This is a genomic window from Variovorax paradoxus (assembly GCF_030811855.1).
GTDB classification, from domain to species: domain Bacteria; phylum Pseudomonadota; class Gammaproteobacteria; order Burkholderiales; family Burkholderiaceae_C; genus Variovorax; species Variovorax paradoxus_L.
The window spans coordinates 508,020-562,691 of sequence record NZ_JAUSRN010000002.1 but is presented as its reverse complement, the minus strand read 5'-3'; the positions used below and the strand labels follow the sequence as shown (position 1 = coordinate 562,691).

The 54,672-nt window shown below is 64.4% G+C and carries 59 protein-coding genes, 1 tRNA gene and 1 riboswitch (1 of these 61 cut by a window edge); of the genes, 28 read left to right on the top strand and 32 right to left on the bottom strand.

What is annotated here, in order from left to right; translation table 11 throughout:
- Both rplI and dnaB read left to right on the top strand, forming a co-directional pair.
- A protein-coding gene (rplI, locus tag J2X92_RS07435; RefSeq protein ID WP_307574589.1) for a 50S ribosomal protein L9 crosses the window boundary here: on the top strand, nt 1–265 show its 3' portion. Its footprint begins 188 nt before the window's first position; 265 of the gene's 453 nt are visible here — the last part of the coding sequence; its start codon lies beyond the left edge, outside the window; its stop codon occupies nt 263–265.
- Nucleotides 266–433: 168 nt separating this feature from the next.
- On the top strand, nt 434–1,843 hold the full coding sequence (gene dnaB / locus J2X92_RS07430) for a replicative DNA helicase (protein WP_307574587.1): 1,410 nt from the start codon (nt 434–436) through the stop codon (nt 1,841–1,843).
- Between the two features lie 11 nt (nt 1,844–1,854).
- Here dnaB and J2X92_RS07425 read toward each other — a convergent pair whose 3' ends face one another.
- The 7 genes from J2X92_RS07425 to J2X92_RS07395 all read right to left on the bottom strand — a co-directional run bounded on the left by J2X92_RS07425 (nt 1,855) and on the right by J2X92_RS07395 (nt 7,107).
- Nucleotides 1,855–2,571, bottom strand: a complete 717-nt coding sequence (locus tag J2X92_RS07425) for a helix-turn-helix transcriptional regulator (protein WP_307574585.1) — start codon at nt 2,569–2,571, stop codon at nt 1,855–1,857.
- Nucleotides 2,572–2,626: 55 nt separating this feature from the next.
- On the bottom strand, nt 2,627–3,079 hold the full coding sequence (locus tag J2X92_RS07420) for a GyrI-like domain-containing protein (protein ID WP_307574584.1): 453 nt from the start codon (nt 3,077–3,079) through the stop codon (nt 2,627–2,629).
- A 40-nt stretch (nt 3,080–3,119) separates the two neighbouring features.
- Nucleotides 3,120–3,569 carry an EVE domain-containing protein gene (locus J2X92_RS07415; protein ID WP_307574582.1) on the bottom strand — a complete coding sequence of 150 codons (450 nt, stop codon included), beginning with the start codon at nt 3,567–3,569 and terminating at the stop codon, nt 3,120–3,122.
- 6 nt (nt 3,570–3,575) lie between these two features.
- Complete coding sequence (locus tag J2X92_RS07410) at nt 3,576–3,947, bottom strand: VOC family protein (protein ID WP_307574581.1); 372 nt, start codon at nt 3,945–3,947, stop codon at nt 3,576–3,578.
- 152 nt (nt 3,948–4,099) lie between these two features.
- Entirely contained in the window at nt 4,100–5,899 is a 1,800-nt protein-coding gene (locus J2X92_RS07405) for a PhoH family protein (protein WP_307574579.1), read from the bottom strand.
- 211 nt (nt 5,900–6,110) lie between these two features.
- The gene (locus tag J2X92_RS07400; RefSeq protein WP_007830801.1) at nt 6,111–6,587 is read right to left on the bottom strand and encodes a peroxiredoxin; all 477 of its coding nucleotides are present in this window, start codon (nt 6,585–6,587) and stop codon (nt 6,111–6,113) included.
- A gap of 136 nt (nt 6,588–6,723) precedes the next feature.
- On the bottom strand, nt 6,724–7,107 hold the full coding sequence (locus J2X92_RS07395) for an Mth938-like domain-containing protein (RefSeq protein WP_307574578.1): 384 nt from the start codon (nt 7,105–7,107) through the stop codon (nt 6,724–6,726).
- Nucleotides 7,108–7,207: 100 nt separating this feature from the next.
- Between J2X92_RS07395 and J2X92_RS07390 the strand changes: the two genes are divergently transcribed.
- The 6 genes from J2X92_RS07390 to moaD all read left to right on the top strand — a co-directional run bounded on the left by J2X92_RS07390 (nt 7,208) and on the right by moaD (nt 13,390).
- Complete coding sequence (locus tag J2X92_RS07390; protein ID WP_307574577.1) at nt 7,208–8,440, top strand: pyridoxal phosphate-dependent aminotransferase; 1,233 nt, start codon at nt 7,208–7,210, stop codon at nt 8,438–8,440.
- A 25-nt stretch (nt 8,441–8,465) separates the two neighbouring features.
- Complete coding sequence (locus J2X92_RS07385) at nt 8,466–9,788, top strand: homoserine dehydrogenase (protein ID WP_307574575.1); 1,323 nt, start codon at nt 8,466–8,468, stop codon at nt 9,786–9,788.
- 20 nt (nt 9,789–9,808) lie between these two features.
- Entirely contained in the window at nt 9,809–11,224 is a 1,416-nt protein-coding gene (gene thrC / locus J2X92_RS07380; protein ID WP_307574573.1) for a threonine synthase, read from the top strand.
- 89 nt (nt 11,225–11,313) lie between these two features.
- A complete protein-coding gene (gene mobB / locus J2X92_RS07375; protein ID WP_307574572.1) occupies nt 11,314–11,859 on the top strand; it encodes a molybdopterin-guanine dinucleotide biosynthesis protein B in 546 nt (181 codons plus the stop codon).
- Complete coding sequence (locus J2X92_RS07370) at nt 11,852–13,129, top strand: molybdopterin molybdotransferase MoeA (protein WP_307574570.1); 1,278 nt, start codon at nt 11,852–11,854, stop codon at nt 13,127–13,129. Before mobB ends, J2X92_RS07370 begins: the two co-directional genes overlap by 8 nt.
- Before the next feature lie 9 nt (nt 13,130–13,138).
- Entirely contained in the window at nt 13,139–13,390 is a 252-nt protein-coding gene (moaD, locus tag J2X92_RS07365) for a molybdopterin converting factor subunit 1 (protein WP_307574569.1), read from the top strand.
- Here the strand turns inward: moaD and J2X92_RS07360 are convergent.
- Entirely contained in the window at nt 13,377–14,273 is an 897-nt protein-coding gene (locus J2X92_RS07360; RefSeq protein ID WP_307574567.1) for a 4-hydroxy-tetrahydrodipicolinate synthase family protein, read from the bottom strand. The two genes, moaD and J2X92_RS07360, sit on opposite strands and share 14 nt — an antisense overlap.
- A 254-nt stretch (nt 14,274–14,527) precedes the next feature.
- Between J2X92_RS07360 and J2X92_RS07355 the strand changes: the two genes are divergently transcribed.
- The gene (locus tag J2X92_RS07355; RefSeq protein WP_307574565.1) at nt 14,528–15,004 is read left to right on the top strand and encodes a molybdenum cofactor biosynthesis protein MoaE; all 477 of its coding nucleotides are present in this window, start codon (nt 14,528–14,530) and stop codon (nt 15,002–15,004) included.
- A 111-nt stretch (nt 15,005–15,115) separates the two neighbouring features.
- On the opposite strand, the gene J2X92_RS07350 is transcribed toward J2X92_RS07355, so the two are convergent.
- The 7 genes from J2X92_RS07350 to J2X92_RS07320 all read right to left on the bottom strand — a co-directional run bounded on the left by J2X92_RS07350 (nt 15,116) and on the right by J2X92_RS07320 (nt 19,977).
- Nucleotides 15,116–15,658: a hypothetical protein gene (locus J2X92_RS07350; RefSeq protein ID WP_307574564.1), complete on the bottom strand. Its 543-nt coding sequence runs from the start codon at nt 15,656–15,658 to the stop codon at nt 15,116–15,118.
- Between the two features lie 54 nt (nt 15,659–15,712).
- The gene (locus J2X92_RS07345) at nt 15,713–17,296 is read right to left on the bottom strand and encodes a hypothetical protein (RefSeq protein ID WP_307574562.1); all 1,584 of its coding nucleotides are present in this window, start codon (nt 17,294–17,296) and stop codon (nt 15,713–15,715) included.
- A gap of 99 nt (nt 17,297–17,395) precedes the next feature.
- Nucleotides 17,396–18,091 (bottom strand): hypothetical protein, encoded by a 696-nt coding sequence (locus tag J2X92_RS07340; protein ID WP_307574560.1) that lies wholly within the window; start codon nt 18,089–18,091, stop codon nt 17,396–17,398.
- Nucleotides 18,088–18,237 carry a hypothetical protein gene (locus tag J2X92_RS07335; RefSeq protein WP_307574558.1) on the bottom strand — a complete coding sequence of 50 codons (150 nt, stop codon included), beginning with the start codon at nt 18,235–18,237 and terminating at the stop codon, nt 18,088–18,090. The genes J2X92_RS07340 and J2X92_RS07335 overlap by 4 nt, the downstream gene beginning before the upstream one ends.
- A complete protein-coding gene (locus J2X92_RS07330; RefSeq protein ID WP_307574556.1) occupies nt 18,234–18,590 on the bottom strand; it encodes a hypothetical protein in 357 nt (118 codons plus the stop codon). The genes J2X92_RS07335 and J2X92_RS07330 overlap by 4 nt, the downstream gene beginning before the upstream one ends.
- Entirely contained in the window at nt 18,587–18,736 is a 150-nt protein-coding gene (locus tag J2X92_RS07325; RefSeq protein ID WP_307574555.1) for a hypothetical protein, read from the bottom strand. The genes J2X92_RS07330 and J2X92_RS07325 overlap by 4 nt, the downstream gene beginning before the upstream one ends.
- A 248-nt stretch (nt 18,737–18,984) precedes the next feature.
- Nucleotides 18,985–19,977: a Bug family tripartite tricarboxylate transporter substrate binding protein gene (locus J2X92_RS07320; RefSeq protein ID WP_307574552.1), complete on the bottom strand. Its 993-nt coding sequence runs from the start codon at nt 19,975–19,977 to the stop codon at nt 18,985–18,987.
- Between the two features lie 110 nt (nt 19,978–20,087).
- Here J2X92_RS07320 and clpB point away from each other — a divergent pair, with 110 nt between their 5' ends.
- From clpB to J2X92_RS07300, 4 genes are read left to right on the top strand one after another with little or no spacing between them, the layout of a single operon-like run.
- Nucleotides 20,088–22,709 carry an ATP-dependent chaperone ClpB gene (clpB, locus tag J2X92_RS07315; RefSeq protein WP_307574550.1) on the top strand — a complete coding sequence of 874 codons (2,622 nt, stop codon included), beginning with the start codon at nt 20,088–20,090 and terminating at the stop codon, nt 22,707–22,709.
- Nucleotides 22,710–22,718: 9 nt separating this feature from the next.
- Complete coding sequence (locus J2X92_RS07310; protein ID WP_307574548.1) at nt 22,719–23,057, top strand: hypothetical protein; 339 nt, start codon at nt 22,719–22,721, stop codon at nt 23,055–23,057.
- 44 nt (nt 23,058–23,101) lie between these two features.
- Entirely contained in the window at nt 23,102–23,509 is a 408-nt protein-coding gene (gene arfB, locus J2X92_RS07305; protein WP_307574546.1) for an alternative ribosome rescue aminoacyl-tRNA hydrolase ArfB, read from the top strand.
- 44 nt (nt 23,510–23,553) lie between these two features.
- On the top strand, nt 23,554–24,132 hold the full coding sequence (locus J2X92_RS07300; protein WP_373424799.1) for a DUF3299 domain-containing protein: 579 nt from the start codon (nt 23,554–23,556) through the stop codon (nt 24,130–24,132).
- Here the strand turns inward: J2X92_RS07300 and J2X92_RS07295 are convergent.
- From J2X92_RS07295 to J2X92_RS07270, 6 genes are all read right to left on the bottom strand, one after another.
- Complete coding sequence (locus J2X92_RS07295) at nt 24,084–25,832, bottom strand: SulP family inorganic anion transporter (RefSeq protein WP_307574543.1); 1,749 nt, start codon at nt 25,830–25,832, stop codon at nt 24,084–24,086. The genes J2X92_RS07300 and J2X92_RS07295 overlap by 49 nt on opposite strands.
- A 76-nt stretch (nt 25,833–25,908) precedes the next feature.
- Nucleotides 25,909–26,316, bottom strand: a complete 408-nt coding sequence (locus tag J2X92_RS07290) for a DUF2501 domain-containing protein (protein ID WP_307574542.1) — start codon at nt 26,314–26,316, stop codon at nt 25,909–25,911.
- A gap of 66 nt (nt 26,317–26,382) precedes the next feature.
- Nucleotides 26,383–27,591, bottom strand: coding sequence for a beta-ketoacyl-[acyl-carrier-protein] synthase family protein (locus J2X92_RS07285; RefSeq protein WP_307574541.1), 1,209 nt, complete (start codon nt 27,589–27,591; stop codon nt 26,383–26,385).
- On the bottom strand, nt 27,588–27,830 hold the full coding sequence (locus tag J2X92_RS07280) for an acyl carrier protein (RefSeq protein WP_307574540.1): 243 nt from the start codon (nt 27,828–27,830) through the stop codon (nt 27,588–27,590). The genes J2X92_RS07285 and J2X92_RS07280 overlap by 4 nt, the downstream gene beginning before the upstream one ends.
- A 94-nt stretch (nt 27,831–27,924) precedes the next feature.
- On the bottom strand, nt 27,925–28,641 hold the full coding sequence (locus J2X92_RS07275; protein WP_307574539.1) for a phosphatase PAP2 family protein: 717 nt from the start codon (nt 28,639–28,641) through the stop codon (nt 27,925–27,927).
- A gap of 77 nt (nt 28,642–28,718) precedes the next feature.
- On the bottom strand, nt 28,719–29,561 hold the full coding sequence (locus J2X92_RS07270; protein ID WP_307574537.1) for an AraC family transcriptional regulator: 843 nt from the start codon (nt 29,559–29,561) through the stop codon (nt 28,719–28,721).
- A gap of 89 nt (nt 29,562–29,650) precedes the next feature.
- Between J2X92_RS07270 and J2X92_RS07265 the strand changes: the two genes are divergently transcribed.
- The gene (locus J2X92_RS07265; RefSeq protein ID WP_307574535.1) at nt 29,651–30,904 is read left to right on the top strand and encodes an MFS transporter; all 1,254 of its coding nucleotides are present in this window, start codon (nt 29,651–29,653) and stop codon (nt 30,902–30,904) included.
- A 43-nt stretch (nt 30,905–30,947) separates the two neighbouring features.
- The gene (locus J2X92_RS07260) at nt 30,948–31,700 is read left to right on the top strand and encodes a sulfite exporter TauE/SafE family protein (protein WP_307574534.1); all 753 of its coding nucleotides are present in this window, start codon (nt 30,948–30,950) and stop codon (nt 31,698–31,700) included.
- Nucleotides 31,701–31,713: 13 nt separating this feature from the next.
- On the opposite strand, the gene arsC is transcribed toward J2X92_RS07260, so the two are convergent.
- The 9 genes from arsC to J2X92_RS07215 all read right to left on the bottom strand — a co-directional run bounded on the left by arsC (nt 31,714) and on the right by J2X92_RS07215 (nt 40,191).
- Nucleotides 31,714–32,097 (bottom strand): arsenate reductase (glutaredoxin), encoded by a 384-nt coding sequence (gene arsC / locus J2X92_RS07255; RefSeq protein ID WP_307574533.1) that lies wholly within the window; start codon nt 32,095–32,097, stop codon nt 31,714–31,716.
- Nucleotides 32,094–32,768 (bottom strand): glutathione S-transferase family protein, encoded by a 675-nt coding sequence (locus tag J2X92_RS07250; RefSeq protein WP_307574532.1) that lies wholly within the window; start codon nt 32,766–32,768, stop codon nt 32,094–32,096. The genes arsC and J2X92_RS07250 overlap by 4 nt, the downstream gene beginning before the upstream one ends.
- Before the next feature lie 32 nt (nt 32,769–32,800).
- Nucleotides 32,801–33,316 carry a 6,7-dimethyl-8-ribityllumazine synthase gene (locus J2X92_RS07245; protein WP_307574531.1) on the bottom strand — a complete coding sequence of 172 codons (516 nt, stop codon included), beginning with the start codon at nt 33,314–33,316 and terminating at the stop codon, nt 32,801–32,803.
- Between the two features lie 101 nt (nt 33,317–33,417).
- Nucleotides 33,418–33,586: riboswitch (FMN riboswitch) on the bottom strand.
- A gap of 106 nt (nt 33,587–33,692) precedes the next feature.
- A complete protein-coding gene (locus J2X92_RS07240) occupies nt 33,693–34,787 on the bottom strand; it encodes a DNA glycosylase AlkZ-like family protein (protein ID WP_307574530.1) in 1,095 nt (364 codons plus the stop codon).
- Between the two features lie 318 nt (nt 34,788–35,105).
- Entirely contained in the window at nt 35,106–35,984 is an 879-nt protein-coding gene (locus tag J2X92_RS07235; protein WP_307574528.1) for a sugar phosphate isomerase/epimerase family protein, read from the bottom strand.
- Between the two features lie 10 nt (nt 35,985–35,994).
- On the bottom strand, nt 35,995–37,182 hold the full coding sequence (locus J2X92_RS07230; protein ID WP_307574527.1) for a dihydrodipicolinate synthase family protein: 1,188 nt from the start codon (nt 37,180–37,182) through the stop codon (nt 35,995–35,997).
- 10 nt (nt 37,183–37,192) lie between these two features.
- On the bottom strand, nt 37,193–38,356 hold the full coding sequence (locus J2X92_RS07225) for a Gfo/Idh/MocA family protein (RefSeq protein WP_307574526.1): 1,164 nt from the start codon (nt 38,354–38,356) through the stop codon (nt 37,193–37,195).
- Between the two features lie 52 nt (nt 38,357–38,408).
- Complete coding sequence (locus J2X92_RS07220; protein ID WP_307574525.1) at nt 38,409–39,392, bottom strand: tripartite tricarboxylate transporter substrate binding protein; 984 nt, start codon at nt 39,390–39,392, stop codon at nt 38,409–38,411.
- A gap of 142 nt (nt 39,393–39,534) precedes the next feature.
- Nucleotides 39,535–40,191: a TetR/AcrR family transcriptional regulator gene (locus tag J2X92_RS07215; protein WP_307574524.1), complete on the bottom strand. Its 657-nt coding sequence runs from the start codon at nt 40,189–40,191 to the stop codon at nt 39,535–39,537.
- Between the two features lie 94 nt (nt 40,192–40,285).
- On the opposite strand from J2X92_RS07215, the gene J2X92_RS07210 reads away from it, so the two are divergent.
- Complete coding sequence (locus tag J2X92_RS07210; RefSeq protein ID WP_307574523.1) at nt 40,286–42,004, top strand: thiamine pyrophosphate-binding protein; 1,719 nt, start codon at nt 40,286–40,288, stop codon at nt 42,002–42,004.
- A 108-nt stretch (nt 42,005–42,112) separates the two neighbouring features.
- Here J2X92_RS07210 and J2X92_RS07205 read toward each other — a convergent pair whose 3' ends face one another.
- Nucleotides 42,113–42,565: an SWIB/MDM2 domain-containing protein gene (locus J2X92_RS07205; RefSeq protein ID WP_055804724.1), complete on the bottom strand. Its 453-nt coding sequence runs from the start codon at nt 42,563–42,565 to the stop codon at nt 42,113–42,115.
- Between the two features lie 155 nt (nt 42,566–42,720).
- Nucleotides 42,721–43,647: a DMT family transporter gene (locus J2X92_RS07200; protein ID WP_307574521.1), complete on the bottom strand. Its 927-nt coding sequence runs from the start codon at nt 43,645–43,647 to the stop codon at nt 42,721–42,723.
- Between the two features lie 37 nt (nt 43,648–43,684).
- On the opposite strand from J2X92_RS07200, the gene J2X92_RS07195 reads away from it, so the two are divergent.
- The 12 genes from J2X92_RS07195 (at nt 43,685) to J2X92_RS07140 (ending at nt 54,321) form a co-directional block, all read left to right on the top strand.
- Nucleotides 43,685–44,113, top strand: a complete 429-nt coding sequence (locus tag J2X92_RS07195; RefSeq protein WP_307574520.1) for a gamma-glutamylcyclotransferase family protein — start codon at nt 43,685–43,687, stop codon at nt 44,111–44,113.
- Between the two features lie 247 nt (nt 44,114–44,360).
- Nucleotides 44,361–45,680 carry an isocitrate lyase gene (gene aceA / locus J2X92_RS07190; RefSeq protein WP_307574519.1) on the top strand — a complete coding sequence of 440 codons (1,320 nt, stop codon included), beginning with the start codon at nt 44,361–44,363 and terminating at the stop codon, nt 45,678–45,680.
- 322 nt (nt 45,681–46,002) lie between these two features.
- On the top strand, nt 46,003–47,910 hold the full coding sequence (gene thrS, locus J2X92_RS07185; protein ID WP_307574517.1) for a threonine--tRNA ligase: 1,908 nt from the start codon (nt 46,003–46,005) through the stop codon (nt 47,908–47,910).
- A 107-nt stretch (nt 47,911–48,017) separates the two neighbouring features.
- Nucleotides 48,018–48,638, top strand: a complete 621-nt coding sequence (gene infC / locus J2X92_RS07180; RefSeq protein WP_307574750.1) for a translation initiation factor IF-3 — start codon at nt 48,018–48,020, stop codon at nt 48,636–48,638.
- Nucleotides 48,639–48,807: 169 nt separating this feature from the next.
- On the top strand, nt 48,808–49,011 hold the full coding sequence (gene rpmI / locus J2X92_RS07175; protein WP_007832497.1) for a 50S ribosomal protein L35: 204 nt from the start codon (nt 48,808–48,810) through the stop codon (nt 49,009–49,011).
- Between the two features lie 24 nt (nt 49,012–49,035).
- Entirely contained in the window at nt 49,036–49,395 is a 360-nt protein-coding gene (rplT, locus tag J2X92_RS07170) for a 50S ribosomal protein L20 (protein WP_055804712.1), read from the top strand.
- 115 nt (nt 49,396–49,510) lie between these two features.
- The gene (gene pheS, locus J2X92_RS07165; protein ID WP_307574514.1) at nt 49,511–50,587 is read left to right on the top strand and encodes a phenylalanine--tRNA ligase subunit alpha; all 1,077 of its coding nucleotides are present in this window, start codon (nt 49,511–49,513) and stop codon (nt 50,585–50,587) included.
- Nucleotides 50,588–50,628: 41 nt separating this feature from the next.
- A complete protein-coding gene (pheT, locus tag J2X92_RS07160) occupies nt 50,629–53,070 on the top strand; it encodes a phenylalanine--tRNA ligase subunit beta (RefSeq protein ID WP_307574513.1) in 2,442 nt (813 codons plus the stop codon).
- Between the two features lie 5 nt (nt 53,071–53,075).
- Nucleotides 53,076–53,447 (top strand): integration host factor subunit alpha, encoded by a 372-nt coding sequence (locus tag J2X92_RS07155; RefSeq protein WP_055804702.1) that lies wholly within the window; start codon nt 53,076–53,078, stop codon nt 53,445–53,447.
- A 74-nt stretch (nt 53,448–53,521) separates the two neighbouring features.
- Entirely contained in the window at nt 53,522–53,998 is a 477-nt protein-coding gene (locus J2X92_RS07150) for a MerR family transcriptional regulator (RefSeq protein WP_307574510.1), read from the top strand.
- 26 nt (nt 53,999–54,024) lie between these two features.
- Nucleotides 54,025–54,101, top strand: a tRNA-Pro gene (locus tag J2X92_RS07145).
- A gap of 58 nt (nt 54,102–54,159) precedes the next feature.
- Entirely contained in the window at nt 54,160–54,321 is a 162-nt protein-coding gene (locus J2X92_RS07140) for a hypothetical protein (protein ID WP_307574508.1), read from the top strand.
- Nucleotides 54,322–54,672: the final 351 nt, after the last annotated feature.

The following is a 54,672-nucleotide window of genomic DNA, read 5'->3' as shown; positions in this document are numbered from 1 at the left end:
CGAAATGCAAGCCCAGGGCGAGAAGCTCGGCGGCACGACCGTCAAGCTGACCCAAAAGGCCGGCGTTGACGGCCGTCTGTTCGGCTCGGTCACCAACGGCGACATCGCCGAAGAGCTCGGCAAGCAAGGCTACAAGGTTGCGAAGTCGCAAGTGCGCCTGCCCAACGGCCCGATCAAGGTCGTCGGCGACAGCACCGTGAGCGTTGCGCTGCACACCGACGTGGTGGTCGACATCACCGTCACGGTCTACGGCGAAACCGCCTGATCGTCACAGCGCGTCGCGCGCTGCTGCAAAAGCCGCCCTCGGGCGGCTTTTGTCTTTTTGCGCACCGGTTTTCCAGACTGATGCACTGAAAGATCACCGTTTATTCACAACCTTGTCCACACACGCCAGTGCGTGCGCGGCTTAGCATGCAGGGTTGCAAGGAAGTCCATGTCCGCCGTTTTCTCCTATGCCGACAACGACCCGTCGGCCGACCGCCAAGTCGCCAAACTTCGCATTCCGCCTCACTCGATCGAGGCCGAATCGAGCGTGCTCGGCGGGCTGCTGCTCGACAACGGGGCGTGGGATCGCATGGGCGACCTGCTGGTGGATGGCGACTTCTATCGCCATGAGCACAAGCTGATCTACGCCGCGATCGGCGGGTTGATCAATGCCAGCAAGCCGGCCGACGTAATCACCGTCTACGAGCAGCTGCAGGGCCTCGGCAAGGCCGAGGAAATCGGCGGTCTGGTGTACCTGAACTCGCTCGCGCAATACGTGCCGAGCGCGAGCAACATCCGCCGCTATGCGGAGATCGTGCGCGAGCGCTCCATCTTGCGAAAGCTCGTCTCCGCGAGCGATGAGATCGCGACCAATGCGTTCAACACGCAAGGCAAGTCGGTCGACAAGATCCTGGACGAGGCCGAGCAGAAGATCTTCAACATCGGCGAAGAAGGCACGCGGATGAAGCAAGGCTTCCAGAGCATGGATGCCCTGGTGGTCGAACTGCTCGACCGCGTGACCGAGATGGCGGAGAACCCGAACGACATCACGGGCGTGCGCACCGGCTTCTACGAGTTCGACAAGATGACCTCGGGCTTGCAGCCGGGCGACATGATCGTGCTGGCCGCGCGTCCTTCCATGGGCAAGACCTCGCTGGCCATCAACATCGCCGAGCACGTGGCGCTCAACGAAGGGCTGCCGGTGGCGGTCTTCTCGATGGAAATGGGCGCTTCGCAGCTCGCGGTGCGTATCGTCGGCTCCATCGGCCGCATCGACCAGGGACACCTGCGCACCGGCAAGCTCAGTGATGAAGAGTGGCCGCGCCTGACCGAGGCCATCGAGAAGCTGCGCAACGTATCGCTGCACATCGACGAGACGCCGGGCCTCACCACCAGCGAACTGCGCGCCAATGCGCGCCGCCTGGCGCGGCAGTACGGGCGGCTCGGCCTGATCGTGGTCGACTACCTGCAGCTCATGAGCGTGTCCAGCAGCATGAGCGACGAGAATCGCGCCACCGCCGTGGGCGAAATCTCGCGCGGACTGAAGATGCTCGCCAAGGAGCTCAAGTGCCCGGTGATCGCGCTGTCGCAGCTCAGCCGCGGCGTTGAGAGCCGCACCGACAAGCGCCCCATGATGAGCGACCTGCGCGAATCCGGCGCCATCGAGCAGGACGCGGACATCATCATGTTCATCTACCGCGACGACTACTACGACAAGAACAGCAAGGAGCCCGGCGTGGCGGAGGTGATCATCAGCAAGCACCGCAACGGGCCCACAGGCACCGTCAAGCTGGCCTTCCTGAAGCCGCTCACCAAGTTCGAGAACCTGGCCGGGTACGGCAGCAACGACGACTACTGACGCTGTCTCGTTTATTGCTGCTGCTGTTCGAGCCGCTTCGCTTCCGCCGAACGGGCCTTCACCTGGCGCAGCATGTCGGCCAGCGTCTTGCCCGCTTCGTCGCGAAAGCGGTCCGGCAGCACCTCCACTGCGTCCATGCGGTCGATGCGAAAACCGCGAAAGTCGCTGCGCAGTTCGCACCAGGTCGAAAGCGTCCAGACTTTGCCCCAATAGAAGCAGCCGAGCGGGCGCACGGTTCGCTCACTGGCGTCGCCTGACACGTCGTGGTAGCTGAGCCGCAGCTTCTGGCGTGCCTCGACGGCTTCGCGCAAGGTCTGCAGCCGATTTCGCATGGTGTCGTCCAGGCCCAGCGCCGGCGCATAGAGCGCCAGTGCTTCTGCCGAGACGCGGGCCGCCGCAGGTAGCACCGAGAGGATCTTGCCCAACCCTGTTTCGATGTTGCGTGCCAGCGCTGGATCGACCCAGCTCTGAGCGAGCCGCGCCGCCGCCACGAGCGCGGAAGCCTCTTCCTGCGTGAACATCAACGGCGGCAGCTCGAAGCCTGCGCCCAGCCTGTAGCCCACACCGGCTTCGCCTTCGATCGGCACGCCCTGGTGCTGGAGGTCCGCCACGTCGCGGTACACCGTGCGCTCCGAAACCTCGAGGCGCTGCGCGAGGAAGGCGGCCGTGGTGAGCCGGCGGCCGCGGATCAACTGCACGAGCTGAAACAGACGGTCGGCGCGGCGCATCAGCGCGGTCCTTCAGGTTGAGGGGCGCGCCCGTCGGGCCAACCCTGGCATGTACTCATGAAACTCCGATATGGATCGCCACCTTGTCCGGACCTTCGTAGGCTTCGAAATCGCTGCGATAGCGGCGCGTGATTGTCGGATGCGCGTCGAAATACTGCCAGATGCGCTGCCAGGTATCGATCACCATGTGCGGCATTTCGCCCTGGCCCGCAAAGACGAGGTAGTCGCCGGCCTCGATGGCCGCTGCTTCGCCTGCTGCATGCGACACGGCCACGCCGACGGTCAGGTCGAATGCGCCATCGACGTTCGATTCATAGCCGGAGTAGACGCCGAAGATGCGGGCGTCGCTGGTGCGATGCGGCATCCACCGGTAGGTCTCTTCTGCGAAGAAGCGATTCCACAGGCCTCCAATGCGGGCCGTTGCGGGATCGTTTTCTTCGCGATTGGTGGTGCGGGCCGTGAGGCCCGCAACGTGGAAAGCGCCGTGGTGCCGGCGAACGGGTTCCATCTGCTTTTTTCTCCTGCGTAGGTGGCGTCAGCGGGGTCGGTCAGAGTGCGAGCGCCTTCAGTTCGCACTTCATCGCTTGGGCGATCAGCGCCATGTCGGCGTCACTGACGTCGAACATGCCGAAGCGAAATTTGTAGCCCCACTGCTTGGGGTTCTCGATGAAGGCGAGCCGTTCGATGAGGGGAGCGATCGGCGCCTCGTGCGCGGCCGCATAGGCCACGTCGCGGCGCCAGGGGACAAAGCCCCCGCCGATATCGAATTCGTAGGGTTCGCCCGGCTGCACGATGCCGATCGACACGAAGCTCTGCAGCTTGTCCGTGCCGCCGAACACTGTGGCCGGCGCGTAGTAGGCCACGCGGTCGCCCGCCGCGACGCGCTTGAGCGGCCCCAGCTTGCCATGGCCGACCTGCATGAAGCCGACCGGCCGGTGGTCGCGTCCGCGCCGGGCATGCTCGGCGCTGGCAACGGCGATCCAGTTGCGCTGTGCCATTGCGGCTCAGGCCAGGGCGTGAAGGCCGACTTCGTTGCCTTCGGTGTCCCGCAGATGGGCGATGAAGCCCATGCCCGGCGGCAGTGCGGACTTGGGAGCTACGATCTGGCCGCCGGCGGCCTCCACTCGCTCGAGCACCGCGTCGATGCTCGGCATGCAGTCAAGGTAGATGCGGATGCCGCTTCCCGCGCGAGCGCTGGCGTTCGCGCCGGCCTGCAGCGCACCGCCGGCGGCGGGTTTTTCGTAGGGAAACACGGCCAGCGTCTCGCTGCCGAAGCTTTCGCGGCGCAGCTTGCGGCCCAGCACGGTTTCATAGAAGGCTTGGGCGCGGTCCATGTCGGCTACGGGAATCTCGAACCAGCTGATTGCGTTTTGCATGAGGACTCTCTTTCGTTTGTTGTGTTGAAGGAGCCTCGATGGTGCGGACCGCCTCCTGACAACGTCTTGTCAGGAGCCTGTCACCGCCGCCAAAGAAAAAGCCCGCGATGCTCTTCAAGAGCATGCGCGGGCCTGATCGGATCGTAGGAAGACTAGAGCACGTCGCTTGCGAAGTCCGCCAGCCGCGAGCGTTCGCCGCGCGCCAGTGTGATGTGCCCGCCGTGCGGCCAGCCCTTGAACTTGTCCACCGCAAAGGTGAGGCCCGAGGAGCCTTCGGTGAGGTAGGGCGTGTCGATCTGAGCGAGGTTGCCCATGCAGATGATCTTGGTGCCCGGGCCGGCCCGGGTGATCAGCGTCTTCATCTGCTTGGGCGTCAGGTTCTGCGCTTCGTCGATGATCACGTATTTGTTGAGGAAGGTGCGCCCGCGCATGAAGTTCATGCTCTTGACCTTGATGCGGCTGCGGATCAGCTCGTTGGTGGCCGCGCGGCCCCACTCGCCGGCGCCGCCGCCGTCGCCCTTGGCCAGGAACTCGAGGTTGTCGTCGAGGGCGCCCATCCAGGGGCCCATTTTTTCTTCCTCGGTACCCGGCAGAAAGCCGATGTCCTCGCCCACGCTTACCGTCGCGCGGGTCATGATGATCTCGGTGTAGCGGCGGTCGTCGAGCACCTGCGTCAGGCCCGAGGCCAGCGCCATCAGCGTCTTGCCGGTGCCGGCGGTGCCCGTCAGCGTGACGAAGTCGACTTCGGGGTCCATGAGCAGGTTCATCGCGAAGTTCTGCTCGCGGTTGCGCGTGTTCACGCCCCACACCGCGTTCTTGCCCGAGCTGTAGTCTTTCAGGGTCTTGAAGACTGCGGTCTTGTCGCGGATTTCGGTGACGCGCGCATACATGCTCGGCTCGCCCGGCGCCTCGAAGTAGACGAACTGGTTGATGTACAGGTTGGGCACCAGCGGCCCGCTGACGCGATAGAAGGTGTTGCTGCCGCTTTGCCAGCTCTCGACCGTCTTGCTCTGGCGAGTCCAGAAATCGGGCGGCAGCGCGAGCGAACCTGCGTAGAGCAGGTCGCCGTCTTCCAGCGTCTTGTCGTTCTGGTAGTCGTCGGCTGCAAGGCCGAGGGCGCGCGCCTTGACGCGCATGTTGATGTCTTTGGACACCAGCACCACTTCCTGCTTCGGGCGGCCGGGCTGGTCCTTGGCGTAGACATCGCGCAGCGCCTGCACAACGCCCAGGATCTGGTTGTCGGCCTTGCCCTGGGGCAGGCTGACCGGCAGCGAATAGTCGAGCGGCGCCGTCTGGAAAAACAGCTTGCCGCCGGCCTCGCGATGGCCCGTGGTGTCCAGCTTCAGGCCCTTGGCGATATCAGCGTCCTGCGCCGCGGCCAGGGCATCGAGCGTGCGGCTGGTCTGGCGGCCGTTGCGCGCCACTTCGGTGGTGCCTTTCTTGTGGCCGTCCAGTTCTTCCAGCACGATCATCGGCAGGAAGATGTCGTGCTCTTCGAAGCGGAACAGGCACATCGGATCGTGCAGCAGCACGTTCGTGTCGAGCACGAAGAGTTTGGCCGGACCATTGGTTTTGGCGCGCTTGGCACGGGTTGGAACCTGTGGCGCCGCGGCTGGCAATGGCGGCGGCACATAGACGGCTGGCGGCGCCTCGGGCTCGCCGCGGGCGCCGGGCCTGTGGTCCTGATTGCGGTCCTGGTTGCGCTCGGCGCTGCGGGAGGGGGCGGGTTTCGACCTGCCGCGGGCCACGGGCGCGGCCTCGGTGCCGCCGCCTACCGCATCTGCGGCGCTGCGGTCGAACAGTTCAAGCGGCTGGGAGCCGCTCGATGAAGCCGAATCGGCGCGCGATTCGCCCGAGCGCCGCGAGCCCCTGTGGGAGGAGCGGGCGGGCGCATCGTGCGCATCCGGCGAGAGCAATGCGGCGCGTTTCGTGGGGGCGGGAGGCAGTGGCATGTGTCAGGTCGCTCGCAGGAAGTGGAAACCAGAAAACGAAAAAGCCGCCTGTAGACCAAGGCGGCTTTGTTCGGGGGATGCGGTCGTGGAGCTCAACGGCATGAGGCCATTATGCACACCCGCGGCGACGCGTCTCGCGCTCTTTGCACAGTCCGTTGGGCATTTCCCACGGGTTGAAGCAAAAGCGCACAGTCCGCGCTTGTTGTAACGGTCAGGCAGCCTTCTTGAGCGCCTTGACCGCCTTGAGCACGTCGTCGACGTGGCCGGGGACCTTGAGACCGCGCCATTCAGCCTTGAGGATGCCGTCAGCGCCGATCAGGAAGGTGCTGCGCTCGATGCCCTTGACCTTCTTGCCGTACATGATCTTGTTCTTGACCACGCCGAACATGTGGCACATTTTTTCTTCGGTATCGGCGATGAGTTCAAACGGGAGTTCGAGCTTGGCCTTGAACTCGTCGTGCGACTTCATGTTGTCGCGGGACACGCCGAACACCGTGGCACCGGCCTTTTCGAAGTCTTTGTAACGATCCCGAAACTGCATGGCTTCGGTCGTGCAACCCGGAGTGTTATCTTTCGGGTAAAAATACATGACCAGCACGTGGCCGAGATGCGAGGTATTCGAGACTTTCAGGCCACCCGTGGCGTTGGCGTCGAATTCAGGAATGGGTTTGTTGACAACGATCGCCATGAATCTTGTTTTCTCCGTTGGTTTCCATTGGATCGAGCGCTTTGAGGCACACTCGACGAGATGGAGGATTGGTCGTTGCTAACTGAGGGCAGCAGGCCTGTTCGCAACCCGGTATTTTACCCCGAAAAGCGCCCCCTCAGCCATTGCTGGGGGGTTCAACCAGCAGGGCGGCGATCACGTGGCGGCCTTCGCCGGCCAGGATGTTGTAGGTGCGGCAGGCTGCCGGGGTGTCCATGGTCTCCACGCCGGTGCGCTTGGCCATGAGGGGCTGCAGCCAGGCCGGCTGCGGAAACCGGATGCGGGATCCACTCCCGAAGATGACCAATTCGGCGCCCAGCGACGCAAGCTGGGCGAAATGCTCGGGCCCCAGCTGGTCGAACCGGGTGCAATTCCACTCGAAACGCTCGCCGCGCGAGCCCACCACCACGCTGCCCTCGACCTTTTCGTTGTTGATCGCGACCCACCCAGGGCCGTGGGCGGTGAGGGACTGGGCGTCGGATTTGTCAGGCTGGAGCTTCATCGGGGCACTGGGAACTGTGGTCAAATTATAGGTTTTCCCCAGTGACACGAGGCCTTCAAGGGCCTTTCGACATCGAGTAACCCGCGCCCGGGAGGGCCCTTTGAAGCAGTTCAAGAAATCGGCCAAGCTGGCCAACGTGCTCTACGACATCCGCGGCCCCATCATGGAGGCCGCCCAGCGGATGGAGGAAGAGGGCCAAAAGATCATCAGGCTCAACATCGGCAACCTTGCCGTATTCGGCTTCGATGCGCCCGAAGAGGTGCAGCAGGACATGATCCGCAACCTGCCGGGTTCGGCGGGTTATTCGGACAGCAAGGGCATCTTTGCGGCACGCAAGGCCGTGATGCACGAAACGCAGAAGCAGGGCATTGCCGGCGTCACGCTGGACGACATCTACCTGGGTAACGGCGCCAGCGAGCTGATCGCCATGGCCACCAACGCGCTCTTGAACGACGGCGACGAAATGCTGCTTCCGGCGCCGGACTATCCGCTGTGGACCGCGGTAACCAGCCTGTCGGGCGGCAAACCGGTGCACTACCTCTGCGACGAGGACAACGGCTGGATGCCCAACCTCGACGATATCCGCGCCAAGATCACACCGCGCACCAAGGGCATCGTGGTGATCAACCCGAACAATCCGACCGGCGCGCTCTATTCCGATGAACTGCTCAAGAGCATCGTGGCCATCGCGCGGGAACACCACCTGGTGATCTTTGCCGACGAGGTCTACGACAAGGTGCTGTACGACCACGCGAAGCACACCGCGATCGGGAGCCTTTCGACCGATGTGCTCACGCTCACCTTCAATTCGCTTTCCAAGAGCTACCGTTCGTGCGGCTATCGCGCGGGCTGGCTCGTGGTGTCGGGCGACAAGAAGCGCGCGGAAGACTACATCGAGGGCCTGAACATGCTCTCGAACATGCGCCTGTGCGCCAATGTGCCCGGGCAATGGGCCATCCAGACCGCCCTTGGCGGCTACCAGAGCATCAACGACCTGGTGGGTGACGGCGGCCGCTTGCGGCGCCAGCGCGACCTGGCCTATGAGCTGATCACGGCCATTCCGGGCGTGAGCTGCGTCAAGCCGAGCGCCGCGCTCTACATGTTCCCCAAGCTTGATCCGAATGTCTATCCGATCGCGGACGACCGGCAGTTCTTTCTCGATCTGCTGAAGGAAACCAAGGTGATGCTGGTGCAAGGCACCGGCTTCAACTGGGCCACGCCCGACCACTTTCGCATCGTGTTCCTGCCGCATGAGGAAGACCTGCGCGAAGCCATTCACCGTATTGCCAAGTTCCTGGAGCTGTATCGCTTGCGCAGCCAGAACGGCTCATGAAATCACCATCAACGCGAATCTCCCAATGAAACCCATCCAAGTAGGCTTGCTCGGCGCAGGCACGGTCGGCAGCGGCACCTTCAAGGTGCTGCTGCGCAACCAGGAAGAAATCAAGCGCCGCGCGGGCCGCGGCATCGAGATCACGATGGTGGCCGACCTCGACCAGGCCCGTGCGCGCGAAGTGGCGGGCGAGGGCGTGAAAGTGGTCAGCGATGCGCGCGCCGTCATAGCCAACCCGGATATCGACATCGTCATCGAACTCATCGGCGGCTACGGCATTGCGCGGCAACTGGTGCTCGAAGCCATTGCGGCCGGCAAGCACGTGGTCACGGCCAACAAGGCGCTGCTCGCCGTGCACGGCACCGAAATCTTCGCGGCCGCGCACGCCAAGGGCGTGATGGTGGCCTTCGAAGCCGCGGTGGCCGGCGGCATCCCGATCATCAAGGCGCTGCGCGAAGGCCTCACGGCCAACAGCATCCAGTGGCTGGCCGGCATCATCAACGGCACCACCAATTTCATCCTTTCGGAGATGCGCGACAAGGGCCTGGACTTCGCGACCGTGCTCAAGGAGGCACAGCGCCTGGGCTACGCCGAAGCCGACCCGACCTTCGACATCGAAGGGATCGACGCGGGCCACAAGGTCACGCTGATGAGCGCCATCGCCTTCGGCATTCCGGTGCAGTTCGACAAGGCGCACATCGAAGGCATCACCAAGCTCGCCGCGCAGGACATCAAGTACGCCGAACAGCTCGGCTACCGCATCAAGCTGCTTGGCATCACCAAGCGCACCGCGCAAGGCATCGAGCTGCGCGTGCATCCGTCGCTCGTGCCATCGAAACGGCTGCTCGCAAACGTCGAGGGCGCCATGAACGCCGTCGTCGTGCACGGCGATGCCGTGGGCACCACGCTGTACTACGGCAAGGGCGCGGGCAGCGAGCCGACCGCCAGCGCCGTGATTGCCGACCTCGTCGACATCACGCGCCTGCATACGGCCGACGCCGCACACCGCGTACCGCACCTGGCCTTCCACCCCGATGCCATGAGCGACCTGAAGGTGCTGCCGATGGCCGAAGTCGTCACCAGCTATTACCTGCGCCTGCGCGTGGCCGACCAGGCCGGCGTGCTGGCCAAGGTGACGGGTCTGCTGGCCACCGCCGGCATCAGCATCGACGCGGTGCTGCAGCGCGAAGCGGACGAAGTGGGCGGCGAAGGCTCCACCCAGACCGATCTGATCATCCTCACGCACGACGCGCGAGAAGGCACCGTGAACGACGTGCTCGCCGAACTGCAGGCCCTGCCCACCGTGCTGCAGCCGATCGTGCGCATCCGCAAGGAAGAGCTGTCCTGAAGGCGGCGCAAGAGAACACCGTGAACTACCTGAGCACCCGCGGCCACCCTGACCGCAAGCGTTTCTGCGAAATCTTGCTTGAAGGCCTTGCGCCCGATGGCGGGCTCTATCTGCCCGATGAGTATCCGCAGATCGACACCGCCACGCTCGCGAAGTGGCGCAAGCTGCCGTATGCAGAGCTGGCTTTCGAGATTCTCTCGCTCTACATTGACGACATTCCGCCGGCCGACCTGAAGGCGATCTGCGCCAAGACCTACACGCCCGAGGTGTTCGGCACCGAAGAGATCGTGCCGCTGCGCGAGCTCGAAGACGGCGTGTACCTGGAAGCCTTGTCCAACGGCCCCACGCTGGCCTTCAAGGACATGGCGATGCAGCTCCTGGGCAACCTGTTCGAGTACGAACTGGCCCGCCGCGGCGCGGAGCTGAACATTCTGGGCGCTACCAGCGGCGACACCGGCAGCGCCGCCGAATACGCCATGCGCGGAAAAAAGGGTGTGCGCGTCTTCATGACCTCGCCGGACGGCCGCATGAGCCCGTTCCAGCAGGCGCAGATGTTCAGCCTGCAGGACGAGAACATCCACAATATCGCCATCACCGGCGTGTTCGATGATTGCCAAGACATCGTCAAGGCGGTGTCGAACGACCTCGGCTTCAAGCGCAAGTACCGTATCGGCACGGTCAACTCGATCAACTGGGCGCGCCTGCTCGCGCAAGTCGTCTATTACTTCGCCGGCTATTTCCAGGCTACGGCCAGCAACGACAAACCGGCGAGCTTCACCGTGCCGTCGGGCAACTTCGGCAACGTTTGCGCCGGCCACGTGGCGCGCATGATGGGCCTGCCCATTCAGACGCTGGTGGTCGCCACCAACGAGAACGACGTGCTCGACGAGTTCTTCCGCACCGGCATCTACCGCGTTCGCGCGGCGGCCGATACGCATGAAACCTCGAGTCCTTCGATGGACATCAGCAAGGCCAGCAACTTCGAGCGCTTCGTGTTCGACCTGGTGGGCCGCGATGCCGCCAAGCTGCGCTCGCTGTTCGTGGACGAGCTGGGCGGCCAGGGCCGTTTCGATCTGAGCGGCGATCCTGCCTTCAAGCAAGCCGCGGAGCGCTTCGGTTTCAAGAGCAGCCGCAGCACCCACGCTGACCGGCTGGCCACCATCCGCGACACCGACAAGCGCTTTGCCACCTTGGTCGATCCGCACACGGCCGACGGTCTCAAGGCCGCGCGGGAACACCTCGCGCCCGGCGTGCCGATGGTGGTGCTGGAAACCGCGCTGCCGATCAAGTTTGCAGCCACGCTGGTGGAGGCGCTCGGCCACGAGCCCGCGCGGCCGGCCAGGTTCGAAGGCATCGAGGCACTGCCCAAGCGGGTCGTCAAGCTTCCGGCCGATGCAGAGGCCGTGAAGGCCTATATCGCCCAGAACTGTGATTGACCTTTGTCGCACGCCGTGCATGGCGGCGGCTGCCTCGCAACTGCATCTGCATTCGGCTGCCGCGTAGACGGCAGCCACAGGAACTCGACATGAAGGTGATCGGCTTTTCCGGGTATTCGGGTTCAGGCAAGACCACGCTGGTCGAGCGCCTGATTCCGGTGCTCAAGCTCCATGGCCAGCGCGTGTCGGTGGTCAAGCATGCGCACCACAAGTTCGACATCGATCATCCGGGCAAGGACACCTACCGCCACCGCGAGGCCGGGGCCTTCGAGGTGGTGGTGGCATCGGACAAGCGGCTCGCGCTGATCCGCGAATTCGAACAGCCCGCGCAGCTGACAGTGCACGACCTCATTGCAGAGCTCCATGATGGCGTCGACTGGGTTCTGGTCGAAGGCTTCAAGCACAGCGACCTGCTCAAGATCGAAGTCTGGCGCGCCCCCGAGGCAGGCCAGGCGCCCCGGCCTTCGAAGTACATCGACGATGCCTTCGTGACCGCCATTGCCACCAACGCGCCCGAAGGACTGCCGGCGCCCACCAACCTTCCCTTGTTCGACCTCGACGACATCGAGGGCATCGCGCAGTGGTTGATCGACAGCGGCAGCCGCTTCGAATACAACCCCGAACACCATGGCTGATTCTGCTGTTCTTTCGCGCCCCTCGCTGATGGCGCTCGACGAAGCGCTGGCAAGCCTGCTCGAGAAGGCGCAGCCCAGGCTGCCCGCCGAAAGCGTCGCCACCTTCGACGCAGATGGCCGCGTGCTTGCGCAAGACCTCGTGTCCGCGCTCACCGTGCCGCCGCGCGACAACAGCTCGATGGACGGCTATGCAGTGCGCGTTGCCGATTGCGCCGCTCCCGGTGCGGTGCTCCAGGTGGCGCAGCGCATTCCTGCCGGCACCGTCGGCACGCCGCTCGCGGCCCGCACCGCGGCACGCATCTTCACCGGCGCGCAGATCCCCGAAGGCGCGGACGCCATCGTGATGCAAGAAGACGCGCAGGCGCTGCCGCAGGAAGGCACTCTGGGCGCCGTGCGCATCGAAACCGTTCCCGCAGCCGGCCAGTGGATTCGCCGTGCGGGCGAAGACGTGGCGTCCGGCGACGTGGTGCTGCGCAAGGGTGATCGGCTGACGCCCGCGGCGCTGGGCCTCGCGGCCAGCGTAGGTTTCGACCGGCTCCAGGTGGCACGGCGGCCCCGTGTGGCGTTGCTCTCCACCGGCGACGAATTGGTGATGCCCGGCGAGGTCGCGCCCGAGGCCATGAAGCCCGGCGCGATCTACAACTCCAACCGCTTCTTCATGCGCGCTTTGCTTCACCGGCTCGGCTGCGAGGTGAACGACCTCGGCATCGTTCCGGACAAGCGCGAGGCCACCATCGAGGCGCTGCTTGGTGCGGCCGCGAACAGCGATCTGATCATCACCACCGGCGGCGTGTCGGTAGGGGAAGAAGACCACATCAAGGCGGCCGTGCAGACGCTCGGCGAACTGAAGTTGTGGTCGCTCTCGATGAAGCCCGGCAAGCCTTTCGCCTATGGCTCTATTCCGAGAGCCGGCGGCGAAGCGCAAGGCCGCTGCCACGTCACAGGGCTCCCCGGAAATCCTGTATCGAGTTTCCTGACCTTTCTGCTGCTCGTTCGCCCCTTCCTGTTAACGCTGCAGGGCGCCACGCGCGTGGCACCCGAGCCCGTGCAGATGCGTGCCGATTTCGACTGGCCGCGCGCCGACAAGCGTCGCGAGTTCTTGCGCGCGCGGCGCAATGCCGCAGGTGGGCTCGACCTGTTCACCAACCAGAGCTCGGGCGTGCTGACGTCGATGGTCTGGGGCGATGGCGTCATCGACAACCCGCCAGGCCAGACCATCAAGGCCGGCGACACGGTGAAGTTCATTCCATTGGCCTCGCTGCTGGCCTGAGGCGCATCCATGAAGGTCCAGATCCGTTACTTCGCCTCGGTGCGCGAGGCGCTCGACACCAGCAGTGAAACCGTCGACACCGGCGCCGCCACGCTGGCCGCATTGCGCGACGAACTCATCGCCCGCGGCGGCGCGTACGCCACGGCACTGGCGCGCGGCAAGGCCGTGCGCATGGCGCTCGACCAGGCCATGAGCGACGAGGCGGCCGCGCTGCGCGAAGGCTGCGAGGTCGCCTTCTTCCCACCCGTTACGGGCGGCTGAGCCGGGCGTCCAGCGCCACCAGGCGCTCGCGCAATGCATCGGATGCGCGGGTCATCGGCGAGCGCAGTTCGTCGCTCATCGATCCGTCGTGCGCCAACAGCGCCTTGAGCGGCCCGGGGTTTGGTTCGGCAAACAGCATCTCGATCAACGGCTGCAGCGGCTGCCATTCGGCGCGCGCTTCCGCGAGCCGGTTTTCGGCCAGGAGGCGCAGCACCTGCACAAAGCGCCGCGTTTGCACATGCCCGCTCGCCGCGATGGCGCCCACGCCGCCTTCGGCCACGGTGCTGAAGATCTGGTGGTCTTCGCCGGACAGCACCTGGAGCCTGCCATCCGCAATCACGGCGCGTGTCTTGGCCATGTCGCCGCCGCAGTCCTTGATGCCGCGGATGCGCGGGTGCTCGGCGAGTGCCAGCAGTGTTTCGCGGGCAATGGTCGCGCCGGTGCGATAGGGAATGTCGTAGATCAGCACCGGCGCGGCGCTGGCGTCGGCAATGGCGCGGAACCATTCGAGCAGGCCGGCCTGCGATGGCCGGATGTAGTGCGGCGCGGGCACCTGCAGCCCCGCCAGGGGCCGTTCGGCGAGCCGCCGTACCCAAGCTGTTGTCTTGCCCAGGTGGTACCCCGACAGACCCATGATGATCGGCAGCCCTTCGGCGGCAGCTTGCACCGTGTCGAGTGCGGCCAGCTGTTCCGCTTCATCGAGCGCTGCGGCTTCGCCTGTCGAGGCGCAGACCACGAAACCGGCCACGCCGTCATCGGCGAGCCGGTGTGTCAGCGCCGACAGCGCCGCATGGTCGACGGCGCCGCCGCGAAACGGCGTGACAAGAGGAATCCAGAGGCCCGAGAAATCAGGGCGGGAGGAGGGGTGAGATGGTTGCGGCACGCGAGGCTTCCTTACGGGAATCGACCGATGGAAAAGAACCGTCGTTCGATGCGCGCGCAACCCAAATCGGGGCCAAGGCCTTTGCAGGTTCCGTCGCTCATCCGACGACGGAACCGCGGCTCCGGTCAGACGAGCTTTGGTTTTTTGGCTTTGCTGCCCTGGCGCGCGCGGCTGCCTTCGAGGCGCAAAAGCACCGAAGAAAGCGTGGCGTGGCAAGGCATTGCCGAAGTCTAGCGCGGTGCCACAATCCCGGCATGAGCGATGCACGCGTTTCGATCCGGACAGCCGATTTCGACCTGGGACAGGAGGTCGCCGCGTTGCGTGCCGGCGACAAACGCGTGGGCGCGGTCTGCAGCTTCGTCGGCACCGTAAGAGATCGCAATGACGGCAGCGCCATCGCGTCGATGGAACTCGAGCACTACCCGGGCATGACCGAGAAGGCCATCGAGGCCATGATCGATGAAGCGCACCGGCGTTTCGACATCCTGGGCGCACGCGTGATCCACCGCGTGGGCCTGCTGCAGCCGCTCGACCAGATCATGATGGTGGCGGTGGTCTCGGCTCACCGCGGCCAGAGCTTCGAGGCCTGCGAGTTCCTGATGGACTACCTGAAGACGCAGGCGCCGTTCTGGAAAAAGGAACAGACGCCTGACGGCGCACGATGGGTGGATGCGCGGGTCGCCGATGACAAGGCGCTGGCGCGCTGGGGTATCGACGCCGGCAACGCCTGAATCGCAGCGAGCCTCCGGTGATCGGCGGTGCGCTGACACCGCCTTCGCCTTGCCTCACCCGCGTGCTGCCCGTGTCTCCTTGACCTGCCGGCTAACGCCAACGTCAACGGTTCACCGGGACTCGACTGGAACATATTCGCCATAGCGCTGCCTATCTCTTCTACTCACCTTGGCGCACAAGCGGCCATCGCATAGCGTGACGTCTGCCTGGTTGTAGGCCCCCATCAGATCGGCGGACACCTGACTCTTGCGAATCTCTTCGTAGTAGTGCCAGGACAACCAGCCTCCGCCTGCCAGAAGGAGCGCCAGACTGCCCAGCGTGATACCGGCAACTTTCCAGATCAATTGCTTGTGCAGCGTTTCAGCGCGCAGTAGTTGTGTGGTGAGTGCAGTCGATGCTCGCTGCAACTGCTCGCCCGCCTCGCGCAAACGCTGTTCATAGGCGACGACGGGCCGCTCGATTCCGGATCGGATGCTGCCCATCACCTCGTCGGGAATGCGACGAAAGTGCTCATCGACCGACTGCCGCACCACTCCCGGCATCTGTTGCGCAAGGTGGCGCAACTGTCCGCTGGCGAGCTCGCAGTGACGGTCGAATTGCTCGACAAGTGCCGCAATCTTGCTGACCAAAACCATGCTTTTTTCTTCGTTCATTTCTTCCCCTTTTCGCTCCCGTTCCCGATCCGTTCAATGGCGATCTACTGGGTGTTACATGCGCATGACCGGGCCACTGACCTGCGCTGCTTGCTGCAGTTGGGCTTGATGCTGTGCGGCCAATTGCTCCTGTTGGTCTACGGCGGCAACGGCTTCGGCGCGCAGCTCGCGTCCGGGTGGTAGATCGGCCAAGGTCTGGGTCATCTTGCGGAAGGAAGCGTCGTCGCCCGACTGCGCGGCGGCAAGCATGCGGTCGAGATAGGCGGAGAAGTCGACTGTGGGCGAGAGTTCCGGCTGCGCCTGGGGTGTGCCGGAAGGCTGAACAGACTCCGGATCGCGTGGATCGCCGGCTTTTGCCCCGGGCGATCCTGTCGCGCCGGGAACCACCGGCACATGCTGATGGCTATTGGGCATGCCGGGCGGCGTGTTGGTGTGATCGAAACGATGCGGTGCCGGCGGCAACTGGCTGGTGTCGTTGTAGGGCTGCGGCGTGCCGGGGTTTTTTCCGATGGTGATGCCGTTCCGCTCCATCAGGTCTTCGCGCAGGCCCAGGCGAGACATGTCGACCTGCATGCTCGGCGCATGGCCGTTGATGGGCTGGGCGTAGGAGCGCTCCATATCGATAGCGCGCCCCACCGCATGGGCACCGTAGTAGTTGCGGTAGTCGGAATCTCCGTGAAAGCCAATGCCGGTGGTTTGGTTCTCCGGTACGCCGGGCGTCCCCTTGGGCGGCTTGTCGAAGTAGTACTGCCCCGCTGCGGCAATGTTGGCGGGGGTTTGAGACAGGGTGGCGTCGGGGTTGAAAGTCAGACCGGGGCGGGCTTGGGCGGAGTTGGGTGTCAATCCGAGTTCGACGAAATCTTTGACCCTGAAATTTCCAGTCCCCAGCATCTCACTGAGCCCTGCCATTGGATTGATTTGCTGACGTTGACTCAGCAATGCATTCCATCCCGCGATTTGCGCGCTGGCCTCATCCTCGCGCGAAGCCTGAGTCAGCTTGCCGATGGGACGCGTGTAGTCGTGCGCAAGGCTGTTGCTTTGGGCGATCTGCCGGGTCTCGGTGTTGAAAGACTGACTGGCCGCAGCCATGGCGGCGTGATTGAAAGCATGCTGGACTTCGTGGCCCAGCACAAAGGTCATGTCCGCCGAATTGAACTTGCCTGAAAGACTGGACGGCGGCAAGCTCATGGTCTTGGTGTCACCGCTGTAGGTGCCGCCTGCCACCGTCCCGCTGAGCGGCGCAAAGTGCTGCAAGGGCGCTTCCTGCCCCGGACCCGGCGGCATGACCGCCTTCTTCATCTCCTGCGCCAGCACCGGCGAGCCGTTGATGGTCGATTGCAGGTTGTTCACCATCTCCTGCGTGACCGGACGGCAGAGCTTACCGGCGGGGTCGTCGTAGTCGCCGTGGGCAAAGCGCAGCGACATGTCCTGCAGACGCAGCGCCGCGCTCAAGTCTGCACTGGCGGTTGTGCCGGTGGGCGCAAAACTGCTGGACGGCAGGGTCACGACGCCGGAAGCCTTGTCGTACGTGCCGGTCAGATTCGGTTGGGCACCAGCCTGCGACAGCGCAAAGCCCTTGAGGTCGCCGTCGGTAGCAGCCTGGTTTAAGTGCTCCTGCAATCGGGCATCGCTGGCCATGGCAGCACGCAGCTGCGCTTCGTGCGCGGGTGTGAGGCCAGGTTGGGCGGCGAATTGGGCAAGGGCCGTTTGCAGCTGGGAATTGGGGTTTGCCATGGTTTATCTGACGGCGATGGATTGCACGCAGGCATGGCGCAGCTTTTCGTCTGGGGCATCCGCTTCGCGCCAACGGGTGATCTGCACCACGACGCTTTTGCGCGTAAAAAAATAAACTGGCAGGCGCCGGAACTTGGGTGGAGGCGTTTCGAGGAGCCCTGTCCGTTCATTGAGACGGGGCGGCAACGTCGGATACGTTTCGTACTGGGCCATGTCCTCCCGTTCCTGAAATCCCATGCCCTTTAGCGCAGTCACGTAAGCGTCGTAGTCCATCGTACAGACTGGTGCCATATCGGCGGCTTCATTCTTATTGATGAAGTTGTAGCTGATGTTTTTCAAATCTGGGGATTTGGGGTTGTTGTAATAAGCAAAGACATAGCGCCAACCCGACGCTGGTAAGTGCATCCCAAAACCGTGTGAAGTCGTCTCAGGAATGTCGTACAGAGGCAGCCGCGTCACCTCCCGCACCCGCTCCAACGACAACTCGTCGAAGGATTTGAGGCTGTCGATCAGCTTGAGCATTCGTCGGCCGATCTCGTCCGGTGTGAGTTCGGGGTATTCATCCAGCGTGTGAGGGCGGTAGGTTCCTGCAGACATGGTCATGGGCGCAGCCTCTTTGAGTAGGGTTGGTGGGACTTGGGCGCAGGCACCCAGCATCAGCGCCGCAAGCATCGGCAATATGAGCTTGCGGGCAATCATCGGGATGCCTTCTGGTTCCATTGCTCCAGCAATCGGGCATCGCTGGCGACGGCGGCACGCAGTTGTGCTTCCTGCGAGGGAGTGACACCGGGTTGGGAAGCGAATTGGGAGAGGGCGCTCTCCAGTTGGGGATTGAGGTCGGTCATGGCCTTGATCCTTTGCCGAAGCGGCGGACATCAATCCTCTCTACGCACGCGTGTCGCAGCTTTTCGTCAGGAACGTCTCCTTCGCGTCGGGGGATGATCTGCACCACAACGTCGTTGCGCGTAAAAAAATAATCAAGCAAGCGCCGGAATTGAGGGGGGGAGGGCTCTAACAGTCCTGTCTGTTCGTTGCGGCGCGGATAGGGGTCGGGGTGCTCATCCAGCGTGTGGGGACGGTAGGCTTTCGCAGATGCATTCATCGGCATGGTCTTTTTGGAGTCAGGCGCGGGGGCATGAGCACAGGCGCTCAGGGCCAGTGTTGCAAGCATCGGCAATATGAGCTTGCGGGCAATCATCGGGATGCGTCCTGGTTCCATTGCTTCACCAACCGGGAATCGCTGGCGACGGCGGCGCGCAGTCGCGCCTTCTGCGTGGGAGTCACGCCGGGCTGAGCTGCGAGCTGAGCCAGCGCCGCTTGCAGTTGGGGGCTGAGGTTGGCCATGACCCATTGTGGTTGGCCGAAATAGTCAAAGCCGCAGTGCCTCCCCGATTGCGGTAAACGAACCGTGAAAGAATGCAGATCTCCGGCGGGCGCGTGAGCCATCCGAAGCGCGTGCTATCTCCGGTACTTGCTCCAACGAAACTCGTTGTGTGGACTTCGTGCAAGGGCGTGCCACTGCCGCGACGTCTGTGGCAGGGCCGGCGCGCTGGGAGGATTCGGGTCACAGCGGCGCCCCTGCCTGTGAACAGCTACAGCGGCTTGAACCCGCTCGACTGAATGATCCGCTCCCAAGTCTGCGTGTAAGTGCGCACGCGGCCCGCGAATTGGCCTTGCGGCTCGTACGCCACCGTCAGGCCCATTGCAGTGAGCTTCTGCTTCACGTCGGGCATCGCCAGCACCTTCTGCAGCGCATCGCCGTACTTGTCGATAATGGGCTGCGGCGTGCCAACGGGCGCGAAGATGCCGTAGTAAGGCAGGTCTTCAAGATTGGAAAAGCCCAACTCAGTGAAGGTAGGCACGTTCGGAAGCACAGCCTGGCGCTTGGCACCGATCGAGGCCACGATGCGCACTTTGCCAGCTTTGTGGTTCTCTATGAAGTCGGGCACCGAGGCGATGCCGGCGGTGATCTGGTTGCCCAGCATGTCCGCCGTCATTGGCGCGCTGCCGCGGTAGGGCGCGGGCTGCACGTCGATCTTGTATTTTTCCGAGATCATCTTCACCAGGAATTCGGGGATCGAAGCCGGCGCGGGGATGCCGATGGTCTCCTTGCCGCCGCGCTGGGTACGAACCCATTTCACGTATTCATCAATGCTCTTGGCCGGCGTGCCGCCCGAGACGGCCAGCACGTTGGCGAAGGTGGCGAAGCCGGCCACCGGCACGAAGTCGGTGGCGGGGTTGAAGCCTGGGTTCTTCACCACCTGCGGCAGGATGGAAATCGAGTGGTCGTGGGAGAGGAACAGCGTATGGCCGTCAGCCGGGGCTGCCTTGAGCGCCTGCGCCGCAATCTGTCCGCCCGCGCCGGCGCGGTTCTCCACCACCACCGGCACGCCCAGCACGTCCTTGAGTTTTTCGCCGAGCGTGCGTGCAATGGCGTCCGAGCCGGCGCCGGCCGGAAATCCGACCAGCAGGCGGATGGGCGTGCCTTGCGCGTGCGCAAGACCGGTCAGGCCAAAGGCCGCTACAAGGAGGCCGACGCCGAGCGCCCGGCGAGCCGGATGGGGGCGCTGCATTGAAAAAACCATGATCGACTCCATTCGAAAGATGAGCGGGCACAGTGCAATAGACGTGCCCGAAGCGCCGGGCACCTTGAATCGCGCCCGAACAGTCCTATTTTGAGTGCAGGAACACCACCATGCGACAAGACAAACTCACCACCAAATTCCAGGAAGCGCTGGGCGATGCGCAGACGCTCGCGCTCAGCAACGACAACGCCTACATCGAACCGGCCCACCTGCTGGTCGCGATGCTGCGCCAGGAAGACGGGCCCCGCGCCCTGCTGGAACGCGCCGGCGTCAACGTCCACGGCTTGGCGAACGCGGCCGAGGCGGCTATCAAGAAGCTGCCGCAAGTGCAGGGCCACGACATCGTGCAGGTCGGGCCCGAGCTCGGCAAGCTGCTGCAGGCGACCGAGAAAGAGGCCATCAAGCGCAACGACCAGTTCATTGCAGGCGAGCTCTTCCTTTTGGCCGTGGCCGACAGCAAGTCGGACATCGGCCGCATCGCGAAGGAAAACGGCCTGACCCGCAAGTCGCTCGAATCGGCCATCGATGCCGTGCGCGGCGGCCAGGGCGTGAACAGCGCCGACGCGGAAGGCCAGCGCGAAGCCCTCAAGAAATACTGCCTCGACCTGACCGAGCGCGCCCGGCTGGGCAAGCTCGATCCGGTCATCGGCCGCGACGAGGAAATCCGCCGCGCCATCCAGGTGCTGCAGCGCCGTACCAAGAACAACCCGGTGCTCATCGGTGAGCCGGGCGTGGGCAAGACCGCCATCGTCGAAGGCCTGGCGCAGCGCATCGTCGCGGGCGAGGTGCCTGAATCGCTCAAGGGCAAAAGGGTGTTGTCGCTCGACATGGCTGCGCTGCTGGCCGGCGCCAAATACCGCGGCGAGTTCGAAGAACGCCTCAAGACCGTCTTGAATGAACTCGCCAAGGACGAGGGCCAGACCATCGTCTTCATCGACGAGCTGCACACCATGGTCGGCGCAGGCAAGGCCGAAGGCGCGATGGACGCGGGCAACATGCTCAAGCCGGCGCTAGCGCGCGGCGAGCTGCACTGCGTGGGCGCCACCACGCTCGACGAATACCGCAAGTACATCGAGAAGGACGCCGCGCTTGAGCGCCGCTTCCAGAAAATCATCGTGGGCGAGCCGAGCGTGGAGGCGACCATCGCCATCCTGCGCGGCCTCCAGGAAAAGTACGAAGTGCACCATGGCGTGCAGATCACCGACCCGGCCATCGTGGCCGCGGCCGAGCTGAGCGACCGCTACATCACCGACCGCTTCCTGCCCGACAAGGCCATCGACCTGATCGATGAAGCCGCGGCCAAAATCAAGATCGAGATGGACTCCAAGCCCGAGGTCATGGACCGCTTGGACCGTCGCCTCATTCAGCTGCAGATCGAGCGCGAAGCCGTGCGCCGCGAAAAGGACGAGGCCTCGCAGAAGCGCTTCGGCCTCATCGAGGACGAGGTTGCGCGCCTGCAAAAGGAAATTGCCGACTACGACGAGATCTGGCAGGCCGAGAAGGCGCAGGCGCAAGGCAGCGCGAAGATCCGCGAGGACATCGACAAGATCAAGTTCGAGATCGAGGAGTGGAAGCGCAAGGGCGACTTCAACAAGCTCGCCGAACTGCAGTACGGCCAGCTGCCGGCCCTGGAAAAGCGCCTGCGCGAAGCCGAGGAGAGCGAGGCGAGCAAGGGCAAGTCGAGCGCGCCCACGCTGCTGCGCACACAGGTCGGCTCGGAAGAAATTGCCGAAGTCGTGGCGCGCGCCACCGGCATTCCGGTCGCCAAGCTGATGCAGGGCGAGCGCGACAAGCTGCTCGTCATGGAAGACAAGCTGCACGAACGCGTCGTGGGGCAGGACGAAGCCATCGGCGCGGTTGCCAACGCGATCCGCCGCTCGCGCTCGGGCCTTTCCGATCCGAACCGCCCGACTGGCTCCTTCCTGTTCCTCGGCCCCACCGGCGTGGGAAAGACCGAGCTGTGCAAGGCGCTTGCGGGCTTCATGTTCGACAGCGAAGACCACCTCATCCGCATCGACATGAGCGAGTTCATGGAGAAGCATTCGGTCGCCCGCCTGATCGGCGCGCCGCCGGGCTACGTGGGCTACGAGGAGGGCGGCTACCTCACGGAAGCCGTGCGCCGCAAGCCCTACAGCGTGGTGCTGCTCGACGAGGTCGAGAAGGCCCATCACGACGTGTTCAACGTGCTGCTGCAGGTGCTCGACGACGGCCGCCTGACCGACGGCCAGGGCCGTACCGTCGACTTCAAGAACACCGTGATCGTGATGACCAGCAACATCGGCTCGCCGATCATCCAGGCCATGGTGGGCCAGCCGGCCGAAGAGATCAAGGAAGCGGTGTGGGATGAGCTGAAGAACTACTTCCGCCCCGAGTTCCTGAACCGCATCGACGAGACGGTGGTGTTCCATGCGCTCGACGCGAAAAACATCGAATCGATTGCCGCGATCCAGCTCAAGGTGCTGCAGGCGCGGCTCGCGAAGATGGACCTGGGGCTCGAAGTCTCGCCCGCGGCGCTGGCCGAGATTGCCAAGGTCGGCTTCGACCCGGTGTTCGGCGCACGGCCGCTGAAGCGCGCCATCCAGCAGCGCATCGAGAATCCGCTCTCCAGGCTGCTGCTCGACGGCAGCTTCGGGCCGAAGGACACGATCGAAGTGAATACCGATCCGATCCGGACCCCAGGCCAGTTCTCGTTCACAAAGGCCGGGGAACCATCGGAGGCCATTGCGGCCTAAAGTCGGATGATGAACTTCATATTTCGCGTCATTCTTCTGCTTCTTGGCCTGGTTTTTGCGGCCAGTCTCGCGGTGGCGGTCATGCTGCTTGCGGCTGTGTGGAGCGTGCGCTACGCCTGGGGGCGCATCACGGGCAAGCCCGTGACGCCCTGGATGGCTTCGATGGGCGGGCGCTTCAACCCGCGCTCGGGCTTCGAGCGTTTTCGCAATGCGGCACAGCCGACCGAGCCCACCGCGGCCGACATGGCCAATGCGCGTGCGCGCGGCGAATCGGTGCGCAGCCCGCTGGCCCTGCGTCCCGCGGGCGACGTGACCGACGTGCGGGCCCGGCCTGCGCGCGGCGAGTAGGCACGCCCCCGTCTTCGAACGCGTTTGAAGGCACACTTGCCTTCATGCTTCGCCCACCCCTTCTCATCGACCCTGACGAGGTAGAGATCAGCGCCATTCGGGCGCAGGGTGCGGGCGGGCAGAACGTCAACAAGGTGTCGAGCGCGGTGCATTTGCGCTACGACATCCACGCGAGCTCTTTACCGCCTGACGTGAAGGAACGCCTGCTTGCGCTGCGCGACAGCCGCATCACGCAGGAAGGCGTCTTCGTGTTGAAGGCCCAACAGCACCGCACGCAGGAGATGAACCGGGCCGACGCGCTCGCGCGCCTGCAGGCGGTGGTCGATAGCGTGGCTACGCCGCCGCGCGTGCGACGCCCGACCAAGCCGACCTACGGCTCGAAGCAGCGCCGACTCGAAGGCAAGAGCCAGCGTTCGCAGATCAAGAACCTGCGCGGCCCGGTGCGGGACTGACCTTTAAGGCCCCGCTAAGCTGAATGACACGGCCCCGACGCACAATGGAGGCCATGAGAGTCTTCCTCCGCCGCGTCTTGCCGGCATTCCTGCTGGCTCTGGGTGCGGCTGCCCTGGCGGGCTGCGGCCCGGATTCCGACACGAAGGCGGCGACCGCGGGCCCGGTGCAGGAGCTCAAGTGGGAAGAGCTCGTTCCCAAGAACTGGGATCCGACCAAGCGCTACCGCAACATCAGCCTCGAATCGCTGCGCGACAACGACCCGCGCGCGATTCAGATGCTGGACGAGATGCGCGCCGTCTGGGACAACGCGCCGGTCAACGTGGCGCTCGACGGCACGTCCGCGCGGCTGTCGGGCTTCGTCGTTCCGCTCGACAACACGCAAGGCGGCATCCGCGAGTTTCTGCTGGTGCCTTACTTCGGCGCTTGCATCCATACCCCGCCGCCGCCCGCCAACCAGATCGTGCACGTGATCGCGGCCGACACCGTGAAGGGCCTGCACGCGATGGGCACGGTGCGGGTCAGCGGGCTGCTGAAGGCGGCGCGCTATTCCTCGGTGGACATGGGCGTGAGCGGCTACGAGATCAAGTCGGCTTCTGTCGAGCCTTTTGTCTCGGCGCGCTGAGCTTCTTCCGGCTGCGCCAGCGCAGCCAGCGCCTCTGCATCGGTGCGGTAGCTGAAAAGCATCGGCCCCGCTGTAAGCAGTCCGGCACGCTCCAGCACCTGCATGGCCGGCAGCTTCAGGCCGCTCAAGTGCAGGCGCACGCCCTTGGATTCCATCATCCGGCGGATCGAGCCGAATACTTCAGCGCCCGTGATGTCGATGCGGTTGATGGGCTGCGCAAAGAGGCACACGTCCGTCAGGTCGGGGCGCTCGGCAAGGGCGACCGTGAGTGCGCGCTCGAGCGTGGAGGCCGATGCGAAGTCGAGTTCGGCATCCATGCGCAGCGCATAGAGGTGCGGTGCCAGCGGCGGCAACTTCCAGAGGTGGCGGTCGCGCAGGCTGCCGTCGGGATGCAGGCCCACCTCGATGATGCGCGGATGCAGGTGGCGGTACATGTAGTGCGCCATGCTCGCGAGGAGCCCGCCCAGCACGCCCCAGTAGATGCTCGGCGCGGTGGCAATGGTCAGCACGAAGGTGCCGAATGCGATGCCGGCCTCGATGCGCGACACGCGCCACAGCGCGACGAAGCTCGCCGGCTTCACCAGCCCGAGAATGGCCGTGACCACTACCGCCGCCAGCACGGCCTGCGGCACGTGATAAAGCAGCGGCATGAGCCACAGCAGCGCGCCGGCCACCACCGCCACGCTGAACAGCGTGGCCCACCCGGTCTGCGCGCCCGCATACAGTGTGATCGCCGATCGCGAGAAAGACGAACTGGTGGGAAAGGCGCCCGTGAACCCTGAAGCCAGCTTGGCCAGCCCTTGGCCGATCAAGTCCTGGTTCTCGTTCCAGAGCGTGCCGGCGCGCGCGTTGTCGATCTTGGCGCTCGATGCCGTCTCCAGAAAGCTCACCAGCGTGATCATCAGCGCGGGCAGCACCAGCGCGCTGAAGGTGTTCAAGGGCAAGAGGCCCGGCCAGTAGAAGGAGGGGAGGCCAGAAGGCAGGCTGCCCACCACGGCGCCGCCGCGCAATGCGTAGTTGACCGTCCAACTGATGGCCGCGGCGCCTGCCACCAGCGCCATGGTGGTCGGAAAGCGCGGCGCCAGCCGCTTGCCCAGCCACAGCACCGCGATGCTGCCGAGCCCGAAGGCAATGGCGACAAGGTCTGGCAACGGACCGCCCTGCAGCACCTGGGGAATGGTGCGGCCCGTGAAGCCGAGCAGCGCCGGCAACTGAGAAATCGCAATCAGCACGGCGGCGCCCTGTGTGAAGCCAATCAGCACCGGCGAATTCACCAGCCGCAGCAGCCAGCCGAAACGCCCCGCGCCCAGCACCATCTGGATGGCCCCCGAGATCAGCGTGAGCCACACCGCCATCGCCACCCATTCGGTGCTGCCGGGCACCGCCAGCGGCGCGAGCGAGGCGCCCACCAGCAGGCTGGTGAGCGCGGTGGGGCCGACCGACAGCCGCTGCGAGGAACTGAAGATCACTGCAACCAGCGCCGGGAACAGTGCCGCATAGACGCCGGTAACCAGCGGCATACCCGCCAGCGCCGCATAGGCCACGCCCTGCGGAATGACCATCAGCGCCACCGTGAGGCCCGCCATCGCCTCATTGCGCAGCAGCGCGGCGGAAGGGCGGGGCCATGCGAGACAGGGAACCCAGCGCGCGAGACGTTGGCGCAAGGAAATGGAAGAAGAGGAAGAGGCTGCCGGATTCATGAAGCGTTACGAGCGCACGGAAGAAGCGGGACGGCACGTGCGCGGTGCGCCGCGCGCGTTGCACGCAGGAGCGCCGTCAGATCAGGGAGGTGGCGTTTTTCAGCACGTAGTCGCAGGCCTTCGTCTTCAGCTTCGACGAGAGCATCTTGAGGTTGAGCGTCTTGCCGTCCCCGCCCTTGAGCAGGCCCTTGGCGCCGCTATCGAAGTTCTTTTCCTGCTGCTTCTGGCCAGTGATCTTGGCAAGGAGCTTGTCTTTCACCGAGGCCGCATCGCCGCCCAGGTAATTGTTCTTGACACAGTACTGCAGCACGCCGGCCGCGCTGCCGATGGTGCTGGAGCCGATGGCGGGCATCTTGAAACCGAGGTTTTCGCCAAGCGACGAACCGGCCTGGTCCTTCAGCTTGCCGAGGAGGTCCGACTGGGCCGAAACTGTGCCGCTTGCCGCGACCAGCGCGAGAGAAACCAGTGCGAAGCGAAAGCGCATGACGAACCCCGTCTGTGGATATGAATGAAGATTCCATCGTCAGCATACCCCCGACGGAACTTGGGTTCACGCGCGGCGGAACAGCAGCACCGAATTCGTCCCGCCGAAAGCGAAGGAGTTGCTCATGGCCGCTTCGAGCGCAGGTGCGCCCGTGTCGTTCTGCGTCACCAGGTTCAGGCTGCAGGCCGGATCGATCTCGCTGCAGTTGGCATTGGGCGGCAGTTGCCGACGGTGCAGCGCAAGCACAGTGATGAGCGCTTCAATGGCTCCCGCCGCGCCCAGCAAGTGGCCGTGCAGCGCCTTGGTGGAGCTGACGCGCAGGTTGCCGAGATCGTCGCCCCACACATCCGCCAGCGCATTGCGCTCGACCACGTCGCCGATGCGCGTGGCCGTGCCGTGCGCATTGCAGTAGCCCACGTCGCGCGGCTGCAGCCCGGCCTGGCGCAGGGCGGCGCGCAATGCGCGGGCCTGTCCCGGAGCGTCGGGTTTGGTGAGGTGCGTGGCGTCGCTGCTGAGGCCCCAGCCGGCTAGCGTGGCATAGCTGCGGGCGCCGCGGCTGCGCGCGCGTTCGGCCGACTCGAGCACCAGAAAGGCCGCGCCTTCGCCCAGCGCGAAGCCGCTGCGGTCGGTGGCAAAGGGCCGCACCGCGCCGGCTGCTTCGCCGGGCTGGAAGCTGGCCAGTGTCTGCATGGCCTGCCATGCGAGCACCACGCCGGGCACGATGAGCGCCTCGCTGCCACCAGCGATGGCCACGTCGACCTCGCCGCGCTGGATGGCCTTGGCGGCTTCGGCAATGGCCACTGACGACGAGGCGCAGGCCACCGAGTAGGTGATCACCGGGCCCTGCACGCCGTTGCGCATGGCCACGTGGGCGGCGGGCGCATTGGGCATGAAGGCGGGAATGGTGAGCGGCGACACGCGCCCGTTGCCGCGATAGGCCGCCTCGAGCGCCGCGGCGCCGCCCATTCCGCAGCCGGCGTACACACCTACGCGCTCGGGATCGGCATTGCTCATGGCAAGTCCTGCATCGCGCATCGCGAGGTCGGCCGCCGCCACGGCCAGCTGGCTCACGCGGTCGACACCCGCAAGCTGCAGTTTGGTGAACCAGGGTGTTTCGTCGAACGCGACCGTGGCCGCGGCAGCCGGCTTGGGCAGGTCGGGAAAGATGGGCTGGAGGGCCGATTGGCCGTCCAGCAGGGCCTGGAACAGCGTGCCGGGCTCGCCGCCATGCGGCGCCATGACGCCCAGTCCGGTGACGCAGACCTCGTGGTTCACGCTGTCTTCGCGGCCCTGACCTTGTCGACCAGCAAGGCCAATTCGCCCAGCGTGTCGATGTTCGCGTCGTCGTCGGGCATGGTGATGCCGAAGTGGTCTTCGATGGCAAACAGGAATTCGGCCAATGCCAGCGAGTCGAGCCCGCCGGTTTCGCGCATCGATGCGTGGGGGTCGAGCTTCGACGGTTCGATACCGTACTTCTCGTGGATCAGGTCCTGCAATTGCTTCAGCGAACTCATCGTGCGATGCCTGTTGTCGTGTGCCGGCCGCTTGATCGATCGCCGCCCTGGGGGCGCTCCATGAGATCGACCCCTTCCTCGCTCGGCTTGTGGGTCAGTGATGGCCAATGATATCCGCTCCAACCAAAGTATTGCCTCCGCTCCTGCGCTCCGGACGCCACCGCAGCGAAGGGAGTGCGAAGGCCATTCCCAGCAGGGCGCCGGCCAGCGCGTCGAGCACCACGTGCTGCTTGACGGCCAGCGTCGACCAGACGATGGCAGCAAACCAGGCCCAGTTGGCAAGGCGCAGAAACAATGGAGTGCGTGCCTCGCGCAGCACGTGGTCGAGCCGGATGGCCGTGAAGATGGCCACGGCCACGTGCATTGAGGGACAGGCGTTCCCCGCGGCATCAACGCCCTGCAGCATGGCAAAGCCGGGGTAGCCCGACACGTCCATGGCAAGCGGCGGTATCTGTGTCGGCCAGAAGTAGAAAAAGCCCAGGCCCGTGAGGCACAGCGCGCCAATCCAGAGCCCATAGACCACCAGCTCGCGAAAGCTCAGCTGCAGCCCGGGCGCGATGCCCACATAGAACCAGAGCGACAGGTAGGCGCCCAGCGCATAGGGCTGGAACGGAATCAGGCGGTCGAGGGCCGTGAGCGGCATCACCGCGACCGGATAGGCCGGATTGCGCAGCAGGTGAAAGTAGCCGATGAAGAAAAGCCAGGTGAAGACCGTGGTGCCGATCGCCTTGAGCCAGAAGAGGCGGCGCATCCGCTCGCCGATGTCCATGGTCCAGGTCTTGGGGCGATGCGATCGGGGAAGGGGCGCCATGGGCAGGTCGGTCGGGGTGGTCCGTTGTTTCTTCAGCCCTTGGATCTTGCCAGAGCCCCGTGACGGCTCGGCGCCATTCAAGAGATGGCAGCGGAGCGCTTGCGGTGCTGGAACGAAGTGGGCGAGCGCCCGGTGGCTGCCTTGAACATGGCGCAGAACGCGCTGTCGGTGGCATAGCCGCTGGCTGCCGCCACCTGGCTCACGGCCATGCCGCGCGCGAGCAGTGGCAGCGCGTGTGCCATCACGGCCTGCTGCCGCCATTGCTGCCAACTCATGCCGAGCTGGTCGCGGAAAAGCCGCGCCACCGTGCGCTCGCTGGCGCCGATGGCCGCGGCCCGCTCGGCCAGCGTGGCCCGGTCGGCCGGATTGCGCAGCAGCGTTTCGCACAGCTGGCGCAGCCGCTTGTCGGTGGGCAGCGGCACGTCGATGCGGATCTGCGTGGCGCGCTCCAGTTCGTCCACCAGCAGCGGGGCGATCATGCGTTCGCGCTGCGCCGCATGCGGATCGGCCGTCGGCAGGCCGTCGGGCGTGGTGTCGAGCGCGAGCATCAGAGCGCGCAGCAAGGGGCTGATTTCGAGCACCTCGCACTTTTCCCACGGCGGCCCGAGCCAGGCATGCAGGTACACGGTGCGCAGCTCGGCGTCTTCGATCAGCATGATGCTGTGCGGCATGTTGGCCGGGACCCAGACTGCGCGCGACGGCGGCACGATGTAACTGCCGTCCTGCGTGCTGAGCCGGATCACGCCGCGGGTCGAAAAGGTGAGCTGCGGCCACGGGTGCTGGTGCAGCTCCACGAAAGTGTCGGCGCTCAGGAAATGTTCCTTGGCGCGCAGCGGCCGCACGGCGTCGGGCGCGTAGAGATGCGGCGTGAGCGAGGCCACGCTGGTGACCTGGGAAGGGGTGGAAACGGCGCTTGGCATGGTTTCGACAAATGTTGTCGCTGTATCGCCATTCTGCCGCGACCGGTACGAATAGCATCGGTGCCTGCCCCGGTTTTTTGTAGCAATCCATGTCTTCATCCTCCTCCCCGACAGCCGCTTCTTCCACCAGTTTGCGAGGCGACGCGCAACTGATCGGACTGGTCGGCCTGGCTCATGCCATCAGCCACTTCAGCCAGCTGATCCTGGCGCCGCTGTTCCCTTGGCTGAAGGACGCTTTCAACGTCAGCTACACCGAGCTTGGCGCGGTGCTGACGGTGTTCTTCGTGGTCTCGTGCATCGTGCAGGCGGCCTCGGGCTTCATCGTCGACAAGCTGGGGCCGCGGCCGGTGCTCTTCGTGGGACTTGGCGCGCTGGCGCTGGCGGCTTTCGGCTATGCCCTGGCCCAGAGCTATTGGATGCTGCTGCTGTGCGCCATCGTGGGCGGCATCGGCAACGGCGTGTTCCACCCGGTCGACTACACGCTCTTCAACCGCAAGGTGGCGCCTACGCGGCTCGGCCACGCCTATAGCGTGCACGGCATCACCGGCAGCCTCGGCTGGGCGCTGGCGCCGGCCTTCGTGGTGCCGATTGCCATCGCGTTCTCGTGGCGCGTGGCGCTGGCATCGGCCGGTGCGTTGGCAATCGTGGTGCTGCTGGTGCTTTGGGCGTATCGCAGCGTGCTCTCGCTCGACGTGAAGACGGTGCAGAAGGCCACCGGCCACGGCGAGCCTGCACCCATCGGCGGCGAGTTCGACTTCCTGCGCATTCCTGCCGTGTGGATGTGCTTCGGTTTCTTTTTCTTCTATGCCGTCGTGATCAGCGTGGTGCAGACCTTCGCGCCGGTGGCAGCAGGCCACCTGCACGCGGTGCCGGTGGCGCTGGTGGCGGTGTGCCTCACGGTGTACATGGTGGCCAGCGCGGGCGGCATGGTGGTCGGCGGCTTTCTCGCCTCCGACCCGTCGCGCTGCGAACGCATCGTGGGAACCGGCTTCGGCATTGCGGCCGTGTTGGCGCTGGTGCTCGCTTTTGCGCAATTTCCGCCCGTGATGGTGCCGGTGCTGTTCGGCGCCATGGGTTTTGTCTCCGGCGTGGCCGGGCCTTCGCGCGACTTGCTGGTCAAGCGCTCGACGCCTCCCAACGCCACGGGCCGCGTCTACGGCGTGGTGTATGCGGGCCTCGACATCGGACAGGCCCTGGCTCCGCTGGTGTTCGGCCGCCTCATGGACCACGCGCAGTACACGAGCGTGATCGTTGGCCTTGCACTGGTGCAGGCCGTGCTGATTGCCAGCGCCTTCAACGTGAGGCGGGTGCGCCGCACGGCGTTGGTGCCGGCATCGGCCTGACTGATTCGCGCTTGCACCAGATGCGGTCGATATCATCGGCCGCATGCAGGCCTTGTATGTGTATGTGATCGCCGGCGCCGTGCTGGCGGGTTTTGTGCAGGGCCTGTCGGGCTTCGCCTTTGGCCTGGTGGCGATGTCGGTCTGGGCCTGGACCCTCGAACCGCAACTGGCGGCGGTCCTTGCCTTGTTTGGCGCGCTCACCGGCCAGGTGATTGCCGCCGTCACCGTGCGCCGAAGCTTCGACAAGCATGTGCTGTGGCCCTTCGTGCTTGGCGGATTGGTCGGCGTCCCTTTCGGCGTGTGGCTGTTGCCGCACCTCGACCTCGTGGTCTTCAAGGTCTGCCTGGGCGTGCTGCTGGTGCTTTGGTGTCCTGCCATGCTGATGTCGCAGCACTTGCCAAAGGTCACCTTCGGAGGGCGAATCGCCGACGGCATCGCCGGAAGCATCGGTGGTGCCATGGCGGGCATCGGGGGCTTCTCGGGCACCATTCCCACGCTGTGGTGCACGCTCCGCGGCTTTCAGCGCGACACGCAGCGCGCGGTGATCCAGAACTTCAATCTCTCGATGCTGCTGGTGGCGTTCGCAATCCACGTCGCGAGCGGCAGCATAGGCCGCTCGATGTTGCCGCTGCTGGGGCTGGTGGCGCTGGCCGTGGCGGTGCCGGTGCTGCTGGGCGCGAGGCTCTATATCGGCATCAGCGAGACGGCGTTCCGCAAGGTGGTGCTGGGCCTGCTGACCGCATCGGGCGTGGCAATGCTGGCTTCGGGCGTGCCTGCGCTGCTGCAGCGCGCGTAAGGGCCGGCTCGGTCTACGCCGCGGGCAAGATCTCGCGCACGCGCGCCCACGGCCGGCACATCAACGTGCCGCGTGGAGAAACGACGATCGGCCGTTGCAGCAGGATCGGATTCGCGACGATGAAGTCGAACAGCTGGTCGTCGGTCCATTTCGGATCGGCCAGCCCCAGTTCCTCGTAGGGCGCTTCCTTCGTGCGCAGCAGGTCGCGCGGGCCCATGCCCATGGCCTTTGCCAACTCGCGCAGCTTCTTCTTCGTGGGCGGTGTCTCCAGGTAAAGAACGATCTCGGGCTCCACGCCGCTCTCCCGGATCAAGCCCAGCACATTGCGCGAGGTGCTGCAGTTGGGCTTGTGGAAGATGGTCATCGGGTAGGCGGTGGTCGGCGTGCGTGTGGTCATGTCTCCGGGTCCAAAGAAAAAGGAAAGCGCGCCGCCCAGAACTCGGCCAGACGCGGATCGGCATCGACACGCCGCACCACGCCGGCCATGCGGGGTGCTTCGCGATAGAAGCGTTTGCGATGCGGCGTCCAGCGCGACAGCACCGTGACGTACAGGTCAAGCATGCTCAGCTTCTCGCCGAGCAGGTAGGGCGCGGGTTCGTCGATCTGCGTGTCCATCAGGTGCCAGCAGTGCGCAATGCGCTCGGCCGTGCGTTCAAGCATCACGGTCTGCGCCGCCGGATCCGGTGTGAGGCGCGTGGGTTCGTCGCGCACCCAGTACATCCAGTAGATCGCCGCCGGCAGGTAGACCATCCATCGCAGGTAGCGCGCACGCAGCGGATCGTCCGGCGCCGGGCAAAGCCCGGCTTCCGGATAGCGGTCGCCGAGCCAGATCAGGATGGCCGCGCTCTCGGTCATCACTTCGCCGGAAGGCAGCACGAGCGCAGGCACCTGGCGCATCGGATTGACTCTTGCCATGCGCTCGCGTTCGGACTCGCTTTCCCACGGCGAGACGTCGACGACGTCGACCTGCGCTCCGATCAGCGTCAGCGCCGCATGAACGGGCGTTGCGCCCGAACCGGGGGCGCCGTAGAGGGTGTATCGGTCGTTGGAAGCGGATGAAGAAGCCATCCGCCCAGATTACTGCAGCCCCGTGCCGCTTGTCACGCGATGGCCAGCGCCGCGTCGACCTTCTTCAACCCTTCGAGTGTCCTCACGCAGGCTTCGGCTACTTCAGTGCCCTTGACGGCAAAGTGCCGGTGGAAGTATTTGCGGTGCTCCACGTGTTCGTGGAAATGGTGCGGCGTGAGCACGGCCGAGAAAATCGGCACGTCGGTTTCGAGTTGCAGCGACATCAGCGTGCTGACTACGGTGCTGGCCACGAACTCGTGCCGGTAGATGCCGCCATCCACCACCAGTGCGCAGCCGATGATGGCCGCGTACTTGCCAGAGTTGGCGAGCCGCTTGGCATGCAGCGGAATCTCGAAGGCGCCCGGCACGTCGAACACGTCGATGAGATCGCGCGCCACGCCGAGCCGTTCCATTTCGGCAAGGAAGGCGTCGCGCGCCTGGTGGACGATGTCGGAATGCCACTGCGCCTCGACGAATGCGATGCGCTCGCCGCGCGGTTTGCCCGACGCGTCGATGGCGGAAAGGGGAAGGTCGTTGATCTGACTCATGGTGTGCCTCTTGCTTGAAAGCAGGTTTCCTGAATCAGGGCGCACGAAACCGCAGGGCAGACCGCGCGCTCCAATGGAAAGCGCACAGGCCGGCCCGCATTTCGCGCTCTCTTTCATCCGGACTGTGACCGTCGGCTTCGGAATTGCACCGAAATCTGCTGACCCCGCAACCCATTGCAGGCCGCGGGCGCTCGCGGGCTCGTGCGACCCTCTTTCGAAGAAGCCGCCATTACCGCCGGTGGGGAATTTCGCCCCGCCCTGAGAACGCTTGCCATCCGGCATGCCGGACGACGGGGCGATTCTAGAAGCCCGCGGCGACGCGGGTTGTCGCCCGTGCGCCAGACCTTCAGCGGCGCGGGGATTCTGCCGGGGCGGCTCAGCGGCCGGCCAGGAACTGCGTCATGCGGTGCAGTTCTTCATCGAGTGCCTGGCGAAATGCCGCATCGCGGGGCTTCTTGTTGACGTAGCCAAAGGCCGGCTGCAACCGGCCCTCCGGTGCGCTCATGTTGGCCCAGCCGATCACGCGGTCGTGCCAGAGCATCGGCAGCGCGTAGTAGCCGAACTGCCGCTTCGGCGCCGGCGTGTAGGCCTCGAACTTGTATGTCCAGCCCCACAGCAGCTCGAAGCGGCGACGGTCCCACACCACGGGGTCGAAGGGTGCGAGCAGGCGCACAGCGTCGTCGGGTGCATGGCGCTTCGAGGCCGGGTTCTCGCCGGCGGGCCAGTACCAGGTGGTGCCGTCGATGCGGCAGCTTGCCAGATGTTCCTCGCGTGCCAGGCGCAGCGCGGCTTGCGTCTGCGCTGAGAGATGCGGCGCGCCGTAGCCGAGCAGCCGTATGAGATAGGTGAGGCTCGCTGCCGGCAGAGGCGCGTACTTTCGCACCACCAGGTCCACGAGCGCGGCGGCGCGTCGCGCACGGCCGGCGGGACTCTCGTCGGCGGGCAGATGAGTTACGGCTTCATAGACGCGCGTGCCGCTGTCACGACGCACCACGCGCAGCATGCCGCGGTAGTGCAAGCCGTCGAGCAGGCGCGTGGTCGCGTTGCTCGAACCGCCCCAGTAGTTCTTCACGCGGCCATGCGCGAAGTGCTGTTCAACTTCGCGCGGGTGCACAGGTCCGCGTTCGCGCACGAAGGCCAACACATCGGCGGCCTTGCGGTGGGTGTCCGCGTCCCAGGGCTGCCTGGCTTCGCGCGGATGCATCAGCGCCAGGTGTTCGCGCGGCAAAAAGCCGTAGTTGACGAGGCAGTCTTCCTCGATGGCAAGGCGCGTGTAGCGGGTTTCGAGATCGCCCGCGCGGTAGTCTTTCACGCGGTGGCGCAGCGTCAGGTCTTGGGCGCGCGCGGGCGCGCGGATCGGGTCGGCCTGAACGAAGCCGAGTTGGCGGATCGCTGACGGCAGGGTGGTCGGCTTGAAGAGGGTGCGCGCTATTGCGTAGCGGCGCAGGTCATCGAGGGTCGGGGTAGCCATGTGGCGGATTGCAGCACAGGTGGCGCGATTCTGCGTGCTGCTGTTCAGGGCTCGCTCCCGCCGACGGGGTACTTTGCTCCGCGAATGTCCCCCGCCTTTCGGCCTCCTCCTTTATTTCGCTGCGCAAGGCACCCCATCGACGGGATCGTTGTTCAGAGCACTGGTTGATCGAGCGGAACAAGAGCAGCGCCTGGTGTGCGCAGGGCGCCGGGTGCTCCCCGCAGCGAAATAAAGGAGGAGCCGAAGGCGGGGGACATTCGCGGAGGGGAGTACCCGGTGGCCTGTGCACGCGCCCTGAACAAGAGCGTCAAAAGTAATCTAGACGGCTTGCTTGTGCCGCTCAATACACACGTCGAGCGTTTCGCTCCCGGCCCGCTGCCACCAGTCGAGGTTCGAAAAAATCTCCACCTCGCTAAACCCCGCGAACCCCGCGTCTTCAACCCAGCCACGGATCTTCTTCAGCTCGACCACGCCGTCGCCCATCATCCCGCGGTCGGAGAGCAAATCGCGCGTGGGCGTGAGCCAGTCGCAGACGTGGTACGCCAAGAGGCGCTCCCGGCCGGCGCGGGCGATCTGCTGCTGGAGCTTCGGGTCCCACCAGACGTGATAGATGTCCAGCGCCACGCCGAGCATGCCGCTCTTGCCCGAATCCAGCTCGTCGCAAATGTCGAGCGCGTGTTCGAGCGTGTTGATGCAGGCGCGGTCGGCGGCTTGCATGGGATGCAGCGGCTCGATGGCCAGCGGCATGCCGACTTCGCGACCGTATTCGAGCGAGGCGGCGATGCCGTCGCGCACCTCGTTGCGCGCACGGGCGATGTCCTTGTAGGCCGCTTTGCCTTCGAGTGCGCCGGGGAGGGCGCCGACGACCAGCACGAGGCAGGGCGCATCGAGCGTCTTCGCTTCGTCGATGGCGCGGCGGTTGTCGTCCAGTGCAGCCTTGAGGCCTGTTGCATCGGCCGCTGGGAAGAAGCCGCCGCGGCAGTAGCCCGAGAGACCGATGCCATGTGTCTTCAACTGCTTTGCAATCTTGTCGAGCCCGACGGCGGCCACCTGGTCGCGCCAGGGGCTGATGGCGCGAATGCCGCGCTCGGCGCACTGGTCAATGATGCGGTCCAGCGGCACCTCGGCGCTGAGTTGTTTGCGGACGGTCGCGGTGTTGATCGACAGCCAGTCGTGGTTCTGCGAGAAGTCGCGCATAGCTTTTCGATCAGCCTTCCACGCCGTGCAGGGCTAGCAGAGTCTTCATGCGTTGTAACGCCAGCTCCGGATGCTCCAGCAGGTTCGCCGCATCGGCCAGCCGGAACAACTCGGCAAAGTGCTGCAGCGACCGCGTGCTCTGCTGGCCGCCGACCATCGTGAAATGCTTCTGGTGGCCGTTGAGCCAGGCCATGAACACCACGCCGGTCTTGTAGAAGCGCGTCGGCGCCGCAAAGATGTGGCGCGATAGCGGCACCGTCGGGCCGAGGATGGCGTGGAATTTGTCGGTATTGCCCTGCGCCAGCGCGCCCAGTGCCGCACTCGCGGCGGGTGCGATGGCGTCGAAGATGCCCAGCAGCGCGTCGCTCCGGCCGTGCGTCGGCTCGCTGCTAAAGCCGTCGCCGGCAATCAGCTCGGCATAGTTGAAGTCGTCGCCGGTGTACATGCGCACGCCCTTGGGCAGGCGGCGGCGCATCGCAATTTCCTTGTCCTTGTCGAGCAGGGAAATCTTGATGCCGTCCACCTTGTGCGGATGCGCGGCAATCACGGCCAGCGCCGTGTCCATCGCTGCATCGACGTCCTTGCTGCCCCAGTAGCCCGCGAGGGCCGGGTCGAACATGTCGCCGAGCCAATGCAGCACCACCGGCTGCTTCGCCTGACTCAGGATGCGGTTGTACACGCGCTCGTAGTCGGCCGGGCTCTTTGCCACGCGGGCCAATGCACGGCTGGCCATCACGATCAGCTTGCCACCCAGCGCCTCGATGGCGGCCATCTGCTCTTCATAGCCGCGGATCACGTCATCGACGCTCTTCACCTCGTCGATGTTCAGGTGGTCGGTGCCGCAGCCCGAGGCGACCAGCGCGCCGGGCACGTCCCTGGCCGCATCGAGCGAGCGGCGGATCAGTTCGAGCGAGGTCGGCCAGTCCAGGCCCATGCCGCGCTGAGCCGTGTCCATGGCCTCGGCCACGCCCAGGCCCAGCGAGAACAGATGGCGCCGATAGGCAATGGTCGCGTCCCAGTCGACCGCGCATTGCAGCCACGGGTCTATAGCAGCCAGCGGGTCGGCCACCACGTGCGCCGCCGAATAGGCGATGCGGTTGAACTTGACGCCCGCATCGGGCTTCACCGGCGCGGTGCCGCGCAACGCGTAGGGCGCGAGCGAGCCGCTCGCGGTGGGAAGGTTCAGGGAGAGTGCCATGCCTGCCGCCTCAGATCTTCAGTTGCGGCACGTCGATCCAGCGGCGGTCCTTCCACGACTCCAGTGCCGCCTCGACCAGCTGCACACCCTTGGCGCCTTCGGGCAGCGTCCACTTGTAGGGCTCGTTCTCCACCACGTGGCGGATGAAGTGCTCCCACTGGATCTTGAAGCCGTTGTCGTACACCTGCGAATCCGGAATCTCCTGCCACTGGTCGAAGAAATTCATCATCTGCTTCTCGTCCGGGTTCCACACCGGGCGCGGCGTGGCTACGCGCGACTGGGCGCGGCAGCTCGACAGGCCCGCCACGGCCGAGCCGTCGGTGCCATCGACGTGGAAGGTCACGAGGTCGTCACGGCGCACGCGCGTGACCCAGCTCATGTTGATTTGCGCGATCACCGGCTCGCCGTTGTGGCCGGTGAGCTCGCAGGTGGCGTAGGCCGCGTCGTCGGCGGTGGCGGCATACGGCTTGCCGGCTTCGTCCCAGCGCTTGGGAATGTGGGTGGCGCCAATGCACGATACCGACTTCACCTCGCCGAACAGGTTGTCCAGCACGTAGCGCCAGTGGCACATCATGTCCAGGATCATGCCGCCGCCGTCTTCCTTGCGGTAGTTCCAGCTCGGGCGCTGGATCGGTTGCAGGTCGCCCTCGAACACCCAGTAGCCAAACTCCAGGCGCACGCTGAGCATGCGACCGAAGAAGCCGGCGCGGCGCAGCATGTCGAGCTTGCGCAGGCCGGGCAGGAAGAGCTTGTCCTGCACGGCGCCGTGCTTCAGGCCGGAGCCTTCGGCCAGCCGCGCGATCTCTACCGCCTCGTTCAGGTTGGTGGCAATCGGCTTCTCGCAGTACACGTGCTTGCCGGCGCGGATGGCCTTGGCCAGCAGCGTGGGGCGCATCTGCGTGGTGCCGGCGTCGAAGAAGATCGTGTCTTCCTTGTTCTCCAGCGCCTTGTCCAGGTCGGTGCCCCAGCGCGCGATGTTGTGCGTCTTCGCGAGCGCCTCCATCTTTTCGGCGTTGCGGCCGATGAGGATGGGGTCGGGCATGACCTTGTCGCCGTTCGACAGCGTGACGCCGCCTTGCGCGCGAATCGCGCAGATCGAGCGGATCAGGTGCTGGTTCATGCCCATGCGGCCGGTGACGCCGTGCATGATGATTCCGAGTCGTTGTGTAGCCATGTCTTCAGCCGAAAGGAGTTGGAGAAAGAGGAGGGGAAAGGGAGGGGGCGGATTACTGCGTCGGCGTCAGGCCGGCGGCCTTGACCAGCGCCGCGTTGGTCTTGATTTCGTCCTTGATGTACGCGTCGAACTGCTCCGGCTTGAGCGTCCATGCATCTGCGCCGAGCTTCAGGAAGCGTTCCTTGACTTCGGGCGAAGCGAGAGCCTTCACCACTTCGTCGTGCAGCCGGTTGACGATTTCGCGCGGCGTCTTGGCAGGCGCCATCATTCCGATCCAGAAGTTGAACTCGGAGCCGGGCACGCCCGCCTCGGCCGTGGTCGGAACGTCAGGCAGGGCGGCCGCGCGCTTGGGCGAACCCACTGCCAGTGCGATCAACTGGCCCTCCTTGATCTGGCCGATGACCGGCGCGATGGGCGAGAAGTAGTAGTCGACCCGGCCCGACAGCACTTCCGTCACGGCCTCGGCCGAGCCCTTGAACGGGATGTTGGTGGCGTCGATCTTCGCGGCCAGCTTGAACTTCTCGGCGTTGAGGTGGGTGGCGCTGCCCTGACCGGCCGAGGCGAAGTTGATGGTGCCGGGCTTGGCCTTGGCCGCCGCAACCAGCTCCTGCAGCGTCTTGATGTTCTTCGAGGGCGAGATCACCAGCGCATTGGGCAGCGACGAAATGGGTGTGACTCCGGCGAAGTCGTTCACCGTGTCGAACGGCAGCTTTGCGAAGGTCGAAGGGCTCACCGTGTGCGACGACGAGTGAATCATGATCGTGTAGCCGTCCGGCGCGGCCGTGGCCACGGCCTGCTGGCCGATGGTGCCGCTGGCGCCGCCGCGGTTGTCCACGACAAGCGTCTGGCCCATGCTCTGGCCCATCTTGTCGGCGATGGCGCGGGCAATGATGTCTGTGGTGCTGCCGGCTGCGAACGGCACGATAACTCGAATGGGTTTGTTGGGATACCCGCCCTGTGCCGATGCCGGCCCCGGCATCAAGGCGGCGAGGCAGGTGAGCGTAGCGAGTGCAGTGGTGCGTACGAGTTGCTTCATGGTTGTCTCCGTGCGGTCGGGCCGCCTTGTCTTTACGATTAATTCACCAGCGAGTGAATTGCCGATTCTAGAAAGGCTGCCGCCGCAGTGCAACCGCTGCTGATCGGTAAATACCCGGAGAGAAGGAAGGCGCCCGGAGGGCTCAGTGCAGCACGTAGCCCAGCACGAGGTCGGTCATGTGCGAGAGGCGTTGCGCCATCGCCTTGGGCGCGCGCAGGTCACGGCCGAAGACAGCCGAGAGCGTGTGGTTGTTCGAGAGGTAGAAGTAGCAGAGCGAGGCGATCGAGATGTACAACTGCACCGGGTCGACGCCGGCGCGGAACAGCTTGTCGCGCTTGCCGCGCTCAAGCACCGTATCGAGCAGCTGCACCAGCGGCGAGTTCATTTCCTGGATGCGCTCGGAGCGCTTGAGGTGCTCGGCGCAATGCAGGTTCTCACTGTTGAGCAGCGTAATGAACTCGGGGTGCTCCAGGTAGTAGTGCCAGGTGAACGAGACCAGCTGCCGAATGGCCTCGACCGGGTCTATCTCGTCCAGGTGCAGCTGTTGCTCGGCCTCGCGGATGTCGGCGTAGGTGCGTTCGAGTACCGCCAGGAACAGGTCGTCCTTGCTGCCGAAGTAGTAGTAGATGAGGCGCTTGTTCAGGCCTGCGCGCGCCGCGATGCTGTCCATGCGCGCACCCGCCAGACCCCGTTCGGCAAACTCGTCGCGCGCCGACGCAAGAATGGCGAGTTGCGAACGATCGGCGTCGCGCGAGCGCGGCTCGACCATTTCGGGCGGGAGATCCTTGGGGGCTTTCATGGCGCGAATTTAACCAGTTGGTGAATTAACGCAAGACGTTGAGAGCGGACGCACATAATTGCCGGAGACATTTTCAGCTGAGGTTCGACTTCTCATGAGTACATCACAACCCGCCGGCCACCTGATCGTCGAATGCCTGATCGAGCAGGGCATGAAGATCGCTTTCGGCGTTCCGGGCGAAAGCTTTCTGGCGGTGCTCGACGGCTTTCATGCCTACCGCGAACGCGCCCGCTTCATCGTCAACCGGCAGGAGGGCGGCGCGGCCTTCATGGCGGACGCGCACGGCAAGCTCACCGGCCGGCCGGGCGTGTGCTTCGTCACCCGCGGGCCGGGCGCCACCAACGCATCGATCGGCGTGCACAACGCCTTCCAGGACTCGACGCCCATGGTGCTGTTCGTTGGCGACGTCGGCAGCGACTTCCGCGACCGCGAAGCCTTTCAGGAGGTGGATTACGGCAGTTTCTTCGGGCCGAGCACCAAGGGCTTTGCCAAGCGCGTGGAGCGCATCGACGACGCTAACCGCATCCCGGAATACGTGGCGCGCGCTTTTGCCACGGCAATGAACGGGCGGCCGGGGCCCGTGGTGCTGGTGCTGCCCGAAGACATGCTGCGTGCGCAAACCGCTGCGAGGCCCCTGCCGCGCGTCGAAGCGGTTCAACCCTGGAGCGACCCCGGCGCGCTGCGCACCCTGCGCGAACTGCTGCTGAAGTCCGAACGCCCGCTGGTGATTGCGGGCGGCGGCGGCTGGACGACGCAGGCCGCGCAGGCGCTGCAGCGCTTTGCCGAGAACTGGCGGCTGCCGGTGGCCAATGCCTTCCGCTTTCAGGACACCTTCGACAACCACCATTCGCTGTATGCAGGCGACGTCGGCATCGGCATCAACCCCAAGCTGGCGCAGCGCGTGAAAGACAGCGACCTGATCATCGCCATCGGCCCGCGGCTGGGCGAGATGACCACCGGCGGCTACACGCTGCTCGAGGCGCCGAAGGCGCGGCAGAAGCTGGTGCACATCCACGCCAGCGCGGAGGAACTCAACCGTGTCTACCAGGCGGACCTGGCCATCAACGCCGGTATGAGCGCGGCCGCGCGCAGTCTCGAAGTGCTCAGCGCGCCCACCACGCTGCCGTGGGAAGCGTGGGCAGTGCAGGCCCATGCCGACTACGAAGCCAACCTGGAGCCGCAAGCGTTGGCCGGCATGCCGGCTGAAACGCCGCGAGGCCCGGTCGACATGGCGGAGGTGGTCGCGCTGCTGCAAAAGCACCTGCCGGCCGATGCGGCCATCACCAACGGCGCGGGCAATTTTGCGAGCTGGGTGCATCGCTACTTTCGCTATCACGGGCTTGCGAAGGGCCACAAGACGCAGCTCGCGCCCACCAGCGGTGCCATGGGCTATGGGGTGCCTGCGGGCATCGCAGCCAACCTGGCCACCGGCCGCGTGGCATTCACCATTGCGGGCGACGGCGATTTTCTGATGACCGGGCAGGAGCTCGCGACGGCTTCGCAGCACGGCGGCAAGAGCATCATCGTGCTGCTGAACAACGGCATGTTCGGCACCATCCGCATGCACCAGGAGCGTGAATATCCGGATCGCACGAGCGGCACCGCGCTGCAAAACCCCGACTTCTGCGGCCTTGCGCGGGCCTACGGCTACGTTGCCGAACGCGTGACGGAAACCTCGCAGTTCGAAGCCGCACTGCTGCGCGCGCTGGCGGCCGATACAGGCACGCTGATCGAAATTCCACTCGACCCCGAGGTGATCACCACCCGCGGCACGCTCGCGTCGATCACGCGCGCGGCCCAGGCGCGGGCCTGAGAAGAGCGGCGCAGCGAGCCGGCGTGCGCGCCGGCCGCGGACAAAAAAAAGCCGGCACGTGCCGGCTTTTTGATTCGGGAGCGCGATGAACGCGCAGTGCCCGAGCGCTTACTTGACGTGCTTGCCGATCAGCGCAGCCAGTTCGAACATCGAGACTTGCGGCTTGCCGAAGATTTCCTTCAGCTTGGCGTCGGCGTTGATGTTGCGCTTGTTGGCCTTGTCTTGAAGGTTGTTCTTCTTGATGTAGTCCCACAGCTTGCTCACGACTGCGGTGCGCGGCAGAGGCGTCGAACCGACCACAGCGGCGAGTGCCGGGCTGGGGGTCAGGGCCTTCATGAACGCGGCGTTGGGCGTGCGCTTCTTGGCAGGAGCGGCCTTCTTTGCAGGAGCAGCCTTCTTTGCCGGAGCAGCAGCCTTCTTCGCAGGAGCGGCAGCCTTCTTTGCGGGAGCAGCAGCCTTCTTGGCCGGTGCGGCCTTCTTCGCAGGAGCCGCAGCCTTCTTGGCGGGAGCGGCTTTCTTTGCCGGAGCTTTCTTGGCCGGAGCCTTCTTTGCAGTTGCCATGGTTGATTTCCTTTTTTGGTTGAACGTTCACCAATGAAAAACTTGCGTCTCCAGTGGCATTGCGGATGCTAAAGGAGAAAAAACGCGTTTCCAAGGGAAAAAGTGGTTTTTTCATTGGGAGCTGTTGTTTTTTCAGAGGGGAGAACCCGAGGTTTTCAGCTTCGGCGTTCGGGCCACGTGGCCAGCACCACACCGACGAGCGCAAGAGCGAATGCAATGAGCTGTGCCCAAGAGAGGCTCTCGCCAAGCACCAGCACGCCAATCAAGGCCGCGCTCACGGGCAGCATCACCGCGAAAACGCCCGCTTGTGCAGCGGGCACGTGGCGCAGACCGGTCATCCAGAGCCACACCGTCCAGATGCTTGCCGCAAGCGCGTAGACCACGAGCAAGGCCCAGATGCCCAAGCGCACTGCAGAGAAATCGAACTGCAGTGCGAACCAAATGCCGAAGGGCATCGACAGCACGAAGCCCCACAGGTTGATGAGCGACGAGATCCGCTTGGGGCCGAGGCGGCCGGTGAGCGACTTGCCGATCACAGCATAGGCCGTCTCGCACAGCACCGCGCAGAACACCAGCAGATTGCCGAGCCACGGCAGGGACGAGCGCGAAGGGGCCTCTGCGTTGGCTTGGACGTGCGCAGGCGCAAGTGCGAGTAGCCCGATGCCGATTGCTGCGCACCCGATCGCCAAGCCGATGCGCATCGTGATGCGCTCGCGCAGGAAGAGCCAGCTCGCAACCGCCACGGCCGCTGGCATGGACGCCATGATCACGCCGGCCGACACTGCGCTCGTGAGGCTCACGCCGAAGAGCATGCAGACGGAGAAAAGGAAGTTGCCGAAAAACGATTCGAGAAACACCAGGCCGCGCGTGCGACCGCTCATCGGCGGTTCGCCCGGCGATCGCTGCAGCCAGTGCGGCATGGCAAGCGCGGCAATGCCGAAGCGGAGCCACGCGAGCAGCAGCACCGGGAAGGCGGCGACCAACGGTTTGGAGAGGGCGACATAACCGCCGACGAGCGACATGCTCAAAGCCAGGCAGCCGTAGGCAACGAGGCGGCTGGAGGCGGGGACAGCGGTGTTCAATAGACTCGATGCTTGTTGTGGGACGATGGATTCAATGATGCCGCAATCGCCGAAATCCGATGACCCGCCGGGCGCGCGCTCTCTGCGCCACGTGTTCGTCTACGGCACGCTGCGCCGAGGTGGGCGCAACGACATTGCGCGCTTTCGCCCCGAACCCTTCTACGTGGCCGACGCCGCCATTGCGGGCACGCTGTACGACCTGGGCGCCTACCCCGGCGTGGTGCTGGGCGGCAAGCGGCGCGTAGTGGGCGAGATCTACCGCATCGAACCCGAGGTTGAAGCCGCGCTCGACGTGCTCGAAGAAGTTGCCGACGACGGTTCCGGCGAATACATCAGGCGCCATGTGATGGTGGAAGCGAGCGCGCAGCAGTTCGAGTGCCTGGTCTACGAGATCCATCCCTCGCGCATTGCAGGACGCGCAGTGATCAGGAGCGGCGACTGGATTGCGCACGCGGCCGCGCAGTGAAGCCCGCGTTCGCGCAGCTCTTTTCACGCCTGAAACACCCATTGCATATTGCGAAATCCTCGCCTGCTGCGCCGCAATATTTTTTCTCAATATGAGAAAAATAATTTCGCATTGAGAAATACTTCCGCAAGTGGTTGATTTTTAAGAACTAAAAATATGTCTTCTATAAGACATAAGAGTCCCGAGACGGTTTACAGTGACTCCACGGCCGCAGCGCCCAACCTTCAATCAACCTCACGGAGTGACCATGCCCCAGACCCTCACAGAACAACTGAGCCGCGAACAGCAAATTGCCGCCCTCGAGAAAGAATGGGCCACCAATCCCCGCTGGAAGGGCATCAAGCGCGGCTACAGCGCTGCCGACGTCGTGCGCCTTCGCGGCTCGTTCCCCATCGAGCACACGCTGGCACGCCGCGGCGCCGAGAAGCTCTGGGAGCTGGTAAACAACGAACCCTACGTCAATTGCCTTGGCGCGCTCACGGGCGGCCAGGCCATGCAGCAAGTGAAGGCCGGCGTGAAGGCCATCTACCTGTCGGGCTGGCAGGTTGCCGCTGACGCCAACACCTATTCGGCGATGTACCCCGACCAGTCGCTGTACCCGGTGGACTCGGTGCCGACCGTGGTCGAGCGCATCAACAACACCTTCCGCCGCGCGGACGAAATCCAGTGGTCCAAGAACGTGAACCCCGGCGACAAGGGCTACGTCGACTACTTCGCGCCAATCGTTGCAGACGCTGAAGCCGGCTTTGGCGGCGTGCTGAACGGTTTCGAGCTGATGAAGGCCATGATCAAGGCTGGCGCCGGCGGCGTGCACTTCGAAGACCAGCTCGCCTCGGTCAAGAAGTGCGGCCACATGGGCGGCAAGGTGCTCGTGCCGACGACCGAAGCCGTGCAGAAGCTCGTCGCCGCACGCATGGCGGCCGACGTCTGCGGCACGCCGACGCTCGTGATTGCCCGCACCGACGCCGAAGCAGCCGACCTCATCACCAGCGACTACGACGAGAACGACAAGCCGTTCCTCACCGGTGAGCGCACCGCCGAAGGCTTCTACAAGACGAAGAAGGGCATGGACCAGGCCATCAGCCGCGCCGTTGCCTATGCCTACTACGCCGACCTGGTGTGGTGCGAAACCGGCACGCCCGACCTCGAGTTCGCCCGCAAGTTCGCCGAAGCCGTGCACAAGATCCACCCCGGCAAGATGCTGGCCTACAACTGCTCGCCGTCGTTCAACTGGAAGAAGAACCTCGACGACGCCACCATTGCCAAGTTCCAGAAGGAACTGGGCGCCATGGGCTACAAGTACCAGTTCATCACGCTGGCCGGCATCCACTCGATGTGGTTCAACATGTTCGACCTGGCGCAAGACTACGTGCAGCGCGGCATGTCGGCCTACGTCGAAAAGGTGCAGGAGCCCGAGTTCGCAGCGCGCGACCGCGGCTACACCTTCGTCTCGCACCAGCAGGAAGTGGGCACCGGTTACTTCGACGAGGTGACCACCGTCATCCAGGGCGGCAAGTCCAGCGTCACTGCGCTGACCGGCTCGACCGAGGAAGAACAGTTCCACTGACCCGCTGATCGCCTGAACAGACGATTCGCTGTCACCATCCAGCCCGGCCTCGCGCCGGGCTTTTTTTATGGAAAGCCGCAAAACCCGCCGGCCGATGGCCTGGGCGGGCACCGGATAGAATTGCGGCTCTCTGCACCCAACAAGAGCGAGAAAGGCACCTTGGTTATGACACCGCGAACTACTCCGCAAGGATTCAGCGGCTTTTTCTTCGTCTCCGAAGGAAAGGGCCGGTAGCCCGCGCTCGCTGGTTTCTGCCAGTTCCCAAACCAAGCAAAGCGCGGCCAGTCACCGCGCTTTTTGTTTTTCTGCCCCGAGGTTTTTCATGATCCAGATCACGCTTCCCGACAACTCGCGCCGCGAGTTCCCAGGCCCGGTTTCGGTGGCCCAAGTTGCCCAGTCCATTGGACCGGGGCTCGCCAAGATGACGGTGGCCGGCAAGGTCGACGGCAAGCTCGTCGATGCCAGCGACGTCATCGACCGCGACGCCAAGCTCCAGATCATCACGCCCAAGGACGACGAGGGCCTGGAGATCATCCGCCACTCGACGGCCCACCTGGTCGGGCATGCCGTGAAGCAGCTCTACCCGACGGCCAAGATGGTCATCGGGCCCGTGATCGAGGAGGGCTTTTATTACGACATCTCCTACGAGCGCCCCTTCACGCCCGAAGACATGACCGCCATCGAGGCACGCATGAAGGAACTCATCGCGCAGGACTACGACGTGGTCAAGAAGATGACGCCGCGTGCCGAGGTCATCGAGGTCTTCAAGTCGCGCGGCGAAGACTACAAGCTGCGCCTTGTCGAAGACATGCCCGACGAGCAGGCCATGGGCCTTTACTACCACCAGGAATACGTCGACATGTGCCGCGGTCCGCACGTGCCGAACACGCGCTTCCTGAAGGTCTTCAAGCTCACGAAGCTGGCCGGTGCCTACTGGCGCGGCGACGCCAAGAACGAGCAGCTGCAGCGCGTCTACGGCACGGCCTGGGCCGACAAGAAGCAGCTCGACCAGTACATCCAGCGCATCGAAGAGGCCGAGAAGCGCGACCACCGCAAGCTGGGCAAGGAACTCGACCTGTTCCACATCGACGAGGTGGCGCCGGGCGTCGTGTTCTGGCACCCCAAGGGCTGGGCCGTGTGGCAGGCCGTGGAGCAGTACATGCGCGGCATCTACCGCGACACGGGCTACTGGGAAGTGAAGGGCCCGCAGATTCTGGACAAGAGCCTGTGGGAGAAAACGGGCCACTGGCAGAACTACCGCGACAACATGTTCACGACGGAGTCGGAAAAGCGCGAATACGCGCTCAAGCCGATGAACTGCCCCGGCCACGTGCTCATCTTCAAGAGCGACCTGCGCAGCTACCGCGACCTGCCGCTGCGCTATGGCGAATTCGGCCAGTGCCACCGCAACGAACCCAGCGGCGCGCTGCACGGCATCATGCGCGTGCGCGGCTTCACGCAGGACGACGGCCACATCTTCTGCACCGAAGACCAGATCCTCGATGAATGCATTGCCTATACGGAGCAACTGCAGAAGGTGTACGCCGACTTCGGCTTCACGGACATCCTCTACAAGGTGGCCACGCGGCCCGACAACCGCGTCGGCTCAGACGAGCTGTGGGACAAGGCCGAGCATGCGGTCATGGAGGCGCTGCGCCGTTCGGGCGTCGACTTCATCATCTCGCCCGGCGACGGCGCCTTTTATGGCCCCAAGATCGAGTACACGCTGAAAGACGCACTCGGCCGCCAGTGGCAGTGCGGCACGATGCAGGTCGACTTCAACACGGCCGAGCGCCTGGGCGGCGAATACGTCACTGAGTCGAGCGGCCGCGCGCACCCTGTCATGCTGCACCGCGCCATCGTGGGCAGCCTTGAGCGCTTCATCGGCATGCTGATCGAACACCATGCGGGTGCACTGCCCGCATGGCTCGCTCCGGTGCAGGTGGCGGTGCTCAATATCAGCGAAGGGCAGGCCGATTACGCTGCTTCAGTGGCTAAAACGCTGCAGAATCAAGGGCTTAGGGTTCAGCTCGATCTGCACAACGAGAAGATAACGTATAAAATACGCAAGCATTCGTTGCAAAAGCTTCCCTATATCCTCGTCGTAGGCGACAAAGAGAAGGAAGTTGGTGCCGTCGCAGTGCGCGCCCGGGGCAACCAAGACCTCGGTGCAATGTCCCTCGAATCGTTCGTGCAACGGCTCAACCAGGATGTTGCTGACAAGCGTTGATTCGTCCCGGAAGCGCCCCCATATGTGCTTCTCTCGACCAAATCATGCCGCTTGTCCGCGAGGACTGCCCCGGCTTCCGCTACAGATTTTGTAGCAATTTTTGAAGGATTCTGACCATCGCTACTGCATTTCGCGACCGCCGCCACCGCGAGGAACGCCAACACCGCCTGAACCGGGAAATCATGGCCCCGGAAGTCCGCCTTGTAGGCCCGGAAAACGAGCCATTGGGTGTTATGAGTCTCTCCGAGGCCTTGCGCCTCGCTGGTGAGGCTGACGTGGATCTGGTAGAGGTCGTTGCCGCGGCCAATCCGCCAGTGTGCCGCCTGATCGAGTACGGCAAGTTCAAGTACCACGAGCAGAAGAAAGCGGCCGAGGCGAAGTCGAAGCAGAAGGTCATCGAGGTCAAGGAAATCAAGTTCCGCCCCGGTACCGACGATGGCGACTACAACATCAAGATGCGCAACATCAAGCGCTTTCTTGAAGAGGGCGACAAATGCAAGATCACGCTGCGCTTCCGCGGCCGCGAGATCACGCACCAGGAGCTCGGTCTGGCCTTGCTGCAGCGCATTCGCGATGAGCTGGCCGACCTGATCGTCGTCGAGCAGTTCCCCAAGCTCGAAGGCCGGCAGATGATCATGATGATCGCTCCGGGCCGCAAGAAGCCGGGTGGCGGTGGTGCCGCCAAGCCCGCGTCGACGGAAACGTCGTCGGCGCCCGCGGCAGCCTGAAAAGGCTGGCCGGGCTAGAGAGAGTCAGTTAGCAGGGTTTAAAGAATTTCGCCGTTGCCGGCGCTTCGCAAGAAGGGCAGGCAAGGGCGAGATAAAGAAGTGTCTCGGGGCCAACAAGTCCGTGGAGTATCCGCGGCGCCTCACGAGCACAAACTAAAGGAGCATTCATATGCCCAAAATGAAGACCAAGAGCAGCGCGAAAAAACGTTTCCGCGTTCGTCCCGGTGGCACCGTCAAGCGCGGTCAAGCCTTCAAGCGTCACATCTTGACGAAGAAGACCACCAAGAACAAGCGTCACCTCCGTGGTGCAGTCGCAGTGCATGAAACCAACATGGTTTCTGTCGCCGCCATGCTGCCCGGCCGTGGCATTTAACTCAGACGAACAAGGAGTACACACATGCCTCGCGTCAAACGTGGTGTAACGGCTCGCGCCCGCCACAAGAAAGTTCTCGCACTCGCCAAGGGTTTCCGTGGTCGCCGCGGTAATGTCTTCCGCATCGCCAAACAGGCGGTAATGAAGGCTGGGCAATATGCCTACCGTGACCGCCGCAACAAGAAGCGCGTTTTCCGTCAACTGTGGATCGCGCGTATCAACGCCGCCTCGCGTGAACTGGGCCTGACCTACAGCCAGTTTGCAAACGGCATCCGCAAGGCCGGAATCGAGATCGACCGCAAGATGCTTGCGGACATCGCAGTGCACGACAAGGCCGCTTTTGCCGGCATCGTGGAGCAGGTCAAGGCCAAGCTGGCTGCTTGATCCTGTAAAGCAAGGGCGGCTGCCTTCGTGGCGGCCTCCTGCGCCCACGACACAAGGGCTGGCGCTTGAAAAGGCTCCAGCTCTTTTTTTATTTCCCCGCCTATTTTCTGTTGCTATGAACGAGTTGGACTCCCTGGTAGCCACCGCACGCGCCGCCTTCGCCGAAGCGAAAACGCCCGCCGAGCTCGAGAACGCCAAGGCGCAGTTCCTCGGCAAGTCGGGCCGCATCACCGAGCTGATGAAGGGCATGGCCGCACTCAGCGTCGACGAGAAAAAGTCGCGCGGCGCCGCAATCAACGTGGCCAAACAGGCCATCGAGTCCTCGCTGACCGAACGCCGCCAGCAGCTGGCCGACGAAGAGCTTTCGCTGCAACTGCGTGCTGAAGCCCTCGACGTGAGCCTGCCCGGCCGCCGCCGCATTCCGGGCGGATTGCACCCCGTGAGCCGCACCCTGGAGCGCATCGAAGAGATCTTCTCCAGCATGGGCTTCGACGTGGCCGACGGCCCCGAGATCGAGAGCGACTGGCACAGCTTCACCTCGCTCAACAACCCGCCAAACCATCCTGCACGTTCGATGCAGGACACCTTCTATGTCGACCTGAACGGCGACGACGGCATTCCGTACAACCTGCGTCCGCACACCAGCCCCATGCAGGTTCGCTACGCGCATCAGCACATCAAGAAATACGCGGCTGAGTTTGCCGCCGCTGCAGCCGACACCACCGGTGCCGTCAAGGCGCCCGAGATCCGCGTCATTGCGCCCGGCCGCACCTACCGTGTCGACAGCGACGCCACGCACTCGCCCATGTTCCACCAGTGCGAAGGCCTGTGGCTCGGCGAAAACGTGAGCTTCAAGGACCTGAAGGTCATCTTCACCGACTTCTGCCGCACTTTCTTCGAGAGCGACGACCTCGTGCTGCGCTTTCGCCCGAGCTTCTTTCCGTTCACCGAGCCCAGCGCTGAAATCGACATCCAGTTTGCGAGCGGCCCCTTGGCCGGCCGTTGGCTCGAAGTCGCGGGCTCGGGCCAGGTGCACCCGAACGTGGTGCGCAACATGGGCCTCGACCCCGAGCGCTACATCGGCTTTGCCTTTGGCATGGGGCCCGACCGGCTCACGATGCTGCGCTACGGCGTGAACGACCTGCGGCTGTTCTTCGACGGCGACCTGCGCTTTCTCTCGCAGTTCCAGTAAGCACCCATCCATAGAACAAAACCGAATACGAGATCGAAGAGATGCAATTCCCGGAATCCTGGCTGCGCGAGTTCTGCAATCCGCCCCTTGGCAGCGCCGAGCTGGCCGAAACGCTCACCATGGGCGGCTTCGAGGTCGAAGAACGCCGCCCCGTGGCGCCGCCCTTCAGCCGCATCGTGGTTGGCGAGATCAAGGAAGCCGTGCAACACCCCAACGCCGATCGCCTGCGCGTGTGCCAGGTGGACGTGGGGCAGGGCGCCTTGCTCAACATCGTGTGCGGCGCACCCAATGCGCGCGTCGGCATCAAGGTGCCCTGCGCGCTGGTCGGTGCCGAACTGCCGCCCGGTGAAGACGGCAAGCCCTTTCTCATCAAGCTTGGCAAGCTGCGCGGCGTCGAGAGCCAGGGCATGCTGTGCTCGGCCCGCGAGCTGCAGCTGAGCGAAGACCACGGCGGCCTGCTCGAGCTCGATGCCGATGCACCCATTGGCACCGACGTGCGCGACGTGCTCAAGCTCGACGACGCACTGCTCACCCTCAAGCTCACGCCCAACCTCGCGCATGGCCTGAGCGTGTACGGCATTGCACGCGAACTCGCTGCGCTCACCGGCGCGCCGCTCAAGACGCCCGCCATTGCGCCGGTCGCAACATCGTTTGCCGACGTGCTGCCGGTGAAGGTGGAAGCGCCCGAACTCTGCGGCCGCTTTTCGGGCCGCATTGTGCGCGGCGTGAACACCAAGGTGACCACGCCGGCGTGGATGGTCGAGCGCCTCGCGCGCTGCGGCCAACGCAGCGTGACGCCGCTGGTCGACATCTCGAACTACGTCATGTTCGAGTACGGCCAGCCCAGCCACATCTTCGACCTCGACAAGATCCATGGCGGCCTCACGGTGCGCTGGGGCAAGGCAGGCGAGCAGCTCAAGCTGCTGAACGGCGCCACCATCAGCGTCGACGACAAGGTCGGCGTCATTGCCGACGACGAGGCCGTCGAATCGCTCGCCGGCATCATGGGCGGCGATGCCACCTCGGTGTCGGACGACACGCGCAACATCTACGTAGAGGCCGCGTTCTGGTGGCCCGAAGCCGTTCAGGGCCGCTCGCGCCGCTTCAATTTTTCGACCGATGCCGGGCATCGCTACGAGCGCGGCGTCGACCCGAGCCGCACGGTGCAGATCATCGAGCGCATCACGCAGCTTATCGTCGAGATCTGCGGCGGCCAGGCCGGCGCCATGGACGACAAGATCTTGAACGTGCCCGAGGCCATGCCCGTCACGCTGCGCGTGGCACGTGCCGCGCGCGTCATCGGCATGCCTTTGACGCAGGCGCAATGCGCCGACGCGCTGCGTCGCCTCGGTTTTGCCCTGCTCGAAGGCGAGGGCACCTTGACCGTTACGCCGCCGCCGCACCGCTTCGACCTGCTCATCGAAGAAGACCTGATCGAAGAAGTCGCACGCCTCATTGGCTTCAACAACCTGCCGACCACCGCGCCCCTCGCGCCCATCACCGCTCGCGTTCGGCCCGAGGCACAGCGCAGCCGCTTTGCGGTGCGCCGCAGCCTGGCCGCGCTCGGCTACCAGGAAACCATCAACTTCAGCTTTGTTGAAGCGCACTGGGAACAAGACCTGGCCGGCAATGCCAACCCCGTCAAGCTGCTGAACCCCATTGCCAGCCAAATGAGCGTGATGCGCTCGTCGCTGATTGGCTCGCTGCTGCAGGTGCTCAAGTTCAACCTCGACCGCAAGGCCCCGCGCGTGCGCGTGTTCGAAGCCGGCCGTGTGTTCATGCGCGACGACAGCGTGGCCACCACCGACAGCACCGTGCGCGGCGTTCACCAGCCCATGCGCGTGGCCGGCCTTGCCTGGGGCGATGCCGAAGATGCGCGCTGGGACGGCAAGCCGCACCGCGTCGATTTTTACGACGCCAAGGGCGACGTCGAAGCGCTGCTCGCACCTCTGGTGCCAAGCTTCGAGCCGGCCGAGCACCCGGCCCTCCACCCCGGCCGCTCCGCCCGCGTGCTCATCAACGGCAAGGCCATCGGCTTTGTCGGCGAGCTGCATCCGCGCTGGCGCCAGAAGTGGGACTTTGCCCTGCCCCCCGTGGTTTTTGAACTCGACCTCGATGACGTGACCGCGCGGCCCGTGCCCGTGGCCAAGCCGGTGCCCAAGCACCAGGCCGTGGAGCGCGACATTGCCGTGGTGGTGGCCGAGGCCGTCACGCACAATGCATTGATGCAGGCCATTCAATCGGCGGCCGCTGCGCAAGGGCTGCTGCGCGACGCCACGCTGTTCGACATCTATCGTCCGCAACCTGCACGCGACGGCACCGCGCCTGCATCGGGCGGCTTGGTGCAAGGGGAGAAGAGCATGGCGGTTCGCCTGAACTTTCAGGACGACAACGCCACGCTGACCGACGAACAGGTGGAACCTGCCGTGCGCGCCATCGTCGAACAACTGAGCGCCACACTCGGCGCCCGCCTGAGAGGTTGATGAGAATGAACGCTGCGGAATTCACGCTCGAAGCCCTCGAAACGCCCGCACTCACGAAGGCGCACCTGGCTGACTTGCTGTTCGAGCAAATCGGCCTCAACAAGCGCGAATCCAAGGACATGGTCGAGGCTTTCTTCGACCTCATTGCCAACAGCCTGATCGAAGGCACCGACGTCAAGATTTCGGGCTTTGGCAACTTCCAGATCCGGGTGAAGGCCCCCCGGCCCGGGCGCAATCCGCGCACCGGCGAGGCCATTCCCATCGGCGAGCGGCGCGTGGCCACCTTTCACGCCAGCGCCAAGCTCAAGGAACAGATCCACGGAAGCATCGAGCCCAGCGGCACTTCAGAGGTCGAGTGGAGCCTGGGAGCCGAATAAGGGCTTGGCGCTGCGCGGCTGCGTAGAGTAATCTCTAAGGTTTCCCGCGCACGGTCTTGATTTCAATGGAAATAATGGAGAAAGCGCTCCCGCCGATTCCCGTCAAACGCTACTTCACCATTGGTGAGGTGGGCGAGCTGTGCGGTGTCAAGCCGCACGTGCTGCGCTATTGGGAGCAGGAGTTCACGCAACTGCGTCCCATGAAGCGGCGCGGCAACCGGCGCTACTACCAGCACCACGAGGTGCTCATGATTCGCCGCATCCGCGACTTGCTCTACGACCAGGGCTTTACCATCAGCGGCGCGCGCAACAAGCTGCAAGAACTCGTCCAAGGCGAGCGCGAGCGCCGCAAAGCCGGCATCGTCCCGCTCGAGGGGATGGAAGCAGTCGAAATCGACCAGGAAGAGTTCGACGCGGTCCTGCACCAGGACGACGAAGACACCTCCAACCCCGAGCCTCAGCAAGCCACCCGCACCGTCGATCCGTCGCAGCTGATGCACTTGCGCCGCGAGCTTTTTGAAATTCGTGAGCTCCTGACCGTCGGACGGTGATTTCCGCCGGCTATAATTGAGGGCTTCGGTGTGTGGCGCAGCCTGGTAGCGCACTTGCATGGGGTGCAAGGGGTCGAAGGTTCGAATCCTTTCACACCGACCATATCGTCAGATAGAAAAACGGGTCAGAGCCACAAGCTCTGACCCGTTTTTTTTTGTTCTTGGACGACGGCAACAGTCGCAGCGCGCGTCTTGAAGAGCAGCCAATGCTCAAAAAAGCCGATAAATTCGCGAGCCGCAAAGATTGCAATTGCGATTACAAAAGTATTCGTCGCGCCAAAACCGGGCGCACTCAGATTGCTTTCGATGTATTAACGCTCTAATACTTTGAACTTCTATTATTTCAAAGATTAGTGCGTGCACCCCAAAAAATAGTTGTCGAAAGACGACGTATTTGGGCTGGAATTTCGCCGCCATCACCTGCTTAAGGCGGGCTAGGGAACGCGTGTGCAGTAACCATCGAGCGCCGCGATAGGTTAGGCGACATGTAGGCCGACCGGCTTTCTCCCCTCTGGCATGTCTCCTCATCCTCCTCCTGATCGCATCAAAAACGGCATCGCTTGCCGTCGATTTAACGCCACCACACTTCTATCAAATTGTGGGTTGCCAAACGTAAGTAGTGTTATCTATTTTGGAGCCGTAATTGCGCCCCCTTTCCACTTGGGAAACCTTTT

Coding starts and splice junctions, on each gene's coding strand:
- rpmI (WP_007832497.1), top strand. CDS start 48,808: ATGCCCAAAATGAAGACCAAGAGCAGCGCGAAAAAACGTTTCCGCGTT.
- J2X92_RS07295 (WP_307574543.1), bottom strand. CDS start 25,832: ATGAATCCGGCAGCCTCTTCCTCTTCTTCCATTTCCTTGCGCCAACGT.
- J2X92_RS07225 (WP_307574526.1), bottom strand. CDS start 38,356: ATGGCTACACAACGACTCGGAATCATCATGCACGGCGTCACCGGCCGC.
- aceA (WP_307574519.1), top strand. CDS start 44,361: ATGCCCCAGACCCTCACAGAACAACTGAGCCGCGAACAGCAAATTGCC.
- J2X92_RS07420 (WP_307574584.1), bottom strand. CDS start 3,079: ATGGAACCCGTTCGCCGGCACCACGGCGCTTTCCACGTTGCGGGCCTC.
- J2X92_RS07220 (WP_307574525.1), bottom strand. CDS start 39,392: ATGAAGCAACTCGTACGCACCACTGCACTCGCTACGCTCACCTGCCTC.
- J2X92_RS07410 (WP_307574581.1), bottom strand. CDS start 3,947: ATGCAAAACGCAATCAGCTGGTTCGAGATTCCCGTAGCCGACATGGAC.
- J2X92_RS07415 (WP_307574582.1), bottom strand. CDS start 3,569: ATGGCACAGCGCAACTGGATCGCCGTTGCCAGCGCCGAGCATGCCCGG.
- J2X92_RS07385 (WP_307574575.1), top strand. CDS start 8,466: ATGAAACCCATCCAAGTAGGCTTGCTCGGCGCAGGCACGGTCGGCAGC.
- J2X92_RS07210 (WP_307574523.1), top strand. CDS start 40,286: ATGAGTACATCACAACCCGCCGGCCACCTGATCGTCGAATGCCTGATC.
- J2X92_RS07215 (WP_307574524.1), bottom strand. CDS start 40,191: ATGAAAGCCCCCAAGGATCTCCCGCCCGAAATGGTCGAGCCGCGCTCG.
- J2X92_RS07320 (WP_307574552.1), bottom strand. CDS start 19,977: ATGGTTTTTTCAATGCAGCGCCCCCATCCGGCTCGCCGGGCGCTCGGC.
- clpB (WP_307574550.1), top strand. CDS start 20,088: ATGCGACAAGACAAACTCACCACCAAATTCCAGGAAGCGCTGGGCGAT.
- pheT (WP_307574513.1), top strand. CDS start 50,629: ATGCAATTCCCGGAATCCTGGCTGCGCGAGTTCTGCAATCCGCCCCTT.
- J2X92_RS07370 (WP_307574570.1), top strand. CDS start 11,852: ATGGCTGATTCTGCTGTTCTTTCGCGCCCCTCGCTGATGGCGCTCGAC.
- J2X92_RS07345 (WP_307574562.1), bottom strand. CDS start 17,296: ATGGCCAGCGATGCCCGATTGCAGGAGCACTTAAACCAGGCTGCTACC.
- J2X92_RS07205 (WP_055804724.1), bottom strand. CDS start 42,565: ATGGCAACTGCAAAGAAGGCTCCGGCCAAGAAAGCTCCGGCAAAGAAA.
- arfB (WP_307574546.1), top strand. CDS start 23,102: ATGCTTCGCCCACCCCTTCTCATCGACCCTGACGAGGTAGAGATCAGC.
- J2X92_RS07150 (WP_307574510.1), top strand. CDS start 53,522: ATGGAGAAAGCGCTCCCGCCGATTCCCGTCAAACGCTACTTCACCATT.
- dnaB (WP_307574587.1), top strand. CDS start 434: ATGTCCGCCGTTTTCTCCTATGCCGACAACGACCCGTCGGCCGACCGC.
- J2X92_RS07395 (WP_307574578.1), bottom strand. CDS start 7,107: ATGAAGCTCCAGCCTGACAAATCCGACGCCCAGTCCCTCACCGCCCAC.
- mobB (WP_307574572.1), top strand. CDS start 11,314: ATGAAGGTGATCGGCTTTTCCGGGTATTCGGGTTCAGGCAAGACCACG.
- J2X92_RS07195 (WP_307574520.1), top strand. CDS start 43,685: ATGCCGCAATCGCCGAAATCCGATGACCCGCCGGGCGCGCGCTCTCTG.
- pheS (WP_307574514.1), top strand. CDS start 49,511: ATGAACGAGTTGGACTCCCTGGTAGCCACCGCACGCGCCGCCTTCGCC.
- J2X92_RS07245 (WP_307574531.1), bottom strand. CDS start 33,316: ATGAGTCAGATCAACGACCTTCCCCTTTCCGCCATCGACGCGTCGGGC.
- J2X92_RS07330 (WP_307574556.1), bottom strand. CDS start 18,590: ATGATTGCCCGCAAGCTCATATTGCCGATGCTTGCAACACTGGCCCTG.
- J2X92_RS07310 (WP_307574548.1), top strand. CDS start 22,719: ATGAACTTCATATTTCGCGTCATTCTTCTGCTTCTTGGCCTGGTTTTT.
- arsC (WP_307574533.1), bottom strand. CDS start 32,097: ATGACCACACGCACGCCGACCACCGCCTACCCGATGACCATCTTCCAC.
- J2X92_RS07400 (WP_007830801.1), bottom strand. CDS start 6,587: ATGGCGATCGTTGTCAACAAACCCATTCCTGAATTCGACGCCAACGCC.
- J2X92_RS07335 (WP_307574558.1), bottom strand. CDS start 18,237: ATGACCGACCTCAATCCCCAACTGGAGAGCGCCCTCTCCCAATTCGCT.
- J2X92_RS07325 (WP_307574555.1), bottom strand. CDS start 18,736: ATGGCCAACCTCAGCCCCCAACTGCAAGCGGCGCTGGCTCAGCTCGCA.
- J2X92_RS07240 (WP_307574530.1), bottom strand. CDS start 34,787: ATGGCTACCCCGACCCTCGATGACCTGCGCCGCTACGCAATAGCGCGC.
- J2X92_RS07300 (WP_373424799.1), top strand. CDS start 23,554: ATGGAGGCCATGAGAGTCTTCCTCCGCCGCGTCTTGCCGGCATTCCTG.
- moaD (WP_307574569.1), top strand. CDS start 13,139: ATGAAGGTCCAGATCCGTTACTTCGCCTCGGTGCGCGAGGCGCTCGAC.
- J2X92_RS07350 (WP_307574564.1), bottom strand. CDS start 15,658: ATGAACGAAGAAAAAAGCATGGTTTTGGTCAGCAAGATTGCGGCACTT.
- J2X92_RS07260 (WP_307574534.1), top strand. CDS start 30,948: ATGCAGGCCTTGTATGTGTATGTGATCGCCGGCGCCGTGCTGGCGGGT.
- J2X92_RS07425 (WP_307574585.1), bottom strand. CDS start 2,571: ATGCGCCGCGCCGACCGTCTGTTTCAGCTCGTGCAGTTGATCCGCGGC.
- J2X92_RS07270 (WP_307574537.1), bottom strand. CDS start 29,561: ATGCCAAGCGCCGTTTCCACCCCTTCCCAGGTCACCAGCGTGGCCTCG.
- J2X92_RS07235 (WP_307574528.1), bottom strand. CDS start 35,984: ATGCGCGACTTCTCGCAGAACCACGACTGGCTGTCGATCAACACCGCG.
- J2X92_RS07355 (WP_307574565.1), top strand. CDS start 14,528: ATGAGCGATGCACGCGTTTCGATCCGGACAGCCGATTTCGACCTGGGA.
- J2X92_RS07275 (WP_307574539.1), bottom strand. CDS start 28,641: ATGGCGCCCCTTCCCCGATCGCATCGCCCCAAGACCTGGACCATGGAC.
- J2X92_RS07230 (WP_307574527.1), bottom strand. CDS start 37,182: ATGGCACTCTCCCTGAACCTTCCCACCGCGAGCGGCTCGCTCGCGCCC.
- J2X92_RS07405 (WP_307574579.1), bottom strand. CDS start 5,899: ATGCCACTGCCTCCCGCCCCCACGAAACGCGCCGCATTGCTCTCGCCG.
- J2X92_RS07265 (WP_307574535.1), top strand. CDS start 29,651: ATGTCTTCATCCTCCTCCCCGACAGCCGCTTCTTCCACCAGTTTGCGA.
- J2X92_RS07155 (WP_055804702.1), top strand. CDS start 53,076: ATGAACGCTGCGGAATTCACGCTCGAAGCCCTCGAAACGCCCGCACTC.
- thrS (WP_307574517.1), top strand. CDS start 46,003: ATGATCCAGATCACGCTTCCCGACAACTCGCGCCGCGAGTTCCCAGGC.
- J2X92_RS07290 (WP_307574542.1), bottom strand. CDS start 26,316: ATGCGCTTTCGCTTCGCACTGGTTTCTCTCGCGCTGGTCGCGGCAAGC.
- rplT (WP_055804712.1), top strand. CDS start 49,036: ATGCCTCGCGTCAAACGTGGTGTAACGGCTCGCGCCCGCCACAAGAAA.
- J2X92_RS07340 (WP_307574560.1), bottom strand. CDS start 18,091: ATGATTGCCCGCAAGCTCATATTGCCGATGCTTGCGGCGCTGATGCTG.
- J2X92_RS07280 (WP_307574540.1), bottom strand. CDS start 27,830: ATGAGTTCGCTGAAGCAATTGCAGGACCTGATCCACGAGAAGTACGGT.
- J2X92_RS07250 (WP_307574532.1), bottom strand. CDS start 32,768: ATGGCTTCTTCATCCGCTTCCAACGACCGATACACCCTCTACGGCGCC.